54 protein-coding genes and 2 tRNA genes (1 of these 56 running past the window's edge) are annotated in these 56,552 nt (G+C 54.4%); 31 read left to right on the top strand and 25 right to left on the bottom strand.

What is annotated here, in order from left to right; translation table 11 throughout:
• A protein-coding gene (locus tag TURPA_RS15290) for a response regulator (protein ID WP_014804208.1) crosses the window boundary here: on the bottom strand, positions 1–586 show its 5' portion. The gene continues 437 nt to the left of window position 1, outside the view; only the first 586 of its 1,023 coding nucleotides appear in the window; the start codon lies at positions 584–586; its stop codon lies off the left edge, out of view.
• A 156-nt stretch (positions 587–742) separates the two neighbouring features.
• Here TURPA_RS15290 and TURPA_RS15285 point away from each other — a divergent pair, with 156 nt between their 5' ends.
• The 3 genes from TURPA_RS15285 to TURPA_RS15275 are packed head-to-tail and all read left to right on the top strand — an operon-like array spanning position 743 to position 3,652.
• Positions 743–1,228, top strand: a complete 486-nt coding sequence (locus TURPA_RS15285) for a DUF2505 domain-containing protein (RefSeq protein ID WP_014804207.1) — start codon at positions 743–745, stop codon at positions 1,226–1,228.
• Between the two features lie 10 nt (positions 1,229–1,238).
• Positions 1,239–2,300, top strand: a complete 1,062-nt coding sequence (locus tag TURPA_RS15280) for a diacylglycerol kinase family protein (RefSeq protein WP_014804206.1) — start codon at positions 1,239–1,241, stop codon at positions 2,298–2,300.
• Positions 2,297–3,652: a GH1 family beta-glucosidase gene (locus TURPA_RS15275; protein ID WP_014804205.1), complete on the top strand. Its 1,356-nt coding sequence runs from the start codon at positions 2,297–2,299 to the stop codon at positions 3,650–3,652. The genes TURPA_RS15280 and TURPA_RS15275 overlap by 4 nt, the downstream gene beginning before the upstream one ends.
• Here the strand turns inward: TURPA_RS15275 and TURPA_RS15270 are convergent.
• From TURPA_RS15270 to TURPA_RS15260, 3 genes are all read right to left on the bottom strand, one after another.
• Positions 3,649–4,566, bottom strand: a complete 918-nt coding sequence (locus TURPA_RS15270) for a glycosyltransferase (RefSeq protein ID WP_014804204.1) — start codon at positions 4,564–4,566, stop codon at positions 3,649–3,651. The two genes, TURPA_RS15275 and TURPA_RS15270, sit on opposite strands and share 4 nt — an antisense overlap.
• A 97-nt stretch (positions 4,567–4,663) precedes the next feature.
• The gene (gene fliD / locus TURPA_RS15265) at positions 4,664–6,736 is read right to left on the bottom strand and encodes a flagellar filament capping protein FliD (RefSeq protein WP_014804203.1); all 2,073 of its coding nucleotides are present in this window, start codon (positions 6,734–6,736) and stop codon (positions 4,664–4,666) included.
• A gap of 100 nt (positions 6,737–6,836) precedes the next feature.
• The gene (locus TURPA_RS15260) at positions 6,837–7,277 is read right to left on the bottom strand and encodes a DUF2147 domain-containing protein (protein ID WP_217157580.1); all 441 of its coding nucleotides are present in this window, start codon (positions 7,275–7,277) and stop codon (positions 6,837–6,839) included.
• A gap of 306 nt (positions 7,278–7,583) precedes the next feature.
• Between TURPA_RS15260 and TURPA_RS15255 the strand changes: the two genes are divergently transcribed.
• Genes TURPA_RS15255 through TURPA_RS15240 form a run of 4 tightly spaced genes read left to right on the top strand, consistent with a single transcriptional unit; the run spans position 7,584 to position 11,724 of the window.
• Positions 7,584–8,507 (top strand): TRAP transporter TatT component family protein, encoded by a 924-nt coding sequence (locus TURPA_RS15255; protein WP_014804200.1) that lies wholly within the window; start codon positions 7,584–7,586, stop codon positions 8,505–8,507.
• A gap of 8 nt (positions 8,508–8,515) precedes the next feature.
• A complete protein-coding gene (locus TURPA_RS15250; RefSeq protein WP_014804199.1) occupies positions 8,516–9,535 on the top strand; it encodes a TRAP transporter substrate-binding protein in 1,020 nt (339 codons plus the stop codon).
• 26 nt (positions 9,536–9,561) lie between these two features.
• Positions 9,562–10,095: a TRAP transporter small permease gene (locus tag TURPA_RS15245; protein WP_157210521.1), complete on the top strand. Its 534-nt coding sequence runs from the start codon at positions 9,562–9,564 to the stop codon at positions 10,093–10,095.
• Positions 10,096–11,724, top strand: a complete 1,629-nt coding sequence (locus TURPA_RS15240; RefSeq protein WP_014804197.1) for a TRAP transporter large permease — start codon at positions 10,096–10,098, stop codon at positions 11,722–11,724. It begins immediately after the preceding gene.
• 48 nt (positions 11,725–11,772) lie between these two features.
• Here TURPA_RS15240 and pth read toward each other — a convergent pair whose 3' ends face one another.
• Complete coding sequence (gene pth, locus TURPA_RS15235) at positions 11,773–12,306, bottom strand: aminoacyl-tRNA hydrolase (RefSeq protein ID WP_014804196.1); 534 nt, start codon at positions 12,304–12,306, stop codon at positions 11,773–11,775.
• 319 nt (positions 12,307–12,625) lie between these two features.
• Between pth and TURPA_RS15230 the strand changes: the two genes are divergently transcribed.
• The gene (locus tag TURPA_RS15230) at positions 12,626–13,258 is read left to right on the top strand and encodes an RNA polymerase sigma factor (RefSeq protein WP_014804195.1); all 633 of its coding nucleotides are present in this window, start codon (positions 12,626–12,628) and stop codon (positions 13,256–13,258) included.
• Here TURPA_RS15230 and TURPA_RS15225 read toward each other — a convergent pair.
• From TURPA_RS15225 to TURPA_RS15195, 7 genes are read right to left on the bottom strand one after another with little or no spacing between them, the layout of a single operon-like run.
• The gene (locus TURPA_RS15225; protein ID WP_014804194.1) at positions 13,246–14,400 is read right to left on the bottom strand and encodes a mannose-1-phosphate guanylyltransferase; all 1,155 of its coding nucleotides are present in this window, start codon (positions 14,398–14,400) and stop codon (positions 13,246–13,248) included. The two genes, TURPA_RS15230 and TURPA_RS15225, sit on opposite strands and share 13 nt — an antisense overlap.
• Positions 14,351–15,313 (bottom strand): hypothetical protein, encoded by a 963-nt coding sequence (locus tag TURPA_RS15220; protein WP_014804193.1) that lies wholly within the window; start codon positions 15,311–15,313, stop codon positions 14,351–14,353. The genes TURPA_RS15225 and TURPA_RS15220 overlap by 50 nt, the downstream gene beginning before the upstream one ends.
• A gap of 3 nt (positions 15,314–15,316) precedes the next feature.
• On the bottom strand, positions 15,317–15,559 hold the full coding sequence (gene hfq / locus TURPA_RS15215; RefSeq protein ID WP_014804192.1) for an RNA chaperone Hfq: 243 nt from the start codon (positions 15,557–15,559) through the stop codon (positions 15,317–15,319).
• Entirely contained in the window at positions 15,556–16,527 is a 972-nt protein-coding gene (gene miaA / locus TURPA_RS15210; RefSeq protein ID WP_014804191.1) for a tRNA (adenosine(37)-N6)-dimethylallyltransferase MiaA, read from the bottom strand. Before miaA ends, hfq begins: the two co-directional genes overlap by 4 nt.
• A gap of 4 nt (positions 16,528–16,531) precedes the next feature.
• Positions 16,532–17,092, bottom strand: a complete 561-nt coding sequence (gene gmk, locus TURPA_RS15205) for a guanylate kinase (protein ID WP_014804190.1) — start codon at positions 17,090–17,092, stop codon at positions 16,532–16,534.
• Positions 17,093–17,132: 40 nt separating this feature from the next.
• Entirely contained in the window at positions 17,133–18,026 is an 894-nt protein-coding gene (locus TURPA_RS15200) for a hypothetical protein (protein ID WP_157210520.1), read from the bottom strand.
• Between the two features lie 52 nt (positions 18,027–18,078).
• Positions 18,079–18,789: a hypothetical protein gene (locus TURPA_RS15195; protein WP_014804188.1), complete on the bottom strand. Its 711-nt coding sequence runs from the start codon at positions 18,787–18,789 to the stop codon at positions 18,079–18,081.
• 93 nt (positions 18,790–18,882) lie between these two features.
• Between TURPA_RS15195 and TURPA_RS15190 the strand changes: the two genes are divergently transcribed.
• The 3 genes from TURPA_RS15190 to TURPA_RS15180 all read left to right on the top strand — a co-directional run bounded on the left by TURPA_RS15190 (position 18,883) and on the right by TURPA_RS15180 (position 21,799).
• Positions 18,883–19,398 (top strand): C40 family peptidase, encoded by a 516-nt coding sequence (locus TURPA_RS15190; protein ID WP_014804187.1) that lies wholly within the window; start codon positions 18,883–18,885, stop codon positions 19,396–19,398.
• 85 nt (positions 19,399–19,483) lie between these two features.
• Positions 19,484–21,493 (top strand): hypothetical protein, encoded by a 2,010-nt coding sequence (locus TURPA_RS15185; protein ID WP_014804186.1) that lies wholly within the window; start codon positions 19,484–19,486, stop codon positions 21,491–21,493.
• A gap of 72 nt (positions 21,494–21,565) precedes the next feature.
• A complete protein-coding gene (locus tag TURPA_RS15180) occupies positions 21,566–21,799 on the top strand; it encodes an NlpC/P60 family protein (RefSeq protein WP_157210519.1) in 234 nt (77 codons plus the stop codon).
• Positions 21,800–22,204: 405 nt separating this feature from the next.
• Here the strand turns inward: TURPA_RS15180 and TURPA_RS22120 are convergent, their stop codons facing one another.
• Positions 22,205–25,381: an Ig-like domain-containing protein gene (locus TURPA_RS22120; RefSeq protein WP_014804184.1), complete on the bottom strand. Its 3,177-nt coding sequence runs from the start codon at positions 25,379–25,381 to the stop codon at positions 22,205–22,207.
• A 99-nt stretch (positions 25,382–25,480) separates the two neighbouring features.
• On the opposite strand from TURPA_RS22120, the gene TURPA_RS15170 reads away from it, so the two are divergent.
• The 7 genes from TURPA_RS15170 (at position 25,481) to TURPA_RS15140 (ending at position 32,600) form a co-directional block, all read left to right on the top strand.
• The gene (locus tag TURPA_RS15170; protein WP_014804183.1) at positions 25,481–25,726 is read left to right on the top strand and encodes a hypothetical protein; all 246 of its coding nucleotides are present in this window, start codon (positions 25,481–25,483) and stop codon (positions 25,724–25,726) included.
• A gap of 271 nt (positions 25,727–25,997) precedes the next feature.
• Positions 25,998–27,038, top strand: coding sequence for a hypothetical protein (locus tag TURPA_RS15165; RefSeq protein ID WP_014804182.1), 1,041 nt, complete (start codon positions 25,998–26,000; stop codon positions 27,036–27,038).
• Positions 27,039–27,100: 62 nt separating this feature from the next.
• A complete protein-coding gene (locus TURPA_RS15160) occupies positions 27,101–28,390 on the top strand; it encodes a peptidylprolyl isomerase (RefSeq protein ID WP_014804181.1) in 1,290 nt (429 codons plus the stop codon).
• Positions 28,387–28,977: a hypothetical protein gene (locus TURPA_RS15155; protein WP_014804180.1), complete on the top strand. Its 591-nt coding sequence runs from the start codon at positions 28,387–28,389 to the stop codon at positions 28,975–28,977. The genes TURPA_RS15160 and TURPA_RS15155 overlap by 4 nt, the downstream gene beginning before the upstream one ends.
• Positions 28,978–29,214: 237 nt before the next feature.
• Entirely contained in the window at positions 29,215–30,387 is a 1,173-nt protein-coding gene (locus TURPA_RS15150; protein WP_014804179.1) for an HpcH/HpaI aldolase/citrate lyase family protein, read from the top strand.
• A 21-nt stretch (positions 30,388–30,408) separates the two neighbouring features.
• Positions 30,409–31,977 carry an acetate--CoA ligase gene (locus TURPA_RS15145; protein ID WP_041948556.1) on the top strand — a complete coding sequence of 523 codons (1,569 nt, stop codon included), beginning with the start codon at positions 30,409–30,411 and terminating at the stop codon, positions 31,975–31,977.
• Positions 31,978–32,135: 158 nt separating this feature from the next.
• The gene (locus TURPA_RS15140; protein WP_014804177.1) at positions 32,136–32,600 is read left to right on the top strand and encodes a MarR family winged helix-turn-helix transcriptional regulator; all 465 of its coding nucleotides are present in this window, start codon (positions 32,136–32,138) and stop codon (positions 32,598–32,600) included.
• A 138-nt stretch (positions 32,601–32,738) separates the two neighbouring features.
• On the opposite strand, the gene TURPA_RS15135 is transcribed toward TURPA_RS15140, so the two are convergent.
• From TURPA_RS15135 to TURPA_RS15115, 5 genes are read right to left on the bottom strand one after another with little or no spacing between them, the layout of a single operon-like run.
• Positions 32,739–33,278, bottom strand: a complete 540-nt coding sequence (locus tag TURPA_RS15135) for a hypothetical protein (protein ID WP_014804176.1) — start codon at positions 33,276–33,278, stop codon at positions 32,739–32,741.
• On the bottom strand, positions 33,275–33,742 hold the full coding sequence (locus tag TURPA_RS15130) for an EVE domain-containing protein (RefSeq protein WP_014804175.1): 468 nt from the start codon (positions 33,740–33,742) through the stop codon (positions 33,275–33,277). The genes TURPA_RS15135 and TURPA_RS15130 overlap by 4 nt, the downstream gene beginning before the upstream one ends.
• Positions 33,739–33,975, bottom strand: a complete 237-nt coding sequence (locus tag TURPA_RS15125) for a hypothetical protein (RefSeq protein ID WP_014804174.1) — start codon at positions 33,973–33,975, stop codon at positions 33,739–33,741. The genes TURPA_RS15130 and TURPA_RS15125 overlap by 4 nt, the downstream gene beginning before the upstream one ends.
• Before the next feature lie 47 nt (positions 33,976–34,022).
• On the bottom strand, positions 34,023–35,303 hold the full coding sequence (locus TURPA_RS15120; protein ID WP_014804173.1) for a metallopeptidase TldD-related protein: 1,281 nt from the start codon (positions 35,301–35,303) through the stop codon (positions 34,023–34,025).
• A 3-nt stretch (positions 35,304–35,306) separates the two neighbouring features.
• Positions 35,307–35,660, bottom strand: coding sequence for a hypothetical protein (locus TURPA_RS15115; RefSeq protein WP_014804172.1), 354 nt, complete (start codon positions 35,658–35,660; stop codon positions 35,307–35,309).
• Between the two features lie 386 nt (positions 35,661–36,046).
• On the opposite strand from TURPA_RS15115, the gene TURPA_RS15110 reads away from it, so the two are divergent.
• The 3 genes from TURPA_RS15110 to TURPA_RS15100 all read left to right on the top strand — a co-directional run bounded on the left by TURPA_RS15110 (position 36,047) and on the right by TURPA_RS15100 (position 37,633).
• Positions 36,047–36,910 carry a flagellin N-terminal helical domain-containing protein gene (locus TURPA_RS15110; protein ID WP_014804171.1) on the top strand — a complete coding sequence of 288 codons (864 nt, stop codon included), beginning with the start codon at positions 36,047–36,049 and terminating at the stop codon, positions 36,908–36,910.
• 211 nt (positions 36,911–37,121) lie between these two features.
• Entirely contained in the window at positions 37,122–37,337 is a 216-nt protein-coding gene (locus TURPA_RS15105) for an addiction module protein (RefSeq protein ID WP_014804170.1), read from the top strand.
• The gene (locus TURPA_RS15100) at positions 37,337–37,633 is read left to right on the top strand and encodes a type II toxin-antitoxin system RelE/ParE family toxin (RefSeq protein WP_014804169.1); all 297 of its coding nucleotides are present in this window, start codon (positions 37,337–37,339) and stop codon (positions 37,631–37,633) included. The genes TURPA_RS15105 and TURPA_RS15100 overlap by 1 nt, the downstream gene beginning before the upstream one ends.
• Positions 37,634–37,665: 32 nt before the next feature.
• Here TURPA_RS15100 and TURPA_RS15095 read toward each other — a convergent pair.
• The 3 genes from TURPA_RS15095 to TURPA_RS15085 all read right to left on the bottom strand — a co-directional run bounded on the left by TURPA_RS15095 (position 37,666) and on the right by TURPA_RS15085 (position 38,686).
• Positions 37,666–37,737 (bottom strand) — tRNA-Glu (locus TURPA_RS15095).
• 92 nt (positions 37,738–37,829) lie between these two features.
• Positions 37,830–37,902 (bottom strand) — tRNA-Lys (locus TURPA_RS15090).
• A gap of 97 nt (positions 37,903–37,999) precedes the next feature.
• A complete protein-coding gene (locus TURPA_RS15085) occupies positions 38,000–38,686 on the bottom strand; it encodes a 3'-5' exonuclease (RefSeq protein ID WP_157210518.1) in 687 nt (228 codons plus the stop codon).
• Between TURPA_RS15085 and TURPA_RS15080 the strand changes: the two genes are divergently transcribed.
• The 3 genes from TURPA_RS15080 (at position 38,649) to secA (ending at position 42,653) form a co-directional block, all read left to right on the top strand.
• On the top strand, positions 38,649–39,557 hold the full coding sequence (locus tag TURPA_RS15080) for a hypothetical protein (RefSeq protein WP_014804167.1): 909 nt from the start codon (positions 38,649–38,651) through the stop codon (positions 39,555–39,557). The two genes, TURPA_RS15085 and TURPA_RS15080, sit on opposite strands and share 38 nt — an antisense overlap.
• Before the next feature lie 3 nt (positions 39,558–39,560).
• Entirely contained in the window at positions 39,561–40,013 is a 453-nt protein-coding gene (locus TURPA_RS22115) for an SRPBCC family protein (RefSeq protein ID WP_014804166.1), read from the top strand.
• 78 nt (positions 40,014–40,091) lie between these two features.
• Positions 40,092–42,653, top strand: coding sequence for a preprotein translocase subunit SecA (gene secA / locus TURPA_RS15070; protein WP_014804165.1), 2,562 nt, complete (start codon positions 40,092–40,094; stop codon positions 42,651–42,653).
• Positions 42,654–42,728: 75 nt separating this feature from the next.
• Here the strand turns inward: secA and msrA are convergent, their stop codons facing one another.
• Positions 42,729–43,343, bottom strand: coding sequence for a peptide-methionine (S)-S-oxide reductase MsrA (gene msrA, locus TURPA_RS15065; RefSeq protein WP_157210517.1), 615 nt, complete (start codon positions 43,341–43,343; stop codon positions 42,729–42,731).
• 197 nt (positions 43,344–43,540) lie between these two features.
• On the opposite strand from msrA, the gene TURPA_RS15060 reads away from it, so the two are divergent.
• Positions 43,541–44,269, top strand: a complete 729-nt coding sequence (locus TURPA_RS15060) for a urate hydroxylase PuuD (protein WP_014804163.1) — start codon at positions 43,541–43,543, stop codon at positions 44,267–44,269.
• A 39-nt stretch (positions 44,270–44,308) separates the two neighbouring features.
• On the opposite strand, the gene TURPA_RS15055 is transcribed toward TURPA_RS15060, so the two are convergent.
• Positions 44,309–45,133, bottom strand: coding sequence for a metal-dependent hydrolase (locus TURPA_RS15055; protein WP_014804162.1), 825 nt, complete (start codon positions 45,131–45,133; stop codon positions 44,309–44,311).
• Positions 45,134–45,152: 19 nt separating this feature from the next.
• Positions 45,153–46,109 carry a M24 family metallopeptidase gene (locus tag TURPA_RS15050; RefSeq protein WP_014804161.1) on the bottom strand — a complete coding sequence of 319 codons (957 nt, stop codon included), beginning with the start codon at positions 46,107–46,109 and terminating at the stop codon, positions 45,153–45,155.
• A 129-nt stretch (positions 46,110–46,238) separates the two neighbouring features.
• Between TURPA_RS15050 and asd the strand changes: the two genes are divergently transcribed.
• The 6 genes from asd (at position 46,239) to TURPA_RS15020 (ending at position 55,561) form a co-directional block, all read left to right on the top strand.
• Complete coding sequence (gene asd, locus TURPA_RS22110) at positions 46,239–48,605, top strand: archaetidylserine decarboxylase (RefSeq protein ID WP_014804160.1); 2,367 nt, start codon at positions 46,239–46,241, stop codon at positions 48,603–48,605.
• A complete protein-coding gene (gene proC / locus TURPA_RS15040) occupies positions 48,602–49,414 on the top strand; it encodes a pyrroline-5-carboxylate reductase (RefSeq protein ID WP_014804159.1) in 813 nt (270 codons plus the stop codon). Before asd ends, proC begins: the two co-directional genes overlap by 4 nt.
• Before the next feature lie 11 nt (positions 49,415–49,425).
• Entirely contained in the window at positions 49,426–50,394 is a 969-nt protein-coding gene (locus tag TURPA_RS15035; RefSeq protein ID WP_014804158.1) for a thiamine-phosphate kinase, read from the top strand.
• Positions 50,345–50,911, top strand: coding sequence for a tRNA (cytidine(34)-2'-O)-methyltransferase (locus tag TURPA_RS15030; RefSeq protein WP_014804157.1), 567 nt, complete (start codon positions 50,345–50,347; stop codon positions 50,909–50,911). Before TURPA_RS15035 ends, TURPA_RS15030 begins: the two co-directional genes overlap by 50 nt.
• Positions 50,904–54,278, top strand: a complete 3,375-nt coding sequence (gene mfd, locus TURPA_RS15025; protein WP_014804156.1) for a transcription-repair coupling factor — start codon at positions 50,904–50,906, stop codon at positions 54,276–54,278. Before TURPA_RS15030 ends, mfd begins: the two co-directional genes overlap by 8 nt.
• A gap of 116 nt (positions 54,279–54,394) precedes the next feature.
• Positions 54,395–55,561, top strand: a complete 1,167-nt coding sequence (locus tag TURPA_RS15020) for a sensor histidine kinase (RefSeq protein ID WP_014804155.1) — start codon at positions 54,395–54,397, stop codon at positions 55,559–55,561.
• A gap of 21 nt (positions 55,562–55,582) precedes the next feature.
• Here the strand turns inward: TURPA_RS15020 and TURPA_RS15015 are convergent, their stop codons facing one another.
• Positions 55,583–56,476, bottom strand: a complete 894-nt coding sequence (locus tag TURPA_RS15015; RefSeq protein WP_014804154.1) for a TIGR01777 family oxidoreductase — start codon at positions 56,474–56,476, stop codon at positions 55,583–55,585.
• Positions 56,477–56,552 lie beyond the last annotated feature (76 nt).

Here is a 56,552-nt window from a genome sequence, read left to right as displayed (position 1 = left end):
GCTGGTAAAGAATCTGCGCAATTACCTGTATCGCTTGATCGCCGCGCTTGACGCCTTTTTCGTCGTTGAACGGCTTAAAGTTATCGAGGTCTGTGTACGCGACTGAAAACGGGCGCTTGCGCGCGAGCCGAAGATAGAACTCCGTCTCGATCGCGGCATTGCCCGGCAGACCCGAGAGCGCCTGTGCGTTGAGTTTCTTGCGCGATTGAAAGAGCAGGTTCTCAATCTTCGCAACCAGAAACCGCGGTATGACGGGTTTTAATACATAGTCGTCTATGCCGCTCTTAAAGGCCTCTTCGATGACTGCCATGTCGTCTTCGCCCGACAGCAGCAAGACCGGTAACAGGTTCGTTTCGGGATTCTGCCGCACGAGGCGGGTCGCTTTAATGCCATTCAGCGTGGGATGGTTCAGGTTGTAATCGACGATCAGCAGTGTCGGTTTGAAATCGGCGATGATTTCGGGCAGTCTTTCGGGATACATGGTAAACCGGGTCTGCCCCAGCGGCGCGAGCACCTGTCCCAGCCCCTGGGCAAAGGCCGCATCGTCTTCGAGTATCAAAAAACGCTCTGCCCCGGCCATAGTCATTATTCGGCATCGGCGCCCCCCATCTTTGGCGGAAAAGCACAATTTTGGCCTGCAGGTGCAATTTGGGTTACGAAACCCGCCTCGGCGGATTTCGTAACCCAAATTGGAAAACTCTTTCCAGAGCAGGTGGCGTTAAAACTATGCGGCCACAATCTTATGGCTACCACCTTCAGGCTCGTGCAGAGTTTTCCCGCTTCGGTCGATGCGGTGTTGTCGGCCCGCGAGCGCCGCTTTGAAGACGTCTCGAAACAAGAGGCGCTGAAAAAGCAAGAGATTCTTGATCGCAGAGAAGAAGGCAGCGTGATCGTGACCAAGCGCGCTTTTTCGTTCTCAGACAAGATACCCGAAGCGGTGCGCTCGATGGTGCCCGCGGGTTTTCTCAACATGACAGAGACCGCGCGCTTTGATACCGCGAGCAAAATCAACCGTTTTGAGGTGATGCAAGAGCAGAACCCAGACCGCCTCAGAATCTCAGGGGTTACTAAATATGTCGGCGAATCGGAAACTAGTTCGCGCCGCGAATACGAAATCACCGTGAAGGTCAACATGGCGCTGATCGGCGGCATTCTCGAATCGCAGATTGCCAGCTCGTTTCGCAAGGGCATTGAACGCGACTATGAAGTGATCAAAGCCCTGCTCTGACCCGCTGACCATGAAAGAAACCGCCGCTGTTCATCCGCCGCTGGGCATTATCACCAACCCTTACGCGGGCAAGAATGCGGCATCATCGCACCGCAGCAAAGAGCTGCAGCGCATCATCGGCAAGCACGGGCTGGTCAAAGAAAGCCGCAATATCGACCAGCTGAAATCGATTCTTTCTGAATTTGCGGCACACAAAGTGCCCTATATTGTCTGCGACGGCGGCGATGGCACCATTCACTGGGTGATCAACACCTATCTCGAGATACTCGACAAGACCAAGCGCGAGGCGATTGAGCAGCACATGCCAATTTTCGTGCCCACCAATGGCGGCACGATTGATTTTCTGGCAAAAAAGGTCGGCGCACACGGTGGTACCTTCAAAATACTCCGGAAAATACGCAAGATTCTCGATGCGGGTGAGCTTCCCCCGGCGACGCCACTGAGAACCTTCTTTATAGAGGGCAAATACACAAAAGAACATCTCGGCAAGTCGTATCGCAAGCTGGCGTTTTCGGGCGCGCTCGCAGGCATCGCGCAGAAGTTTTTCAATAAGTATTACGAAAGCCATAAACCTTCGCTGCAGACAGTCGTCGAAGTGATTACGAAGACCTTCACTTCGACGGCATTCAAAGGCTCATGGTTCGAAGGTTATATGCCCAAAGACGTGATCAACTATTCGAACGATGTGTTTGAGCCAGTAGCGGTCGATGTCAAGATCGACGGCAAGGCGGTGCCCTATAAGCGCATCAATACGCTGAACGTGGGTTCAATTGCGATCGAAATCAAAAACCTCATTAAACTCTTCGCGCAGGCAGACCGGGACAAAAAACTGCATATGCATGTCGGCTTTCTTGAGCCGCACGAGGTTTTTGCCAACCTGCCGAACCTGTTTGCAGGCAGAGACTATATCGGCAAAGAACTGGTACAGACCACATCGGAAACGATCGATATAGTTTCGCGCGAGAGCGAGGGCCTCAACCCCTGCCTCGATGGCGAACTCTTTACCGGCATGGCGACGATGAAAATATCCGTCGGGCCATCTATTCGCTTTTTGGGCATTCGCGGCGAGTGAGCACGGCAGAACTGAAAAGGGCTGATTTCGGCGATTTCGTTTTCGGCGCTGCTACATCCGCATACCAGATAGAAGGCGCGCACGACGCTGATGGCAAAACCGATTCGATTTGGGATACCTTCACCCGCCGCCGAAGAAAAATCAAGAATCGCGAACACGGCCGCGTCGCCTGCGACCATTATCACAGGGTCGACGGAGACGTGGCGATCATGCAGAAACTGAACCTGCAGGCGTACCGCTTTTCGATCAGCTGGCCGCGGCTGCAGCCAACGATTGGCGGCGCCGAGAATATTCGGGGCACCGATTTCTATTCACGCCTTGTCGACAAGCTGCTCAGGGCGAACATCAGGCCATTTATCACCCTATACCACTGGGACATGCCACAATACCTCGAAGACAAAGGGGGATGGATCAATCGAGACACTATCGGCCGCTTCGCAGATTTCGCATCGCTCGTGGGGCGCCGCCTCGGCGACCGGGTCAAAGATTTTATTGTGTTCAACGAACCGATGATTTTCTTGTCTCTTGGTAATCTTCTCGGGTTGCACGCACCCGGCCGAAGGTCGCTCAGGGGTTTCTTCGCGGCAAGCCATCATGTGCTGCTCGCCCAGGCCGAAGGCGCCCGCGCGTTGAGAGCGGTCGTTGGTTCGGCAGAAATCGGCACCACAATTTCAGCCACCGCGGCTTACCCGGCGTCGACAAGCCCGCGCGATGTTCTGGCGGCGCAAAGATTCGATACCCTCTTTAATACGTTCTATCTCGAGCCGGTTCTTGGCCGCGGTTACCCAACGGCGCATTTTCCCGCCTTGCGGCGCATCGAGAAGCACATTAGAGCCGGCGACATGCAGAAGCTGCAGTTCGATTTTGACTTCTGGGGGCTCAACACGTATACGCGCAAGCGCGTGAAATACAGCCGGTTTATTCCGTTTGTGCACTGGCGCGAGCTAAAGAACGACCCCAATGTGCCCGAGACGGCCATGCGCTGGGAAATCTATCCGCAGGGAATCTATGACCTGCTGAAGAAATATGGAAGTTACCCTGAGATTAAAAAACTGTACGTGACGGAAAACGGGGCTGCCTTTCATGATCAGGTCGTGCAGGGCCGTGTCGCAGACAGCTACCGCATCGAATACCTACGCGAATATCTGCGCGCCGTGCAGCGGGCCAAAAGCGAAGGCGTGAAGATTGCAGGCTACTTTGCCTGGTCGCTGCTCGATAATTTCGAATGGGCTGAGGGTTACCACGCCCGCTTCGGCCTGACGCACGTCGATTACGGCACACAAAAGCGCACCATAAAAGACAGCGGTTACTGGTACAGCCGGCTCATTGCGGCCGGTTCAGAACCTACTTAAGCCTGTTTCGCTGAAAAAAGTTCTTTGAGACTCTGCGTCAATGCGTCGGCGCTCTGTTTGAGCCGGCCCTGCGTTTCGCGCACGCGCTCCATCATCGGCAAACTCTGCACTTTTTGCGACCAGTCGTTGTATTGCGCTTCGAGCTTTATCAGACGCTCTTCAAACTGGTCCATCGCCTTTTTAACAGGCTCTTTGCTTTCGTCTTTGAAGTTGCCGAACTCGTATTCGATAATGTCGTCGCGCACCTTACCTTTCGTCATCAGGTGCATTTCGACCTGAAAGTATTTCTGTATCAGCGAGAACCGCCCTTCTTTGGCAAGACGGCGCACGCTCACCTGCAGCGAGGTAGATTTCAAAACATGAAGAGGTCTGAATTTCGCGGCACGATCGACCAGGTCATGGTCTTCGGCGAGCTTGAGGCTTTCATCGAAACCGCCGATTCGGTCAAACAGGCGTTTGGTGATAAAAATACAAAAACCTGCGGCGCGCGGGTTGCCGTTGGCATTCATCTTCACCGACAGATTGGCGAACGCAAACAGAATCTTGTCGAGCCTCAAATCTGACAGCGGATGAAACTCGCACGTTGCCAGATCGATAAATTCGCCATCCATTTCGGCGACAGCTTTCGCCAGAAAATCGGGCGGCAGCGAAACATCGGCATCGAAAAAGAACAGGTATTCGCCATTTGCCACCTCGGCGCCCCGATTGCGGCCCACGCCAGGCATGCCGCCCTGAACAACTCTGGCGCCATGCTCTTCGGCGATCTGGCGCGTGCGGTCTTTTGAACCCGCATCGCCGACAATAATTTCGAAATCGCGAAACGTCTGCGCTTTCAGCGAACCCAGTAAAACCGGTAAATCGCGTTCTTCATTGAGCGTCGGTATGACGACGCTGACCTTTTTTGTGGCTGCCATTTGACACAAGTGCGGCAGCTCACACTTTTCGTCTATCAGAAATAAGGGAGGTCATCCGATGCCGTAACTCGCGGGCGCGGGCTCGGGATGAGCAACATCAGCGGCCGTCGCCACCACCCAGTTTTTGCTTGAGAAACGTGCCGGTCGATTTGCTCTTCTGCACAGAACTTTCCATATAACCAAACTTGGTTTTGAGCTTGGTCTCATAGCTCTTCACATGCTCTTCTTGCCGCTTGATATCGCGGTCGAGCTGCTTCACGCGTTCGGCGTTCGACTTAATCTGCTCTGAAATAAGGCCGCGAGTAAAGCGCGTGTAAGGTTCAAGAAAGTTTTCGACAACGTGCGCGTAGCCGTTGTCGATGCGCAGGTCACCGTTGGTATCGATCGCGAAAAGCTCTTTCACCGCTGCCGGGTGTTCTGCCAGCATCTGTGCAAGTTTAGCCTCGTCGACTTCGAGATAGCCCTTAATCACCTCTTCACGCTTGCCACCGATCGCGCCGGTTGAAATGCCGATCTGCGTGAGTGTGCGTATATGCGGGTCGCGGTTCGTCGGGTATGCATTCGAAGTGTGTACCTTCAGGCCATTGACGAGCTGGCGAATTGTGGCATTGGTTGCAAGCACACCCGATTCGGCGCGCATTTCGCGGTACTTGCCCGCTTCTTTGATCTTCGCCGTCTTCGCCACATCGTCTGAGAACTGCAGCAGCTCGTTATAGGCTTTCACAAACGCCAGCACCTGCTTTTTCGCCGCATCGTTGTCGTTCAGAATTTCGGTTTCGACATTGTCCTGTGAGGTTTTCAGCAGATTCAGAGACACACCTTCGATGATATCGCCCAGGTTGCTGTTCGACTTGCGGCTAATCTGTATGCCGTCGATTTTGAGTTCGGCATTCTGCGCGGCGCGCAGCAGATTGGGAAAAATCTTTCTCTGCTCTGCTTCAGCGGGTGTTTTGGCTTCTTTGTTCTCGGTCAAGTCGACTTTGGGCTGCGGCTTCACCGCATACGTCAGTTCAAGCGGCTCGAATATGATGTCGGCGCCATTGGCGTAAAATTCGACGCCGGTGAGACCTTTCGCGACGGCAAATGTCTGCGGCCCCGTAAGTCCCGAAAGTTTATGGCGCTCTTCTTTATCGCCATATTTCAGCACAACGCCGAAATCTGCGCGCTTCATAATCTCTTTTTCGCGCGTGCGGGTTATATTGTAGGTTTCGAGCTCGATACCTTTGATATTGATGTTCTCGCGCACCCCGTCGCTCAGCGAATCGGGCGCCGCATCTTCTTCATGATCGCCGAGCGACGCCATCGCAGCTACCGAAATGCTCGTCAGGCGGCGTTCTTCTGAATTCTGCCCCGCAAGAAACTTGTAGAGGGTTGCGGAACTGTCGGCGATCGCGAGCGACTTTTTGTCTTCGGCCGGCACTCCTTTGGCGCCGCTTGTCGCCTCGAGCTGCTGCGGCTGAATCAGCCAGCGTTCTTTTTCAGTCGTCTCTTTGGGTTCAGGCTCTTTCTTCGCGTCTTTTTCGTCTTTGGGTTTATCTTTTGAGTCTTTTTTACCAAAGTCGGGGGTCGAGTTAACGGCCAAAAGCCCGAGGCTCTTGAGCAATCCGTCTGGGTCTTCTATTTTCAGCAAGGCATCTTCGCCCTGCGCAACGCTGTCTATAATGAGGATTGATTCGTCTTCTTTAATCTGCACCGTTTTGGTCGTGATGTCTTTGTTATGGTATTTTTGCAGGTGCTCGCGCAGTGACTGCAGCGTACCGCCGGCAAACTCTGATTCGGTTGCGCCGATTTTGAGCTTCGCAGCGGGTAATTTGGTCCGCAACGATTGCGGCGAGCTGGCAAAACTCAAATTTGAGGCCAGCTTCATCACCTGCAGTGTGTGGCGCGAAGGTGGCGCGTTCTTGCGCACGCTACCGTCGACGACGCCTGCAGGCGTCGAGTTCAGGCGCTTCTGTTCGAAAGCCGCTTCGAAAGACGCCATCGCGTGCAGTGCATCTTGCAGAGTTTTTGTGCGTTTTCTGAGTTCACCCAGGGCCTTCGTGGTGTCAGAGAGGTCTTTCTTATTATTCTCGAGCCGCGTGATCGGCGCCTTTTCGACCTCGACGAGCTTTCTGATGATATCTTTCGTGTCGATTCCCGACGCGAGACCTGGCATTTGCGGCGCTGGCATATCTTATGTCCCCTATTCAGCTTTTCGGCCGATATCGCAAAAGGGTAAAGCGATTTATTTTATGCGCGCAACGGGCGCGCATAAAATGACGAGAAACGGGCTATTTCAGCTTTTTCCAGATTTGGGTGCGGCCAAACATAGAAATACCGACATAACCGCGAACGCGCAGGGTCTGCCCGTTGTTCTCAGACTTGATCTTGCACTTGTAGGTCTTGCCATTATTCGGGTCCATGATCGTGCCCCCATTCCATTCGTTGCCGTCTTGTTTGAAGCCCCGCAGAATCACCAGGCCCACAACTGGCTTGTTGTAGTCGGCGCCCTTGCATTCGGTGCAGAGCGGGTTTGTGTTCTCACCGGGTTTTATCGCCAGAATTTTCGTGATCTTGCCGGTGGCGATTCCGTTCTCGACCCAAATATCAATGTACGAACGTGGTTTGCCCGATTCGTCGTCGATGGTCATCCACGTGCCGGCAACGTCGTTCGCGAAGAGCGCCGGCGCTGCAACCAAAGATGCGAGAAATAGCAGTGTCAGTTTTTTCATGCGGTACGCTGCATTCATCGCTGCAAAGGTCAAGCAATTATGCCGCACGGCAACAAGCATCGAAAAAGATGTGGGGATGCAGCAATGACATGCGCCAAGACGTGCACGCAGACAATCCTCACATTTTTTTTGGCACTCTCTGCCGTGCAGATAACCATGCGCATCACCGAAAGAAAACAACTGTCAACTATCAGCCTTGTTGCGCTGCATACAAAAATAATCCGCTATTTCGGCTAAATGTGTTGACTCGACAGAACATGAGGACATTGTTGACAACACACATTTAATCACCCTGGAGGAATCTAAATGACAACAAAAACAAACAAAAAATTCTACCGGCATTATCTGCTCGCGCTTTCATGCGTCGCTGCAGTTTCCATGGTATTTTCGGCCTGCGGTACTTCGCGCGGTGTCGCAATTTCTGATGCGGTGCGCGCTGACAGCAAAGGCCTGCCAGCCGACGTCGCCAAACTGTGGGAAAACCGCCACATCGAAGCTGAACTCGTGAAAGCGCTGCCCAAAATTGAAGAGCTGGTAAAAAACAACCCTTCAAACTACGAGTACCACATCATCGCGGCACGCGCGTTTTACACGTATGCCGACGGCCACATCTTTCTGCGCCTGACAGAAGACACAGAGAAGCAGGTGAAACCTGAACTCACGAAGGCGTATGACAAGGCAATCCAGTACGCTGAAAAAGCGATGTCGCTCGAACCGGCATTCAAGAAAAAACTGCTCGCCGGCAGCAGCATCGAAGATGGTCTCGAACTGCTTGGCAAAGACTACATCGATTCAATCTACTGGCGTTACGCCGCGTTTGCGCGCTGGTCTCGTCTTGAAGGCACAACCACTCTATTGAAGAACAAAGGCAAGTTTACCAAAATGGTCAAGCGCGTAGAAGCACTCGACCCGAACTATTTCTTTGGTGCGGTTTACCGATACTACGGCGGTGCTGAGACGCTCTCACCTACCGGCAGCATGGCGAAAGGCAAAGAAAACTTCGAAAAAGCAATTCAGCTTGCTCCAAATTTCTTTGGTAACCACGTATTTTTCGCAGATGTATGGGCCGCTAAAAAACTCGATAAAGCCCTGTTCGAAAAACACATGAACATCGCGATTAACGGCAATCCGAAAGATCTCGGCCGACCTGAGTGGGTGCCTGAGCAGATCATCGAGCAAGGCAAGGCGAAGAAATTTCTCAAAGAAATTGAAACGAGAAACTTCGACTGAGGTAATACATGAATTCATTAAAGAAAGCAGCAATCACCACATCGCTGGCGGCGCTCGTCTTCGTGAACGGCGACGTGTCGTCGCAGGCGAAAGACGTGACGCTCAAAGTCGGCACCGTCGCCCCATCAGGTACTCCCTGGTCTGACGAGCTCTACGGCCTCAAGCGCCGCATCGAAAAGGAGAGCAATAAGAATATCAAGCTCAAGGTATACCTCGGCGGGCAGCTGGGCGGCGAGCATGAAATTCTTCAGGGTATTCAGCGCGGGCGCATTCAGGGCGGTGGCCTCACCGCCACGGCGCTCGCGGCCGCGGTGCCTGAACTCGACCTGATCGAAGTGCCGTATCTCTTCGACAGCCAAAAGCAGGCAGACTGCGTACTCGACAAGCACCTGCTCGAGCCATTTACTCAGCTTTTTGCTGAGAAAGGCCTCGTGTTTGTGACCTGGGCTGAAAATGGTTATCGCAACATCGGCACCAAAAACAAACCCATCAAAACTCCGGGCGATCTGCGCGGTGTGAAAATTCGCGCGCAAGAGTCAAAGGTTCACCTTGCCTACTGGAAAAAGATCGGCGCGAGCCCCGTGCCGATTGCAGTGCCCGAGGTTCTACCGGCGCTGCAAACCGGTGTGGTTGAGGGCTTCGACCAGACAGCGCTCATGACCCTGGCCGCTGAATGGCAGACATCGATCAAGTTCTACACGGTTACCGAGCACATCTACCAGCCTGCAGCGATCGTTTACAGCAAATCGTTTTTTGACGGATTAACCCCCGATCAGAAAAAGATTTTGATGGGCGACGGCAACGGCCTCGCGCCACGCGCACGCCGTGCGGTACGCCGCCTGAGCGGGCAGCTGATTAAGGCGCTCGAATCGAACAATGTACAGATCATCAAACTTTCGGGCGGCGAAAAGGCAGCGTTTAAGAATGCAGCTTCGGGCCTGGCAGAGCAGATGGTCGGCCAGATCGGCGGCAAATCTTCGATGATTTACGCTAAGATCAAAGCGGGCAAAGCGGCCTGCGGCAAATAAACCAGAGAGGTCTGATGCTGAGTATAATGAAACTCATATTGGACGCAATGGCCCGCCTCGAAAAATGGATCGCGGGCATTTGTATTGCAACCATTATGGTGCTCATGGTTATGGACGTCTTCGGCAGAAACGTGCTGAAAGACGGCATCGTCTGGGCGCAGAAACTATCACTTCACCTGATGTTGTGGGCGGGCCTTCTCGGCGCGTCCATTACGTCATCGAAAGGCGGGCATTTACGTCCCGAAATCGCCGACAAGTTGTGGCCCAAAAGCTTTCAGCCGGTGCTCAAATCATTGGAGCACTTTCTGATTTCGGCTTTCTGCGCCACGATGGCATTTTTTGCGCTGAAATACATTCTGCATAGTCTCGAAACCGGCGATAAAACGCCGGTGACTGAACTGCCGATGTGGCTCGTGCAGGGTGTAATACCCTACACGCTCGCGTCGATGGCCGTTCGCCATTTCACCTATGCGTTTATCTCAGAGATCAGACCCAAAGATCTGAACGAAGCCGAAGAAGCGCTTCAGCTCGAAGCTGAAGTTTCAGGGAAGGGTGAATAGATGGTAGTCGCTGGACTTCTGCTGCTCATTCTGCTGCTCATACTTTTTGGGCAACCCCTCTTCGTGATTATCGGTGCCGTCACAGGCTATTGCTTTCTCTTCATGGGAAATGGCGGGCTATCGAACATCATTGGCGACCTCTATTACGGCGCCGACAAAGAGATATTGCTGGCGATTCCGCTCTTTATATTAGCGGGTAACCTCATGACACATGGGTCGATTGCGCGCAGGCTGATCGACGTGGGCCGTTCTGTTACGGCCCCGATACCATCGGGTCTTGCAGTTGCCGGAGTTATATCGTGCGGTATCTTCGCGGCCATTTCGGGCTCTTCGCCCGTAACGCTGATCGCAATCGGAGGGGTCATGTACCCTGCCCTGCGCCAGGCCGGCTACAACCAGAATTTCTCTATGGGAATTCTGGCCGCGGGCGGTACGCTCGGTATCATCATTCCGCCGAGTATTCCCATGATTATTTATGCGATCATGGTCGGCGTCTCGGTGATCGACCTCTTTCTCGCGGGTATTGGGCCAGGCCTCTTACTTTTAACCGCGCTCGTCATCTATTCAGTCTTCAGGGGCTGGAAAATGGAACGCGGCAAATGGGTGATGGCAGATATTCTCAAATCGCTCAAAAGCGGTATTTTGGCTCTGCTCATGCCGGTCATCATTCTCGGTGGCATCTATACCGGCTGGTTTACGGCGACTGAATCTGCGGCGATTGCCGTGATCTATGCGGTTTTCGTCGAGATTCTGATTCACCGCGAGCTGTCGCTCAAGAAGTTGCCGGCGATTTTCTCTGAGAGCGCCGAAATGCTCGGTACGCTTTTCTTGATTCTTTTGCTCGCTGTGAGCCTGAACAAGTTCATGACCGAAGAGCAGATTCCGCAGGCGCTCGTTGAAAAAATGTCAGCCCTGATCTCGAACAAAGTGGGCTTTCTGATCGGCGTGAATATCTTGCTGCTCATCGTGGGCATGTTCATGGATATCATGAGTGCTATTCTCGTGCTGGCGCCGCTGCTCGCCCCGATGGCGATTCACTACGGTATTAACCCGATTCACTTCGGCATTATCATGATCGTCAACCTCGAGATTGGTTACCTGACGCCACCGGTGGGTGTGAACCTCTTCGTGGCCTCGAGTATATTCAAGGTACCTCTGGGTCAGGTGATCAAGGCCGTCGCGCCCATTGTGCTCGTATTTCTCGTGTGTCTCGGTATCATCACCAGCATACCTGAAATCGCGCTCTTTCCGCTGAAGAACGCAGGCGAAAAACAGAAGACAACGCTCAGCTCTCAGCCGGCGGCCAAGACCGAACAGGGCAAGCAGCTCACAGAAGAGCAGCAGGTTTTTGTCGGCAAATGGAAGTCAGCTTCGGGAACGCTCGAAATAACCGATGACGGTATCGCCCGCCTGGCCCCCCCCATTGGTGGCGTCGGGTCAAAGTACCTGCCGAAAATGGCTGAGGCAACACTCGAAATTGAAGGTTTGAAGAGCATTACGGTAAAATCGGGTGAGACCGTAAAAACGTTCAAGGTCGTCAAAGCGCCTAAAACCAAGGGCGAAAAGACAACCATGACGCTCGATAAAGTCGTATACACGAAAGAAACCACAGCTGAAGAAGAGCCTTAAAGGTTCTTCTTTAGTCCAATCAGAACGGGCTGCCAAAGCAGCAGCCAGTTATTTCGCCAAACCGCCGATTATTTCTTGCCACACGGGCAAGAGCTTATCGGCGGTTATTCTTTGCGCTGCCGGCTGCACCGAAAGCAAATAATCAGCAATGCCATCGTCACGGTTCGCCGGGCGTGAGACGCCGACACGAATACGGTGAAAATCCGCACTGCCGATGACGCCGATGATGCTGCGCAGGCCATTGTGACCTTTGTGCCCACCGCCGAATTTATGGCGCACGACGCCGTTATCGAGCTCGACCTCGTCGTGAAAAACCACAAGTTTCGCCGGAGCAATGTTGAATTTTTTCAAAACAGCGCCGACTGCCTGGCCTGAAAGATTCATGAAAGTCTGCGGCTTAACGAGCAGCAGCCGCGTGTCGCCCTCGTCGGTTTCGGCAATCTCGGCCGCGAGCGACTTGATTGCTGTGTAACTTGCCGACGGCCAGAGAGCATCGAGCGCCATCGCCCCGGCGTTGTGGCGCGTAAAACGGTAGCGATCGCCGGGATTCATGAGCCCCACGCAGGCGATTGTCGGCTTCATCGACCCGACTCTAATGCGGCCCTGCCCCGTAAATTTTGAAGTCACTTTTGTGATTGCTCTGCCAATGCGTTACGCCAATGAGGCGAGCCGGTCTCTGGGACGTTCGGGCTTTTATTTTTAAGTTTTGAACCAATGTATGAAAATCGGAGGCCAAAATTTGCAACGAGGCAAAAGTAGGGGTACACCCCGAAGAGTAGCGCGTTACGTGAGGCCTCCACAATCGCTGGCTAACTGGCCGGCGGCTATTTGCGGGTTCAATACTGCAAATAACAACGGCGCCCCGGTACCGGCATTTTAATTCTTCGCGTTCTATTCAGCTATGCAACACCTCAAAGATGAGGATCTCATACGCGAGCTCAAGCGGGCTGAACTCGGTGAACACCTCACGGGCACCAAGACTGACGCCGAGAAAATTTTTGCCGAACTGATCGGGCGCCACCAGCGCCCGTTTGCAAGGCTTGTGACGATCAGGTACCCTGTCGACATCGCCAGCGCAGAAGAAATCACGCAGGATTTCTGGCTTGAATGTTATTCTGCCCTGCCCCGCTATAACCCCGACAGGCCTTTTCTGGGCTGGGCGACGACAATTCTGTTTCGCACCGCCGAGAAGTTTCTGAAAAAGCGACGCAAAGAAGTGCAGCTGTCGCCGCAGAGCGACTTTTTTGAAATGCAGGCCGCTTCTCTACCGGGCGGTGAAAACGCTGAAATCGAGAAAGAACAGATCAGTCGAATGCTGAGCGCAGTGCGCGAGCTGCCGGCAGAACTGGCTCTGCTGATTGAACTGCGTTTCTTTCAGCGCAAAAAAATCGATGAAATCACTGAGGCGACGGGGCTTGCCCGGTCGACGGTGTTCGAAAAGCTGAATCTTGCCTACAAGAAGCTGCGGCGCGGCATCGACGAACGCCAGAAAGATCGCGCGCCACGGGCGAACGCGAAACGTCAGAGTAGCTGATCGGGTGCTTTTTCGCGCAGGTCGCGAATATCGGGCAGCGCTTCGCGCTTCGCGATGAGCAGAACGCCCTCGTCTTCAATCAACACGCAGTTTTCAAGGCCCAGCAGCGCGACCGTGAAATTGGTTTTGATGATGTTACCTTTAGCGCGGTGGCTGATCACCTTACCCTGAATCACGTGGTTGCCGGTTGCATCGGCAGCATGAATGCGCGCCAAAGCGTCAAATGAACCGACGTCGTCCCAGGTGAAGTCTGCACGAATCAGACCGACCTTTTTGGTCTTTTCCATGATCGCGTAGTCGATCGAAATGTTCTGCATTTTGGGGAATATTTTGGCGAGGTTCGCCGTGCTCTGCGCGCACTGGTCTGCCTGCTTCAGCATCTCGCTCTGGTAGATGCGAAAGTCTTCACGAATTCGGCCGAGAGAGAAGATAAACATTCCCGAGTTCCAGAAATGGCGTTCGGTCGTGAGATAATGGCTCGCGGTCTGGTAATCGGGTTTTTCGCGAAAGCTAGAGATCGCGCTCATGCGCGGCGCAACTTCGATACCCGCTTCGATGTAGCCATAGCCCGTTTCGGCGCGCGTCGGTTGAATGCCCATGCACCAGATGCGCTCTGCCGCGCGGCTGAGCGCGAGCTTCACTGTCTCTGCCCACTTGTCGACGGGTTCAATATGGTGATCGGCTGCCAGAATGACGAGGCCCGAGGCGTCGTCGGCGCCGTGTGCCTTGAGGTATGACGCAAAGTATGCGATGATGGGTGCGGTATTGCGCGCTGCGGGCTCGAGCAGGTATTGCTTCTTGTCGAGCTTTACTACCTTCTGAATTTTGAGGGCGAGATCTTTGTTGGTGCCGATATAGATGCGGTCGGGTGTAGTAAGCAGTTTCGCGCGCTCAACCGCCTCTTCGATGAGTGACCGTTTACCGGTGATATTGATGAGCTGCTTCGGGCGGCTGACACGGCTCATCGGCCACAGGCGCGTACCCGAGCCGCCTGCCATGATCATGACGAATGGTTTGCCGTTTGCGGCAAATTCTTTGGTGACTTTGCCCGGCTTGACGAGGGGCTTCGCGCCGTTCTTTTCTGCCGGCTTGTTAGCGGATGATTTCTCCGCCGGTTTCGCCTTTGTTTTCGCTGTTGCCATCTGTGCCTCGCCTTTTTTTGTTCGGTAATTCACCTTTGTACGCAGAATTGCCGCGTGCTGAAGCGTCCAGTATCACCTGGCCTGCACGGGGGGCAATCTTTTCTATCTTATAGTACTCGAGAATGTCGGGGTTTTCGCCAATCAGCGCAGACATTTTCTCGGCTTTGTTGAATTCTTCAAGGTTACGTTTGCGTTCGAGCGCGAGATCGGCCTCGCGTTCAATCTGCGTGAGCAGCGCGCGCCGGTCTGCCGCAGCCACTTCGCCGAGGTTTCGGGTTTGGGCCGCGTAGAGTTCGTTATCGGGCACATAAAGGTCGCGCAGGTCGACCGTTTTGAGTTTCAGCCAGTTACCCTTGAGCTGCCGGTCGAGCCGCGCCTGAATTTCTGCCAGATTGGTATTGTTGAAAAACTGCGCGAGCCGGTTTTTGACTGTAGCCAATGCCCGTTCGTCACCGACTGCATCGAGAAAAAATTCGGCCGCCAGAAACTGCAGCTGCTCTTCGACAAATTTGTCGCGTTCGAGCGGGCGGTATTCGAGCGCCTTGAGTGCAGTGAATGCGTCAGCGCGGCTGAATTCGGCTTCGACGCGCAGGCGGGCCTGTACGTAAAAAAGGTCGCTCATGCGCAGGTACGCGCTGAAGCGTAACGGCAGCTTCAGTTTCACTTCTTGAACACGCGGTGAAACCTGCAGATCGTAGCGGCGAAATCTGCCCGGCACAAAAAGGCTGGGAACGAAGGTGAATCCGGCGTTGTAGGCATAAAACCCCGTACCCTCGATGCCCGAGTCTGAATATTGTGCCTGTAAGAAAGTGACGTGCCCGCCGGGCACCAGTAGAATATTCTGGTAGATGACGGTAGCAACCGCCGCCAGAGTCAGAATCTGAAATGATCTTCTGAAAAAATCACCGAACAATGGCTATTCATCCTCAGAGCCGGCTTCGGGATTATGCAGTTTTATCGGCTTTTCAGGCGAAATTGTCGTCACCGCGTGCTTGTAGACAAGCGTCTGCTTGTGGTCGTGCTCGAGCACGATCGTGAAATTGTCAAAGCTGACCACCCTGCCCTTGATCGGCACCCCGTTCGAAAGATAGATGGTGATGCCCATTTTCTCTTTGCGAATCTGGTTCAATATGAAATCTTGCAGGTTATTTTTGGTCATGGTACCCGGCCGATAAAATCTTTGACAAGCGCGGCAATTCGGTCATTGTCATAAGACGGGTCAACTGTTTTTGTATTCTCTGGTTGCGGTTTCGCGTTGCGATACCAGGTCGCCTGGCGTTTCACGAGGTGCATGGTATTCTGCAGAATTTTTGCGGCTATCTGCTGCTGCGCCGCTTCGTCTAAGTCTTCAATCGCAACCGAGTTCAGTTCTGCGTAATCGAAAAACTCGCTGACGCCGATCCCCGTCAGGGCAGCAAATTCACGCCAGTTTTTGCCCGGCGCGCTGCCCGCAATCAACTTCGCCGCACGGGCAACTTCAGCGAGAAGGCCCTCAGAGAACATGCGCGCGATACGGGCGGCGGCGCGCTGCCTCACAAGCTCGCGCGCGGGGTCAAAAATCAGCAACAGCACTTCGTATTCGGGCAAAATGGCCCCTTCGCGCGGCAGTGAGCTTATCGCGCCACCGCGTTCGATGCACAGCATCAGCGCACGTTTGAGCCTCGCTTCGTTATGAGGATGTATATTCGAAGCTGCGACTGCATCCATTGCTTCAAGTCTCGCATAAGCGTCTACGCGCGCCATCTGCTCAACCTCAGCCTTCACCTGATCGCTGATCGGAGTTTCGGGCAAAAGCCCGGCAAAAAGCGCCTGCAGGTAGAAATATGTGCCGCCGCAGATCAGAGGTATCTGCTGCGCCGCATGCGCCTCTTGCAAAAGGCCGCGCGCTTTGCGCATAAACTGCCCGGCTGAAAAGACCGCATCGAGCGGTAAAAAATTATACAACCTGTGATCAAAGAGCGCACGCTCTTTCGCCGTGGGTGATGCAGAGCTGACAGGCAGATCGGCGTAAACCTGCCGCGAATCGGCGTTGATGAGCATGAGCGGCAGATCGCCGAGCTGGTCGTAGATAAAGGCCGATTTGCCGCTTGCGGTCGCCCCCGTGACGACGATGACCTTCGGCTTCATGGCGTCAGACCATGTGCGCTCTGACGATCTTCGCAAGCTCTTCGGCTGCCTGCATGAGGTCGTCGTTCACCACGACATAGTCAAAGTTTTCTTTTTCCATGATTTCGAGACGCGCAAGCTGCAGCCTGCTCTGAATCTCGGCCTCGCTCTCAGAACCGCGCGCCCTGAGACGGCGTTCGAGCTCTTGCATGTCAGGGGGAATAATAAAGAGACTCACCATGCGCCGCACCTTGCCGCGCAGCGTCTGCGCCCCCTGCACGTCGATGTCGAGAATCGGGTATTTACCCGAATCGAAAATGCGTTCGAGCTCGCGAATTTCGGTGCCGTAATAGTTATCGAGCACGCGCGCATATTCGAGAAACGCACCCTCGGCCACGCGCTTTTCGAACTCTTCGCGGCTCAGAAAATAGTAGTTCACTCCCTCTTGTTCGGTGCCGCGCTGGCGCCGCGTCGTCGATGAAATCGAATGCGAAAGGCGTGGCTCTTTTTGCAAAAGAACGTTGATGAGGCTGTTCTTGCCGGCGCCTGAGGGTGCTGAAATAACAAAGAGCGGGCGCTCAAACATTCATACACCATCGTTATGCACGGTGGCGCGTAAATCAGGATTAAGGCCGCAGAGAGCCCGTCGAAAAACGGCCCAGGTGCTGCAGGCGCTCTTTAGCGGCTGCATGGTAAGGGCTGCCCGCAAATTTGAGTACCTGCCGGTAGGCAACCTCTGCCTTATGCCCGTCTTTATGGTACCATGGCCGCTCATAGAGCTGGCCCAGCATAAAATACGCGCGGTCGAGCGGTAGCTCAAGGCCTTCGGCCTGGCTATTCTCGTTCATGAGTGTGCGCGTCAGGTGCGGCAGCGCCGCCTCGTGGCGCCCCGATTCGATGAGCAATAGCCCGAGGCGCAGCCGTGCAAGCACGCCCTCGCGCGAACGCGGTTGCAGTTCGCCGACATATGCGTACATGCGCTCGGCGTCGCGCAGGCAGTCGTTCTTTTTCGTCTGCTCGCGCGCACAGGTCTGGTAGCCATCGGCGATCGCAAGGTACGCCTGCAATTTGAGTTTGTCGTCGAACGCTTCGGCCTCACCCTCAAGCCCTGCTTCGCCGCGGCGGGCACGCAGCGACAGCGCCTTGAGCCTTGCTTCGCGGCTAAAGCCATCTTCACCGGCTTCTTGCGATTTTTTCAGGTTCTCGAGCGAACGGTCAGTGCGGTTTGAACGCTGGTAAAGCTCGGCATTTTCGAGATAGACCTTTGTAGGTGCATTCTTCACTGACCGGGCGGCTTCAGCCTCTTCGTTTTTCTCGTCGCTGGCAGCCTGCTCAGCGGGTATGGTGTCTGCCGGCGTTGCGGGCGCAGGTGCCACCGGGGTTAAATTACCTTCTGAATTTGATGCAGGCACGGCATTCGCGGGTAGCGCTGCGCCGGCTTCGGCGCTCGGCGCCTCAGCGTTTATCGGGTTGCCGCGCTCGTCATATTTCTTGCCGCGGGCAAAGAGCCCGGCGGGCATGACGACGCACAGGGCAAAGAGAACGAGTCTGCTGAAAATGGCCATGTCGATATCAATCCATGTATTCGAACTTGCCTTTTTTGGGTGGCGGCGTTGCAGTCTTCGGTGCCGGTGCAGGCTGAGAACGGGGTGAATCCACCTCGTCAAAAACATCGCGCTGGCGGGCGGCATTCACGCGCGCTGGCGAAGCGCCAGGCTGCAGCATGGGTTCGATGGCTGGTTTTTCTTCTGGTGCAGGTTTTTGCGAGCCGATCTTGTCCCGCGAAAGCAATGTATCTTGATCATCGATGGTCTTCTTGTCAGGCGTTAAGCGCGGCACGAGCGCACTGTCACCGAGATAACCGGGGGATTTCTCTTTCGGGCGCAGCGCGTCTTCGTGCTTGAGCATCTCTTCTTTTTCACCCATGAGATGGCCCATCGTGTCGCGGCCCATCGGCGTGAACTGCGTTTCATCGGCAGCCTTCTGCCGCGACGGAAACTCGAGCGGGTCGACTTCAACATCTTCGACGAGTTTGCGCTTTTTCGCATATTCTTCGCGCATCTCTTGCAGGTAAAACAGATCGCGGCTGCGCTCGACGAGGCGAACACCTGTCGGTTGCGCTTCTCTGAGGCCTTTGTTGACGCCTGAGATGATGACAATCAGCGCCAACAGCGCGGCGAACGCGAGTGAAGCCTTCTGTATAATGTCACGAATATGCGGCGGTATGCGCTCGATCATGCGGTCGATTGAAGGAGCGAGATTACCCAAAAGCCTGCGCAGCATATATTGGATTATCGTAATTTTTGCGGGCGTTGCCCTGCAAAAATTACGGTCGCATTCGGCTTGACGCCTTGTGCGGCGCACAAATAATGTCTCGTGCAGCGAATCAAATCAAAGCTCAAGCGGCCCAAATACAAGTTTTGGCTGGCTTTCACCTCTGCGGCAGCCCTGCTGCTGGTTGAAGTTGTACCACGCACGAGTGTGCACGCGACCAAGACTGCAGCGGCGACACGGCTACCGACTGAATCGCAGATACGCGACGCAGTGGTGCGCGGCGCGCAGAGCTACCTCAACCTGCCCTATAAATTTGGCGGCGCCTCGCCGACAGGCTTCGATTGCAGCGGACTCGTGCTCTACCTCTACAACCAGCACGGCTTCACGATGCCGCACGGTGTCATTTATATGCGACCGACGCTGAAACTCACGCGCAACCCCAAAAAAGGCGATGTCATTTTCTTTCTGAACGACAACAACATCGCGGGCCATGTCGGCATCTACATCGACGAAGAGCGTTTTATCCATGCGCCCAAAGAAGGTGCGGTGATTCGCTACGAAAAGCTCAAGCATCCGTATTGGAAGAAACGTTTCGTTGAAATTCGTTCGGTGATCTGATACCGCCCTTCGTATCTGCGTAAAATCGGCAATCTGTTTGACGCGATGCGGGTCGCCGTGAAGAGTATGCGCCCGGAGCCCATGCTTGAACCTACGAACATCGTCTGTCATCATTGTACTTTGCCTCGCCTTCACCCGCTGCGGCTCGCTGCTCTCTGAACTCGACCGCATCAAAAAGAAATTTGAGGGTACGCCCGCCGCGCCGCAGGTGGGCGAAGTGCAACCAGTTTACGCCGCTGCGACAAACTGGTTGCAGTACGTGCGCAACGACGGTACCGGCGCGCTGACGGCAACGGGCACTCTCTGCGACGGGGCAGAGACAGGCCTTGCCTCGAGCTGCCTGCACGGCGGCGAAATGAAACGCGTGCCTGTCACCAATCGCAGCGATTGTGCGGGGCTTAACGCGACCGATGCGTTGGGTGCGTTCACCTGGCGCTGCGCGATGATCAATGGCGTGCCGAATATGGTCACGGGTGGGCTCGCCGAAGAACGTTATCTATCCCACTTGTTGGATTTTTCAGGTACTGGTTCATGGCGGCTGAACTCGGTCACTGTCACAGATTCTGCCGGCAGCGCCTCGACTGAACCCACGCTCTGGTACACGAACCCGATTGTGAGAGATTTCACCGATGTTGCTTCACCCTCGTCGCTTGACCTGAATAACAGCGACACAGTCTATATGTTTACCACAAGCCCGGGCAAACAGCTGTTTCTCTCGGGGGCGCGGGCGGCGCTCGTGACGCAGCCGGGCGTTGTTATCGCGACCACCGCTGTTCTGCACCACATCAGCCCCAGCAATAGCTTCAACTGGGTAGAAGCGACGACAGATTCGACGGGCGCAACCAACAGCGCGCTTAACCTCACGAACTCAAACTTCTGTGCGGTGCGCGGCAGCAACTTTGCGAATCGCCGCATCGTGTTTGCCTCAACAAATTATGCACGGGTGAGCTTTACGCGCGTCTTTAACGCAGGCATCGACTTTGTCGGCAGCGGCGTCGGCAATATCTTTAACGAAGTGATTCTCAGTAATGGCAGATGGCTGCTCGATGCGGCCGGTAACCATAATCTTGTTTCGGTGGGGCTCACACTGCATAACGCCGACTATGGCTATTCGACGGGTAACTCGCAAACCTACACAGGGCACATCGGCATCAACCACACCGGCGCGAATCTAGCGGTGCAGGGCCTGCGCGGCGGCCCGATCGAAGACAGCACGTTTATGAACATGCTCTATGTAAATAACGAGAGTTTTGGCATCGGCACCGCTGGCGTGCGCAATACTTTTGTCAATGTCGCGATCGGAAGTGCGCAGGCCCGTATCAGCTCGACCGCCAACTTTGAATATTTTTCAGGTCAGGTGCGCTATGGCCAAACGAATGCCCTCTGCGCGGTCGGCGCCGGCACGCACGGCATTGACGCCAGCTGCATTGCGCAAAATGCCTCAGATTTTACGCTCACCACCTCGCTGAATTTTAACGCGGCATTTGTCGGCCGCGTCACCGCCGACGACACGGCAAACCAGTCTGACGCCGCCGGGCTTGCCACCTTCGGCTCGATCGCCGACTATTTTCGTTTCGAAAGCCGGCACCGCGGCTATGGCCGTGAAGCGGCGATTGCACACTTCGACACGACGCACCGCGGCGCCTGCACCAGCGGCAGCTGCCGCATCTGGGACCTTCGCCTGAGAAGTACCGACACGCAACTGCGCGAGGTGCTGCCGGTGCCCGGCACAGACGACATGTACTTTCACCACTGGCAGGCAGGCACAGCCGACGCCTGCACCGCAATTCACGGTGCTGTCTGGGGCGACGCAGTATGCAGCCTGCCCGGCTACACAGATCAAGGCGCGTGCGAAGGCGAGGGCGGCGCCTGGCAGGCAAGCATTTGCACCACACGCGCGCTCAGAAACGCCTACGAAATTCTAAACGACGCGCGCGGCAACGACAACGGCCTCTGCGAATCAAACGAAGCCTGCATGTACACCCCCAACTTCGGCGCGTACCAGGGCCATGGCAGAATCGTATCTGTTGGCAATATATCAGGCGGGGATTTTCTCAATGTGGATTTATACCGTTTTGAGACGAATGGAATATGAACCGTTGCTCGCTGAAGTCGTACCCCGCCGCGCACCAGCGTGCATGCGACGAAAACCGCAGCGGCGACCCATGTGTCGACTGAAACCCAGATTCGCGATGCTGGGGCGAGCGGTGCGCAGAGTTACCTCAACCTGCCCTACAAATTCGCCGGCGCATCGCCAACAGGTTTAGATTGCAGGGGGCTGGTGCTTTACCTCTATAACCAGCACGGCCTTACAATGCCCCATGGCGCAATCTACATGCGTCCGATGCTGAAACTCACGCGTAACCCCAAAAAACGACGTGATTTTCTTTTTGAACGATAACGCGATCGCAGGCCAGATCGGCATTTACTTTGACGAAGACCGTTTTATTCACGCACACAAAGAAGGTGCAGTCATTCGCTAAGAAAAGCTCAAGCATCTATATTGGAAAAAGTGGTTTGTCGAGATCCGCTAGCTGGTCTAAGCCTACCCAAATGTGCGTTACCCACCAAATGCCCATTTATAATCAAGATTTCTGCTATCTCAATCAGAAACAGGCGGCGAAACGAGCAGTGTCTACAGGCAATGAACGGGGTCAATATATTTCATGCATTCACGCGGAAAAACCCGCTCGATGCTCGGAGACACTTGAGATGAGTGCGGCGCGGTGTCAGGCTTAGGGCTAGTCTGTTGCTCGGAGTAATGGTTTCTTTGGTCTTTCGCAACTTGTGAGTCAAAATACCCGGCTTATTGATATTTAACAATTACCGTGTTGTTTCCTGATGCGTATGCACCGACCGCTGGCTGAGTGCCGTATATTACTTGGCTTGCGCCGAGTTGAAAGCCTGCGGCATAAATGTTGCCTACACTGTCTGAAGTGAGAGAATTAAATCTGGATGATCCGGTGCCTGAGCTAGTTGTCCGCGCCCAAAGAACAACCCCAGCGGAGTTCAATTTCAGAAGTACTGCATTCGCAGCTGCTGCTGAACCAGCTATGCTCTGACCGCCATACGCAAATGAGCCTGTACCTTGCTGGTACCCCGCAACAAATACATTCCCATTAGGGTCAGTCTGAACTGATGCAAACTGACTCCAATCGCCCCCTGAAGTTGCGCCAAAGCCCCAAAGCGCATTTCCAGCGACATCATATTTTATCAAGACACTGTTCAAACCGGCGTTCACACCGCTAACGGTTTGCCCCCCATAGTTGACTGTGGCAGTACCCTGTTGTTTACCCGCGACATAAATATTTCCCGAAGAGTCGAGAGTCACGGAACCGAACTCCGCAGCATCGCTGGTTGCAGCACCAGAAGCCTGCGCCCAAAGCGCTACACCTGCCGCGTCGTATTTTACCAATAAGGCGTTTCCAATCAACGATAGCCCGGCTGCTGCGGCGCCGCCGTAATTGAACAAACTTGTACCTCTCTGGTAACCTGCGGCGTAGACATTATTGCCTGAAATATCTACGGTCACACCGTTAAATTGCGAATGACTTGCCCCGGCAGACACGCTGCGTGCCCACAAGGCAGTGCCAGATGCATCGTACTTTACGAGCACGGCATTATTCCAACCGCCAACTGCCCCGGCTAAAGATTGGCTGCCATAGGTATAGACACCATTTCCGAACTGATATCCCACGGCAAAAATATTGCTGGCGCCATCGACTGTTAGGCCGCGAAATTCAGTCTGACCACCGCTGGTTACGCCCACACTTCTGGCCCATAGCGCAGTACCAGATGTATCATACTTGACTATCACAGCATTGGATAGGGTTGACCCGCCGGAAACGCTCTGACCACCGTAAATGAATGTGCTGGTGCCGTGTTGGATACCCGCAACATAGATATGGCCTGTCGTATCGACAGTCAATGCCTGAAATAAGGAGTAACTACCACCCGCATCTACCGTTCGCGCCCATTGTGGCACTCCGGTTGAATCATATTTGACCAAAACGGCATTGACGTTTGTGGAAACACCCGTAACTACCTGACTACCATAGGTATATGATAGATTCCCAGCCTGAAGACCCGCCGCATAAACATTGCCAGCCGAATCTGTCGCTGTCGCCCAGAAACCGGAATAACCATTGCCAGCTGCGACACTCTGTGCCCAAATGGCATTTCCAGCATTATTTACGCTCGGCGAGATACCGGTGTCTGAGGTATACAGACTCAGATTAATTAAGTTCACGCTCTGAGCCGCAGTAGTAACCCGAATTTGATAAACATTTCCCGACGCTAAGGGCAGTAATGGCTGAAAAGTGGCGACAGTACCCGCCGCCGACATTGAAGGAGCCGCTGAAACGACAGCGATACAGCTTAGGAAATTATCTGAAGAAATTTGAATAGAACCCGAGCACCCCGAAGTCGTGGATGCTACAAGTGTGGCGGGCGCCATTGGCTCAGAAAATATTACGGCAATGGGCGTATTTGCCGCTATACCCACCGCTCCATCGGCCGGATTGGTGCTGACTACCGTCGGCTGCGTATAAACGTTGATGGCAACGGTATCAGATATCCCGCCAATCGTCGAAGTCACGGTACCCGTCAATGGCGCAGTGCCAGATGCCGTGAATACTGCGGCTGCACTGACGGTTCCGACGCCACCTTGCACTGTGAACGTAGGGTTGATAACTGCTGTATTCCCGAAAGCGTCGTACCCGAGAGCATCGAACGCGTATGTTTGGCCTGCAGCCATGTTGATAGGGTTCGTGATGATGACCTGATTGTTGTCCATCAGTTCAATGTGCGTCAGCATACCCGTCAGAACATTTACGGGCACCGATGCTGTAAATGCACCAGCGGTTGCATTTATGCTGCCTACCCCCTTGGTCACGGCAGCCAGTTGCACGGTTGATGAGCCAGAGCGTGAGACAGTACCAATGCCGCCTGAAATACTGAAGTTATCAGCCGCAATGTTGCGCCAGGCGGTACCGTCATTCGCCTGCAATGTCAGATTGCGAACAAAACCCGCGCTGATATTGAAAGGTGCAGGCGGGTTAAAACGCAAAGCAGTTGCTGTTCGGGTAACCGAGCGAGTGCCAATCCCGGTTTGTCGTGTAACGCCAACCTGATCGGTCGCAACGAAACGATAACGAAAACCGGCAAGCGTTACAAACGATTCAGGAATTGTAGCAAAATACCTGTTAGCTACGCCCGCATCGGTAGTATCAGGTTGCAATGGAACTTTGTTGGTTGCAGATGCAGGTGTCAAGCTGCACGAAGCATCGCCTGTGCGGCAATAAATTAAAAAGGCGCTAACAATGGTACCGGGCGTACTGCCGGTGTTAAAATCTGTAATGGTTGTCCGAACTCTCACCGGAAGTCCCGCCATGATTGTCGCGCCCGATGGCAGAAAATTTGCTCCTGAGACGTTAGGTTGCGTATTGCCAACGCCCAATAATTGCGCTGCTGGAATATAGACTGAAAAATGCTCCAGACTACCCGTCACGCAATGTCGGTTCGTATCGACGAAACCGCTCATGCCAACAAGTTCGCCTTCGTCATCGGCATAATATACTTGTGCGCTTTTCTCATTGAGATTTCTGGTTGAAAACTCAGCGGAAGAAAAACAGAATTCTGCCTCGACGGGCTTTTGAAACTGCAAACCTTCAGGCGAAAACTTGACGCCATGCCCCATTTTAGTCGCCCCATCAAATGCAGGTGCTGAGACATCAGTCCATTCGGCGTTAATTTCCGTATCACGTTCTAAGGCTCCGGCAGGTATTGTCAGACGCATGTTTTGCAATTGAATGACGCCGCCGTTCTCAGCGCTGATAACCGCCGCTACGTTATTGGCATCTGGCGCAGCGACAATGCCGTCAGTACCGTTGGAAAATTTTAAGGCAGGATTGCCCTTGCAATATGGGATTAGAAGCGTAGATGCACAAAATACAATCAGCGATGGAAATTTTGACGTTCTCATAGGTAGCTCCTGTCGGCAATAAAATTGGGAATTCCGTAAGTAAGGGGAAGCAATGAGTCAGGCTGTAAACGCCTTTCGGGGTTTAAGGGCTACAAAAATATGGGGGCCGCGAGGCGCTTCTCTCACAGTCTGGCTTGCTGCGAAGAACTGGCAACAAAAGTTAGTCCGATCAGAAGCGAGGGCATTGAGTTGCAACATAAAGATGATCGCATTGTTATCGATTGTGCTATTGCAGCCAAGGCAGAATATATTGTGATGCGCGATCTGGATTTCGTCTCTTACGGAAAACTGGCGGGTCTTTCCATTGTAACACCAGTTAAAATTCTGCGTCTTGAGCAAAATTGACCCAGACGGTCTGTGGGCTATACTACCGAATAGATCCCCTTCTCTAAATGAGAACAAATTATCACCTTAATGACATCGATGTCATTTTTTTGGCACTCGGTATACAACTGTTGCAATATTATAGCAGATACGGGAAAACCGTACAATAAAGGCGTAAACACCTGCGAAACATGATGTTTCGAGGCTTCGCTGGCCACGATGGCCGACAAGGCGAAGACCGTAGAGGGTGCCCACGGGCACGGTTCGCGCTACATGTGTCAAAGGAGACTCAATGAAAAAGTTCACAGCTATCGTTCTGATGCTGCTGACAGCCTCGACCGCGTTCGCGTGGAAGGGACAAACCCACAGCCGTCTGTCGCAAGATGCGATCGACCTCTTGAACAGCATGACTTCGAACCCACAGGCGCAGGCCGCGGTGCAGAAGCTCATCACGCGCTACGGTTCGCTCAGCGCTGCCAAAACAGCGTATGGCAACCAGGCAAAAGACGAAGATATTCCACAGCCCAACTACCCGCTCGGCAACGACATCTGGTTCGACGCGTGGTGGTCATGGTCACGCAACGGTTCGCCGTCGCTTTTCGGTTTGGTGGATGTAGCATATTACGTGGCGCTTTCGCACTTCGTGAATGCATTTAACGCATCGCCTTACACAGACTCGCACGCACAGAAGCCCATGGGCTACAACTATTACCGCAGCCGCACGCTCTATAACCTTGTTGGCGACAACGCAACAGGTGACTATGACTGGGTTTCAGAAGTCTATAACTATAACCTGAACCCGACGAGCGACACGATCAGCCGCATGAGAAACCTCTGCGGTGGCTCATGCCGATTCTCGACCAGCGGTTTCGACAAAGACTATCAAGATGTGAACCACGTGTCGGGTGCGAGTGCCTGCGCGGCGCTGATCGACGGCCCGGTGGGCTATGTCGCGAGCGGTAACCTCACGCTGATTGCGCGCTGCTACCACTACATTGAAGACGCATCGCAGCCACACCACGCGGGTGCCTATTATGGCAAAGACCATACAGACTTCGAAGGTTTTGTCGAAGACAACTATTACAACCCTTCGTACAAGATCAGCCAAACTGCGGCAAAACTCGCCGAAGCACAGGCTCTGTATCCGCTGTTTGCGAACATGTCTGCAGAGAATATCGTAAAGAACATGGCGCAATGGTCGACAACCAACTGCTATGCGGTTTACACGAACGACTACACCAGCAACGAAGTTGCCTGCGCAGAAAAACTTCTGCCACGCATTCGCGCTGCCGTAGCGGCTGTGACAGCACAGTCTATTGCTCGTAGACCGTGAACACGAGGTTCTGGGGCTTTCGCTGGCCACGGACGGCCATCTGTGCGAAGCCCGTAACCCATATGCTGGCAATCGCCGTGCTCTGCACGGCGATTGTTTTATCATGTAGCGGCAAGGTCACTTACGACCTGACTGAGACGGGTGTCATCGCGACGAGCGGCGACCTGCGCATTACCACCCGTGTTTTTACCAATTTTCTCGAAGCTGCAAGGCGCGCAAGATTGCCCGAGGCGAAAGATGCCCGCAGCGCCGTTTTTATGCTCGTCGCCGATCATTATCTCGCAGCAGAATATCTGAAATCGAAATCGGGTAAGCCCGATGCGGCAATTGAAGCCGAGATCGAGAAGGCCTCTGACGAGACCCTGGCATTTTACATACGGGACAAAAACCCCGAAAAGCTCTTCAAATCTTATGTGAAAAAGGTGTCGCTGCCCGACACGGCAACGCAGAAAGCACTTTTCGACGACAAGGCAGAGGCAGCGTACACCAATGTACCGCTAAAACGCGCCGAAGCCGAAAAAGTCGCGCTGGCCCAATATGGCATTGGCGTGGACAAGCAGCTCACGTATGCGGCGCTGTTTGACTCATTGCCTCAGCAGGGCAAGCTGCACCTCTTTACCGCCCCTCACGCCAAATCGCTTGAAGATTTGCTGATGGCTTACCTGCGCCGCGCCTTCTTGAAAGACTTCGTCGAGGCAGCCCCCGCGGCAGAAAAGGCCGAATATACAGATCTCATGAAAATTGTGCGTAACAGTATTCTCTCGCGCAACCTCAGGTATGAGATGGGCATGGAGAACGCCAACCCGCATGCCGACAACAGCGCAGTGAAAGAGCGCGCGAAATCAGTATCGTTCGGGCGGGTCAAAGAGTTCTACGAAGCGAACAAAGACAAATACAAAGAAGTGCAGACTGTCGACTGCCGCCACATACAGCTGACGAACTACGATCTCGCGCAGAACCTGCGCGACAAAATCGATGCCGGCGCAGACATGGCGGCGCTGGTCAAAAAACACTCGCTCGCTGCTGATAAGAATAACGCCGAACCGGGACTCATCAAGGGCATCAAAAACGATACCGAACTGCATAAGCGCCCGAGACTCGAAACACTGTGCATGCTGCCCAAACAGGGTGAAAGCGAAGTGGTGAGAGACGGCGACCGCTATGAAGTCGTCAAAGCCGAAAAAAGAACAGACGGATATCCCCCTCTGGACGAAACAACGCACCTGAAAGACGACATTGCACGCGAAATCGCTGCGCTAGACCTTAAGAAAGAATTTGATGCGCGCAAGAAGAAGATTCTGAAGCGCGTGAATATTCGCATCAACGCCAACGAACTGGGGAAAATACAATGAAAAAGAGACAAATTCTGCTCGCGGCGGCTGCCGCACTCGTGGTCGTGCTGCTCTTTACCTGGAAAAACACCGGCCAGCAGGCCAGCAACGAGAGAAAAGATAAGGTGACAGTCGTCGCCTCTGCTTATGACGCGCGTGAAGACTTTCCGGATATCGAAAACTACCGCCTCGAGCGCGAGACGCTGCAGCAGCAGAATCTGAACGAGCCGCGCATAAAGCCTGAATTCAAGGGTGCACCTGCCTTCAGGGCGTCTGATCTGCGCTCGAAGGTAGCGCCGGGCCCGGTCGACGACTATGGCGCACCGATGTTCGTGCCGTCTGAAACGGCGATGGCCGACGGCAAGATCTTCGAGCAAGAACTCGCCAAACACCAGGAACGCACTGACAGCTACGCAGCCGCCCGCATGGATGAGCTGAAGCTCAACACCGAAGCCGAGCGCATACAGATGCGCGGCGTGATCGACCAGGCGAAAGCTTCGGGCAGCAAAACCCCCGAAGAGATCAAGCGCGCCGAAGATGCGTATGCCCGCATGGAAATACTCGAAAAGGTCTTAAAGGGCGAAAAGGTCGAGAAGATTCTGGACTAACAGGTTGCTGAAGCAGCAACCTGTTAGCAGGCGAACGGCTCCGAAAAAGTGAAAAGCAGGCCGTTTCGGCCGCTTTAGCAGTCGTTTGTAGAGCGGTTTCGCCGAAACCGCATTACAAACGACGAGGCTTTTCACTTTTTCAGGAGTTTTGCCGGAGCCTGCTCGTTTGACATCAAATTATTAGACCCCAATCGATATTTAATTTCCGATAAGGGTGTGCGGCGCTAATTTAGCCGCATGATTCAGAAGCTAGAAATCAGCGCAGAGCTGCGGGCCGCGCTGCAGGCAGAAACCCGCAGTGCGCAGCATGCGACGCGTGAAGTGCGCATTCGCTCAACCTGGCCCGGTATTCAGCTCTATTACCCGCCCATCAAATACCTGCCGCGCGAAAACCGGTACGAGACCGAAGCCGAAGCGCGCGAGCGGCTTTTGAAATACGCGCGGCAGAGTGAAGCGCACACGCTGATTTTTGATCTCGAAGATGGCTGCCGGCAAAAGGCACTCAGCCGGCAGTTTCTGGGCTTGTCATTGCCCGACGTTCGCGCCGCGATACCGGGGCGTGTCGCTGTGCGCATTAACCCGGTCACGTCGCCCGAACACGCACTCGACCTGACGCTACTCAAAGAAATTGCCCCCTACATCGACGATGTGATGCTCGCGAAGGCTGGCGAACAGCACGGCATCGCCGAACTCGATGAACTCGGCTCGCTGCTCGCCTCTTTGTCGGGTGATATTCTGATTCAGCCGATTATCGAGCACCCCAAGTCGCTGAAAATTGCCGACCAGATTTTCGCTCACCCCAAAGTCGAGCACGTCGTCTTCGGCATCCATGACTTTTCGCGTGCGCTGCAGCTGATGATCACAGCCGAAAACTGGCAAGACGAGCTTTATCCGTTCATGTGCAGCCTCATGGTTGAGGCCCGGCTTGCAGGCAAAGGCATTATAGGGGGAGTTGAAACATTGCTGCTTTCGGCCGACCCACCCGATGTGGCGCTCTTGCCAGAGTGGCTTGGCCGCCATGCAGAGCCGAACGCGAGAATAATCCATGACCACGCACTGCGCGAGGCTTCTCTGGGGTTCACCGGCAAGCAGGTTATACATCCCAACCATATTCGCTTGCTGCGCTACGGGTTTTCGCCCGGTAACGAAGACCTGCACCGCTCGCTGCGCATTCTCGAAGAGGCGATTCGCGCCAATGCATTTCTCGGCGGGGCAATACGCTTTGAAGACGAAATGATGGACCCGCCAATGTTCGCGAAGGCGCTGCAGCTGCTGATGCGTTCGATGATGCTCGGCAATCAGGATACCGGAGTTATGGAAGTCGTCTCAGGGCTGATTGCAAGCCTGCCCGCAGAGAAATTCGCCGAGATATGGCCCTACCCGGGGTGGCCGCCACTCACCGCACAATAAGATAGAGATTACAGGAGAATCATGATGAACCACAACGTACCCGAGTTTCTCAACATCACCCAGGAGTGCCTCGCGCGCCACCGGGCAACCGATCGCCAAGACCAGGTAGCGATGATCTTCGCCAGCGGCGATGGCGCGGCGCGCGAGTACAGCTACGCCGAGCTCGATGATCTCTCTGCGCGATTTGCAAGCTCGCTCAAAGACCGGGGCATTCTACCCGGTTCGCGCATTCTGCTGCGCCTGCCCAATACGGTGGCTTTTCCGATCGCCTTTTTCGGCGCGATGCGCGCGGGTGTGATACCGGTACCGACGTCGCCGATGCTGACGGCAGCCGAGGTGCGCTATCTCATCTCCAATTCAGGGGCTGCAGCAGTGGTCTCTGAAGAGGGGCTGTGGAAATCCATAGCAGGGGAAATGCCGTCAGCTGAACTCGGGGTGCTCTATGTTTCAGGCCTCAAAACCATTCAGGGCGCTGTCGATTTTGAAGGCGAGCTGCGCGCAAAAACGCCCGCGCTCGAAATCCACAACTCGAAGGCGGGCGACCCGGCGTATCTCGTCTATACTTCGGGCACAACCGGCTACCCGAAAGGTGTGCTGCATGCGCACCGGGCGCTCATCGGCCGTTTGCCCGCCTCAGAAAATTGGTTTCATTTCACGGGCGACGACCGCATTCTGCATTCGGGCAAGTTCAACTGGACATACGTGCTCGGCACCGCCATGATGGACCCGCTCTACCACGGCAAGACCGTGATCGTTTACGAAGGCGAGAACTCGCCCGAAAAATGGCTGTCGCTTATCAAAGAATTCGGCTGCAATATTTTTATCGGTGTGCCGACGATCTTTCGGCAGATTCTGCAGAAAACAAAGGCCGCCGCTGCTGACGTGCCTTCACTCAAGCACTGCATGTGCGCGGGTGAACACCTCACCGACGAAGTTTTAGACGGTTGGGTGAGCCGTTTCGGTTTTCCGATCTACGAAGGTTTGGGGATGTCTGAATGTTCGTACTATATTTCGCAGAAAAAGGGTGACGATATTGTGAAAAACTCGGCGGGTAAAATTCAGCCAGGCCACCTCGTGCAGCTGCTCGACGAGAATCTGCAGCCCGTCGCCGCCGGCGAAGAAGGCATGATCTGCATCAACCGCAACGACCCCGGGCTATTTATCGAATATTGGCGCGCGGCCGAGCAAACAGCAGCACAGTTTAAAGGTGATTGGTTTCTCACCGGAGACTATGCAATACAAGACGCTAAGGGTTATATTTTCTTTTTGGGTCGGCGCGATGAGATTATCAAATCGTTCGGCTACCGCGTCTCGCCGTTTGAGATCGAACGTGTTTACCGCGACCATCCGGCACTCGACGACATTGTCGCATTCGCCGAGCACCTTGGGCCCGAAAAGACGCTGATCTCGATGTGCGTGCAGATAAAACCAGGCGCCACGTTCGCAGAAGAGCAATTGCTCTCGTGGGGCAAAGAGCGGCTCGCATCGTATAAGCTGCCGAAAAAGGTCTACCGGCTCGACAAGTTTCCCCGGTCGGCGAACGGCAAAGTGCTGCGCTCAAAAATACCGAAAGAGTTGGGCATTGTTTAGCAAACCTGACTAAAGAAGTTCTGAAAATGTCATGCGCGTCGAAGGCCACGCGAGAGCATGCGCACCAATGAGGACATTTGCGCTGTTGATTTGGGCTTTTTCAGAACTTCTCTCACACTTCTACTTGACTGCCTAAGGCTTCGCGCAAGGCAGAATGCATGGCGAAGCGGTTTTCGGGCAACAGCGATGAACTCGCACAGGTCGACGCCTATGTGAAGCTCATGCGCTGCGCCGACACCGTACAGGGCATTCTCGCGCGCAACGCCGAGGCAAACGGGCTCACGCTTTCGCAGCTCGGCGTGCTCGAGATCTTGCTGCACCTCGGCCCACAGAACCAGAAAGACCTCGCGGGCAAGATTCTGCGCAGCGGCGCCAACATGACGACGATTATCGACAACCTCGAAAAACGCGATTTCGTGCGCCGCAGCCGCGACGAAGCCGACCGGCGCACGATTCGCGTCGAGCTCACGGCAACCGGCGAATCGCTGATCAGCGCTATTTTTCCGCTACACATGAATAACATCTACCGCATGATGGGCGCCCTCAATAAAGAGGAGCTCGAAACGCTCGCAAACCTGACTCGCAAACTGGGCCTCGCCGCGCGCCCGAGAATGAGTGTTTAGCAGGCTCCGGAAAAACTCCCGCAAAAGCGAAAAGCCTCGTCATTTGCGTCCGCAAATGACTGCTAAAGCGCGTCGTCGCTTGCAAGCAAGCGACTTTGCTGCTTTCCGCTTTTGCGGTTCCGGATGCCTGTTAAACACTCATTCTACACCAATTAAGAATTCGCTGTTACCGTTTTCGCGCACCAGTTGCACGAGGGGAAACTTCAGCACATTACCTTTGTCGGCAAGGCGCGCGAGTTCAGTCCAGACTTTTCTGAGTGCGACGGCTGTCTGCGCATAGGTAGTGAGGCGATAGCCCTTTTTGATGTCGAGCGTAATCGCTTCACGGCCGTCTTTTTTCAGAGCCGACTGCACGCTCGCTGGCAGATTCGTGCCAACGATACATCCGCCTGCTGACCTCAGGTTTGGCTTGGCGGTATTCATTGCGTTCTCGAAATAGACAAGCACCGGCTCGCATTCGGCGCCGAGGCTTTTCAGCAGCTTCTTGGTTTTCACCACTTCGCCGCCCGTCTTGTTATAGTCACCCTGGTGGCGGCCACCAAAAAGAACGGCCTGATAACGGGTGAGCGGCGCGACGTCGACGCTGCTGAAAACACCAAGATGCCAGTACGAAAAAATAAAAAACCCGGGTACCGTGAGCGTGAACGCAACGATGATGAGTAAAAATTTCTTGTTCATTTATTGCCTGCCTCTCTGATCAGTTTATCGAGCAATTTCAGCTCTGCGTCATTCAGGTCGACGACCGAAAGCCTCGACTCCCTGAACAGACGCGAATCTTTGAGCGCACTCTGCTGCAGCATCTCGCGGGTCAAAGGAAATGCGAGCTTTTTGATACCTTTGAGTTTGGGCGCAAACCAGCGCGGTTTATCGATACTGCTTTTCGGGTCAAAGTATTTCGCGTTGGCATCGAATTGCGTCTCGTCGACGACGGCCTCGGCGACAACCTGCATTTCGCCCACGATCGCGATGGGCTTCGAATTGCTGTGGTAAAAAAAGGCGCGGTCACCCTTCTTCATCGCCATGAGGTTATTGCGCGCCGTGTAGTTGCGCACGCCATCCCACAATGTAGTGCGGCCGGGTTTTGCCATGAGGTCGTCGATGCTGAAAGCGTCGGGTTCTGATTTGAGTATAAAGCCCTTCATGAGCCGGCGCTTGAACCCATGTCCCAGATATATTCAAACTCTTCTTTCGCCGCTTCGTCGAGGCGCTCGGGCTGAAACAGCGACTTCACCTTTGGGTTCGGGTAGAGCTTAATTTCATTCACTTCGGGTATATGCGTCAGCATGCGCACGATCGTGTTTTCGCCCTCAATTTCATAGAGCATAAAGGCCGTGCCTTTGCCGGGCACCGGCATCGCTGACTTGAGATATCGCATGCTGAGATCGTTTATTTATTTTGGCTACCGCGAAAATAAATAAACGGTTATTCGCCGGCGATCGTTAAACTCTCGAAAAAGACGCCTTTAGGCCCCCAATACGCGGCACGCTGTTCGGTTTCGCGTGATTTCAGCGCGCGGGCAAACGCCGCCTGCGTGCTGCCCGAAACCGACCCGCCTTTGATCGGTATTTTTTTACCGTTCTTGTGCAGATAGCCGAGACGAATTTCCCCTGAAAACGCGCCCGAAATCGTATTCGGTTGAAACGTCGAGAACTTGCTGAGTTCAAGCACACCCTCGCCCAGAAAATCAGCGTAGGGCGTCGTGCCAGGTGCCACCTCGATATTCATGAGCGCACTCGTCTGCTTCGCTTTGAGAAGATCGGCGTAGCGCCCGTCGATCAGAAAATTCTGCACGTGCGAATCTTCAATGAGCGTCACAGGGCTTGCCTGAAAACCCAGCTCATCGAATGCATACGAGCGCATGCCGCCCGCAAGGCGCGGGTTCGAACTGATTTTCAGCGGTTCGCGCGCATCGCGCACGACGGCATCACCCTGCTGAAAAATAGAATAGCGGTTAAAGAGCGCATGCCCGTCGAGCTGTGCGACAAAAAAATCAAAGAGTGAATCGAGCGCGTCACCCGCGAGCACGACGGAGAATTCACCCGTTGGGGGCAACACGGCGTTCTGCAGATCGACCAGCACCCGCGCGTCTTCTTCGAGCTGCGCTTCGAGCGCGAGCTGATCAAGGTAGCGCCGTTTCTTGATGCCCATGATCTCATGGCGGTTGTCGGGGCTTGTCAGCACATAGTCGCAGACGACGCGCGTCGAAGTCGAATCGACATCGAGCCCCATATGGTTCTGCACACGGTAGTCAAACGTTTCGAAAAAAAGCTCGAGGCTGTTTAAGGGAAATTTCGCCAAATGCTTCGTGCGGTATGCATGAATCGATTCGGCATACGCGACAACCGCGTCGACCGCAGCTTCGCCGATCTTGGCATCATAGAGCGCGTTCGTATCGCCATCGGGCACGTACTTGTCAGAAAAGCGGTAAGCCGGGTTCTGCACGAGCCGCGCGCGCCGCTGCGTGTCGGCCACGAGACCCGCCAAAGATTCGGGTTTTCTCTGAAAGCGCGTCGTGCTCTCGCCCATGAGTGCATCATCGACCGGCGTTTGCAGGCGAAGAGTATAGTCGCGCACTGCATTACAACGCAGCGTTTCGACCTCACCGAGCACCGAATAGACCTCAACCGATCGTTTGGCGAGCCTGCTCACCTGCCAACCCCTGAGGCCCGGCGTTCTCTTCAATACCGAGACGAGGCTTTTCAATTTTTACTGCGGACAAAAAGTCTGGTTCGACGCTTTGTAATTTGAATTTCCCGTGCAGGTTTCGGTATAACCGCTTTCACCGCACTTCTTGCCCTTATACCAGACAATCGTGTCGTCGTATGTGGCGAGCGAAGACGGGTTCGAACAGCCTGCGCTCAGGTTCTTGCAGTCTTTCTCGATTTTTTCGTCTGTGCAATAGGTATAAACACTCGAGCCACCGTTGACGGTTACGCAATCCGCCTGTTTAGGCTGCTTGGTCGTCGAATGCACGCAAATGCCAAAGGTCTCTTCGTCGTCTTTATTGAGATTGCACGAAGCCGCAAAAATGAGCAACGCCAGAAGCGCAGACCTGACCATGCCGACAGGTCGGGTAGAGAACGGCACTTGTCAACTCTTGCATACCGGCCTAAAAATTGCGTCACGATTTTTTTGCACTTTTTTCATAAACCCCATAATGAGGATATATAACGTCACGAGACTTACCCCAATTCAACTCAGCTCGCCCCAACCTAAGCCAGAATGACTCCAGATAGGCCTTTCAGCCGCCGTATTTACGACTACGGCGAGGTGTGCTTTGGGCGCGCCCCGGCCTCTTGAAACAGAGAACTCCCCCTCTTCGGAGATTTTTTTACCTCAATCAACGGCCCTCGCGGCGCCGTAGCCAGGGGCCATTGATGGCTCAACTGGGCTTGGGGCTGTTTGTCATGACAAACAGCCTTAAGAATTTTCCAAGGAGGGAGAAGATGCAGATCAATCACAATCTGCCCGCGATGCAGGTGAATCGTCAGTTGCACAGAGTCTACAATCGGTTTGAAAAATCGATTGAGAAATTGTCAACCGGCGAACGCATCAACCGCGCGGGTGATGACGCGACAAATCTTGCCGTGTCAGAAAAAATGCGAACGCAGATAAGGGGCTTGAAACAGGCCGAGCACAATGCAATGAACGGACTTTCGTTCATTCAGACTGCCGAAGGCAACATGGGTCAGGTCAACGATATTCTGCAGCGCATTCGCGAGCTTTCGGTGCAGTCGGCGAACGGAATTTATTCCGATTCTGACCGGCAGCAGATTCAGGTTGAGGTATCGCAGCTGATCGACGAAGTCGATCGCATCGGTACATCGGCCGAATTCAACCGCATGAAGCTTCTGACCGGCAGGTATGCCCGCGGGTCTAAGCTTGGCTCGATTTTCTTTCACGTCGGCCCGAACAAAGACCAGCGCATTCAGGCGTTCATTAAAACAATGAACGGCCGTGCGTTCGGCTTTTACGAAGGCAACGGTGCGAAATCGGCCAAGAAACCTCTCGCGACGGTGTTTCAGGCGAACCAGATGATCGGGACAGTAGATAATGCCCTCGATAATCTCAATCGCCAGCGGGCGGATTTAGGTGCGTACTACAACCGTATTGAAACCACGGTGCAGGCGCTGAGAACAGGTCATGAAAACATGGTCGCGGCCGAAAGCCGTATCCGTGACACCGACATGGCCGAAGAACTGCTGGAGTTCACAAAAAACCAGGTGCAATTGCAGAGTGGTACGGCGATGTTGGCTCACACCAACTTATCCGCTCAGCTTGTTGTTTCGTTAATCGAACACGGCAGGTAATTTCACGTTTTTCGCCGTGCGTTGCGCGGCGAAAAACTCTACTGGTTCACTTCGAGGGCAGACCGGCTTAGGCCGCCTGCCCTTTTTTTTGGCAAAAAAAGGGCAGGCAAGGCCGGCCCTGACGTGCGTCTCGGGGGACGCGGTTCGAAAGGTGTTGTTCGGGTGACCGAATAACCTTGACAGCCGTCTAATTGTTTGATAGTTTGAGCCTATGAGCGGTCAGACTGCGGAGCTGCTGAAGAAGATTTCGGAAACCGAACAACTAGAGTTGGCTTTCGATATATGGGAAAAATACGCGGAGCAGCGTATCGCTGCAGAGCTCACGGGCAACCAAAAAGCCGAACTGGAACGCCGCCTGAAAGCACACCACGAAAACCCAATGCTCGGACGCTCATGGGAAGATCTTAAACAAGACCTCGGACAATAGTGCAGATTATCGTCAAGCCGGATGCCGAGATCGACATTCGCCAAGCAAATGCATGGTATCGAGGCATTAACCCCGAGATTGCCCAACGCTATCTTCTGGAGTTAGACGCCGCTATTACGTTCTTGCTAAAGTTTCCGCTGGCTTCTCCAATATGCCTGAACACCTGTCGCCAATACGTTATGAAACGTTTCCCGTACCTGATCATCTACGAATGCACAGATGACATTATTTTTATTCACGCTGTATTTCACGCCAACCGTGATAGAACAGCTATTGTGGAACGTATTTCCCAATAAAAAAAAGGCCGGCAATGCCGGCCCCGATCGTGCGTCCCCTAGGGGAATCGAACCCCTGTTGCGGGAATGAAAATCCCGAGTCCTAACCGCTAGACGAAGGGGACTAATCCTTCTTAACCTGCCCGCACATTTGAATTTGCTTGTGATGGTGCGCGTTGCGCACAACCACAAAACTCTCATGCCTCGGGCAAGCTTTTGAGAAGCCCGGGAATCGAACCCGGGACCCACTCCTTAAAAGGGAGTTGCTCTACCGACTGAGCTAGCTTCTCGTAGCACACTATGTGCTCGACATTTCGGCTGCCATGGATGGCATCTTCGCCGGAATGTTTATCCACAAAAGCGTTCACGGCGAATGCGGCAAATTAGTCAGAGCGTCAATTTATTTGAGAGAAGTTTTTCACCACTTTCGGGCCTGATATAGCGCCACAGCCTTGCGGTATTGCGCGCATCGGCGAGCGCCCCGTGCGGGCGGCCCTCGAAGCGCAGCCCCAGCTGCACCAGGGTTGCCTCGAGCCCGGCGCGCTGTAACAATTTCTGCTTTTTGAAGAAGAGGCCCTTGAAGTCGTGAAAGCCGGCGGGCAGCGTGTACTCGATCTGGTGGCGGCGGCAGTCGAGCACGAGTTGTTTTTTATCAAAGTGGCCCCATGAAAACAAGAAACAGTCTTCGATAGCGGCAACCCAGGCTGAAAAACGCGCGAATACATGCGGAAAGAAAGCCGCCGCATCGACGGTCGCCTGCGTGATGCCCGTCAGTTCTGTGCAAAACGCGGTGAGGCTGGGGTGATGAACAGGGCGGATGTATTCTTGAAATGTGGCAACGGTCATGTTCGACGCGGCATCGATGGCAACCGCACCAATTTCAATCGTCTCGCGCTCGGCGCGGGCGATGCCGCTGTCACGCGCGCAGGTCGCTTCAAGATCAAGAAAAATATAGTGCCGGTGAAACTTCCAATTTACGCCCATGGTTACCCACAATTCGCTTTTCAGCGCCGCCGCGGTTCTGCGTTCTGCCTGCATGCCGTCTACCGATTCGGGAAAAAATCTGATCCGCAAGCTGCTTGTGGGCTTTATGGTATTATCCGCCCTGTCACCCACCTTTGCCCAAAATGCGGAGCCAGCGGTTAAACCTGCAGAAAAAAAGACAGAAACGCAGGTGAAACCGACAGAAGACGCGAAATCCAACGAAGAAAAAATAAAACCTGAAAACACCATGCCAGCGCAGGTGCCTGACTTAACCGAAGATGAACGAGCAAAGCAACAGCTCGAAGCAGAAGAGGCCAGAAAAGCTGCTGCCGAAGCAGAAGCGAAAAAAGCAGCGGCCGCAGCCGAAGCGGCACGAATCGCAGAAGAGAAACGCGTCGAGGCCGAGCGCACGTGGTTTGATAAGTTACTTCTGAACTCCAAACTTTATACAGGGCTGAACGCGGGCATGGTGATTCCATTGAATTCGCTGCACTCAGCAGGCTACGGTTTTGGCATGACGATTGATTATCTTGCGTACCAGCGCTACGGATTTCATTTCGGCGCCGAGACGGGTTTGCTGCCGGCGAAATCGGGCGCGCTGCAAGCTGGCGCGACCACGATTCGAATTTCTGATCAGGGCACGATGGGTTATCTGAACCTGCGCTTTGCGGGGCTGTATGCTTTCCCGAAATTTTTAGACATCGAAACTGCGGCTGGCGCCGGCATTTCGGTCTACCGCCTCAATAGTGGTACGTATAGTTTCGACACCACCATCGCGCCGGTTGTTCTGGGCACTGCGTACTACAACCTGTTCGCGTCGCTGCAGCTGGGCGTCATTGCGCAGGTCGTGCTGCCTTCGGTTTCGAAGTTGTCTTCGCCCGGCAGCGAATTCACGCTTGATAGTTCGCAGTCGCTGGCGAATGCTTCATTGCATGCGTCAGTCAGGTATGTTTGGTTTTAAAGCATGGCTGAAACAACTCTGACAAACGAAATTCTCATCGCCGCGCCACCCGAAAAAGTCTTCGACTACGTGAGCCGCCCCGACCTTTGGCATGAATGGCATCCCGCATCGAAGTCCGCGGTCTTGCCGCGGGTACCTTTGCAAAGAGGCGATGCCTTCGGTGAAATTATCACGGTCACCTATCCTTTTATCAAGATCAGCCGCAAGACCGAGTACCGCGTGACGCTGAGCGAGCGTGCCAAAGTGTGGGAGGTTCAGGGAAGCTCCTCACTTTTTAGCCTCACGATTCACTATGACTTCTTCAGCGAGGGTGCAACGACCCGGTTTCGGCGCACGCTTACCTATCGCGTTCAAGGGCTTTTGGGGTGGTTTGAGCCGGTTGTCGTGCGGCCGAAGATGCGGCGGCAGTCGGCGTTCGCGCTCTCGAATCTCAAGCGCAAACTCGAAGCCGGCTGACGGCCTCATCAGAATGCCATGCGCTGAATTCAGGCGCGATTTTCATCGACGCTATGTCTTTTCGGCAAAGATTACCCGATGTTACAGTTCGTTCTCAAGGCTCTTTTCGGTTCAAAATATGAACGCGACCTGAAGCGCATAACCCCTTACGTTGAGCGTATCAACGCGCTCGAGCCTGAGATTCAAAAACTCTCAGACGCCGAACTCGCCGCGAAAACACCCGCATTTAAAGAGCGTATCGCCAACGGCGAAAAACTGATTTCAATTTTACCCGAAGCATTTGCGGTGCTGCGCGAAACCTCGCTGCGCGTGCTCAAGATGCGCCACTTCGATGTGCAGCTGATGGGCGCGATGGCACTGAATGAAGGCAAAATTGCCGAAATGAAAACGGGCGAAGGGAAAACGCTCACCGCGACTCTCGCGGTTTATCTCAATGCCCTCACCGGTAAGGGTGTGCACGTCGTCACGGTAAACGACTACCTCGCGAGCCGCGACGCCGAATGGATGCGCCCGCTCTATGATTTTCACGGCCTCACGACCGGCGTGATCAAGAGCAATATGCCGCACGCCAAAAAGCGTGAAGCCTATGCCGCCGACATCACCTATGGCACCAACAACGAATTCGGCTTCGACTATCTGCGCGATAACATGGTCGACCACCGTAACTACCGTGTACAGCGCGGGCATTACTTCGCGATTGTCGACGAAGTTGACTCGATTCTGATCGATGAAGCACGTACCCCCCTGATAATCAGCGGCCCTGCCGATCAAGATGCCGGCGAATACGTGCGCGTAAACCGCGTGATTCCGGCGCTCGAAGACAAGGTCGACTACGACGTCGATGAAAAGGCGCGCTCAGTCTTGCTGACAGAAATAGGAGTTCATAAGGTCGAAAAACTTTTGAACGTCGAAAACCTGTACGCACCCCAGAACGTAGAACTCGTGCACCACGTGCACCAGTGCCTCAAGGCACACAAACTCTTCAGCCGCGACGTCGACTACGTCGTGCAGTCGGGTGAAATCATTATCGTCGACGAATTCACGGGCCGCCTCATGGAAGGCCGCCGCTACAGCGACGGTCTGCACCAGGCGATCGAAGCCAAAGAAAAGGTCGATGTTAAACAAGAGAACCAGACGCTGGCAACGATCACGTTTCAGAACTTCTTTCGTATGTACGAAAAGCTCGCGGGCATGACCGGTACCGCCGACACCGAAGCTGAAGAATTTCGCAAGATCTATAAGCTCGACGTGATGGTGATACCGCCGAATCGCAAGATGATACGCAAAGACTTTGCCGACAAGGTCTACCGCACGCAGCGTGAAAAGTTCAATGCGATTGCCGACGAGGTCAAAGAACTTCACCTCAAGGGCCAGCCGGTTCTTTTGGGCACAATTTCGATCGAGAACTCAGAGAAGTTGTCGCACCTCTTGACGGTCAAGGGTATACCCCACAACGTTCTGAACGCAAAGCACCACGACCGCGAAGCCGACATCATTAAAGAAGCCGGCCATCGCGGCCGCGTGACGATAGCCACCAACATGGCGGGTCGCGGTACCGACATTATTCTCGGCCCCGGTGTGAAAGAACTCGGAGGCCTGCATATTCTGGGTTCTGAACGCCACGAATCACGCCGCATCGACAACCAGCTGCGCGGCCGTGCCGGCCGCCAGGGCGACCCTGGCTCATCGCGTTTCTACCTGTCGCTCGAAGACGAGCTGATGCGCATCTTTGGTTCAGACCGTCTTGGGCCCATTATGCAACGTTTCGGTATGCAAGAGGGCGAAGCGCTCGAACACCGCATGGTGACGAACGCGATCGAACGCGCGCAGAAACGCGTCGAGTCGCACCACTTCGAGATGCGTAAGCACCTGCTCGACTATGACGACGTCATGAACAAGCAGCGTAAGTATATCTATCTCATTCGCAACGAAATTCTCGACAATACCCACGTGAAGGCACTCGTGCGTGAATTCACTGAAGACGCGGTGAGCATTCGTATCGAGCAGATGCTGCCGGGCAAGAAGGTTTCAGACTACAACTTCGAGGCCCTGAAAGATTATCTGCAGTCGGTTTTTCAGGTCAAATACGACGACCTTGAAGACGTGCTGCGCGGCACGACCAAAGATGAATTCATCGCGATGGTCAAGAAGCAGGCACTCGACGCGCTGAACGCGAAAGAAGAAGAAATCGGCACTGAGAACATGCGCATTCTCGAAAAAATGATCGCGCTGCAGGTGATCGACCAGAAATGGAAAGACCACCTCTACCTTATGGACCAGCTGCGCGACGGCATCTGGACACTCGGCTACGCAGAACGCAACCCAATCGTCGAATACCGCTTCAGAGCGTTCAGCATGTTTGAAGACATGGTCACTGCAGTCAAAGACGATGTCACCGAATTTATTCTGCGAGCACAGGTGAAAGAACAGCTGCGCGAAGAAGAGGCCGACGAAGAATACGAAGAAGTCGGCAGCGCGCAGCACAGCACCATGGCCGGCTTCGACATGAGCGACGGGGTCGCGGGCCAGGCGGTCGCCCGTGCCACCAACCGCGCCGGCAAGCCCAAAGACACTTCAGAAGCGGCGAAACAGACAGGCGGCGGCGCCTCGCAGCGCAAGAGCGGGCGACGAAAAAGATAGTCCCGGTCATTCCCGCGAAAGCGGGAATCTAATGTGTTTCACGAGGTGAGATGCCCGCATGCGCGGGCATGGCGACTACGGCTGCCACTTGTTCCTTAAATATGCATCCCTGCCCGAACCAACGCGATAGCGTTGGTAGTGGTCTGGGTTCTTCTTGTAATAATCCTGATGGTAGTCTTCGGCGGGCCAGAAGGCAGTCGCTGGGGCGAGCCGGGTCGCGATGCGCGAAAACTTTTTGGTCGCTAATAAATCCGCCTTGGATTTTTCTGCGAGCTGGCGCTCGGCCTCATTCGCGTAAAAAATATATGTCATATACTGCGGCCCCCTGTCGTAGAACTGGCCGTCGTCTTGTTCGGGGTTGATGTTTTGCCAAAAAACGGCGAGTAGCTTTTCATAGCTCACAACTTTGGGGTCGTAGAGCACAAGTACCGATTCGACATGCGAACTTCGCCCGTAAGAAACTTCGTCATAAGTCGGATTTTTCTCTGAACCGCCGGCATAACCCGAGATGACTGCCTTCACGCCCGCTAACTTTTCGAATGGCGGCTCCATGCACCAGAAGCAGCCGCCGGCGAACACCGCAACGCGCAGCGACTTGTCGCTCTGCACGTAAGGGCGCGGCAGCGAAAAGCCGTCGCTGCCGCGAACGCCTGCCTCTGCCTTTTTACCGCAGGTGATTGCTGCAAACATGATTAACAGACCTAATTTTCTTTGATACATCTTCTCTCCTCATTTGCGGCGCGCCTGTGTCATGTGACCGACGGCCGGGCACGATTGACCACGCCTGCACATTGGTCGCCGCTCTGCGGGCAATATGACAAATTATTGACACGAGCTGCGAAAAAAAAGTATATTCAGAGAAATTAAAACTGACTAAAGGAGTCAAAATGGATATAACGATATTTGCTGATCACGGTACTTTTCTCTTCCGCTATTTTCATATTATCGGTGGAGTCCTTTGGATAGGTGTACTTTGGTACCTTAACTTTGTACAAGGTGGATACGTAGCCGCGCTCGACGCAGCCGGACAAACCGCTGCAAAACAAAAGCTTTTCCCCAAAGTCATGTGGTACTTTCGCTACGGGGCACTTCTGACATTTCTCACGGGTCTCGGGCTAATTGGCTTGAAAGGTTTTGACCCGATAAGTGGTCGTATCGTCGGTGATCCATCGTGGAATATTTGGTTCGCAAAAATTTATCCAGGCTTCATGTTTGCGACAATCATGTTCGTTAATGTCTGGTTTGTTATCTGGCCACGCCAGAAAAAAATCATCGCAGCAGCAAACGGCGAAAAAATCGATGGCGTACCGCAAATGGCAAGACGCGCATTTCTCGCATCGCGGACTAACACCTTTCTTTCAATACCAATGCTATTCTATATGGCAGCGGCAAATAACCTGATTCTACCTGGTATTACAGCAGAAAAGCTTAACGCCTGGCTTATCGTTACGACTGTCGTGCTTCTGCTGATCGAGGCAAACGCCCTTTTTACGTCAAATGACCCGGCGAAAAAACCGGTCACATTCAAACCCCTTGAATCAGTCAAGGGTGTAATTCACATGGGTTTCTTGCTGACTATCTTACTTTACATCGGCGTCGAGTTGATGTTGAAATAACCTGTTAATTTCAAAACGAGCATCGTGAGCGCTACGCGCTCACGATGCTCTCTTTTCATATTTCGCCAGCGTCGGCTGCGCCAGATGGTAATTCTGGTTATCCCAGGGGTGAAAGTCGGGTTTGTAATACTCCAAAAACTTCACCACCGTTTTTCTCGCCAGATCGTATTTTCCAAAAAAGACATCGAACATCGTCAGCCATTCTTTGGCTTTGAAGAGTGATTTATCCTGCGCCATGAAATAGAGCGTATTGCCTAGCGTGATGAGGTAGAAGCCCACGACGGCCACATTCATGACGCCGGTGCGCAGTGCATAGCTGTCATCGATCGCGAGCAGCTGGTCGTAGGCGACTGCCTTGTGCTCGACCTCTTCTGCCGCATGCCACTCGAATAGGCGCTTCATCTCGGGGTGCATCTGGTTCACGAGTTCGGGGTTTTCGAAATAGATCTCGCCGAACATCGCGGTGAAATGCTCGAGCCCGGCCACAAGCGCGTAATTGGTTTTGTCGGGTATCACACTTTCGAGCCATTCAAACGCCACCTTGCCGACGACCCAGACTACCGGGTCGAGGTTATAGCCCTGCGCTTTCAGAACACTCCACAGCTTTTCGTGTTGCGTCGCGTGCATCGTCTCTTGCCCGATAAAGCCTTGAATGTCTTTTTTGATTTTAGGGTCGGTGACCTCGGCAAGCGCCTTCTTCGACCAGCGTACGAAATAGCGCTCGGCATCGGGAAAAATCGCCGTCCATGTGTTGAGCATGTGCGTCAGAAAGGCATTACCCCCGAACCAGTGGTTCGGCAGCGTTTCGTCGAACTGCACGTCGATGCGGTGGAGTTTGATCTGTTCGGGTGATTTACGTTCCATAGTTTCTCCGTTTAATGAATCAGACTGCTACCTGGCGTTCGGCCCAGCGGTTGACATGCGGCAGATTGTCGTCGAGGTAATAGGCGTTGTTTTCGGTGACGTGGATAATTTCTTCCCATTTGACACCAAAATCCTCGCTCGGCCTTTCGCCATCCTTGGCTCGGCCGAGTCCGGTGACCGACGGCGCGTCTACGCGCCCATGATGCAGCATACCGATGTGCGGTTCAACTGCCCAGAGTCCCGGGTCGGCGCTCACGCGTGAATCGGCGCTCCAAAGCGCTGTGTGGTTGTCCCACGGATTAATAAGGCGTGAAAGTTCTTCTGACGCGAGATAAAGAAACGTCGAGACTTCAAAGCGCATGACGGGAATACGCGGTATTAAGCGTGTGGGTATCTTGCCGACCTTGTGGCCGAGAACGCCCTGCGGGTATTTGGCGTGGCAGTTTTCGTAGCCGAGATCCATGAGTGCCGCTTCTACATCCTCATAGATTTCTGCCATGGTTTTCTCTTTGCAGACACCCGCAAGAATAAGCGGCCTGAAAACCGCGAGATCGTCGAGTGCCTTTTCGATGCGTTCGTTGCGGCCGAATGCAAATGCATAACCGACATCGGCCGAGCAGTCATTCAGAATCGGCGCGACGTCGAGAATCACGCCCATACCCTCTTCAAGGCGGGTTTCGGTCGGCATGAACTTTTGGCCAAAATGAGGAGGTAGAAGTTTCGAGGGAAACGCTCGCGTGTCGAGCGGCCGGTCGATGCCCTGAAACGCGGTGCGGCTGCCGAACCAGGCGAACGGCGCGTGAAAGTAGCGGCTCATGCCGCGCGCGCGCACCTCTTCATCGATCATCTGCGCCGCCTCACGCTCTGTAACACCTGCGGTGAGGCGCTTGGCCGTGGCGACCACCGCGTCGTACGCGAGGCGCTGGCATTCGGCGAAGTTTGACAGGTCTGTTTCTGTATAGAATTCCTTGGACATAATTGTGCGCTGCGTTATTTGAACAAAGCGTCAACTTTAAAATTGCCCACATGACCCTGCTGCCGCGCAAGCGGCAGCAGGGTACCTATATTGCTTGCCGGCGCGGCTGTTTTTCGCGGATAGAGAAGCATGGTCAGCCTTGAAGCCTATCTCTCGCTTGCGGTGCTCATTCTGCTTATCTTCACCTCTGCCGCATACACGCTGTATTTGCGGTTTTTGCCGCTGCGCTATGTCATTTACGGCTTTCGCATTGCGCTTGCCGGGCTCGGCAAAGAAGACGAAGGCACGACCCTCACGAAGGCACAGCGCGCGGGCGAAATCAATAACCGCAGGGCGATGTTTCTCGCGGGCAGCATTCAGGCAAATGCCGCCATTCTGTTGGGAATTCCGGTGATTGTACTCTGGGGCGGTGCGGCTTCGCTCGTCTGGGTCGCGCTTTTTGGCATTTTGCTCGCCTCGCTGCGCTTCGCAACCGGCACGCTCGCGGTCAGCTACCGCGAAAAGACCGACTACGTCTGGCTCGGCGGCGCGCGCGATATCATCAGAACAACTTTTTGGGGCGTGAACGGCGGTAAGGCCTATGCACTGCTCGCAGTCGCAGTCGTGCTTCTCTGGGGCGCACTGGCGCAGGCCGACCTGTGGCAGCAATTCTATGCGAACCCTGAAAAGACGACCGCACCTATGAAACTCGGCGAGAATATTTTTTCGAACAGATGGGCGCCGACGCTGATTGTCATCACGGGTCTCATCATGGCAGTCGGCAGTCTAAAGCGCGTCGGCAAGGTTGCTGCAGTCGTTTCGCCTGTTGTCACCAGCCTCTTAATTATACTCGCCATCTATATCATCGCGCAGAATTCGCAAAAAGCGTCGGGCATCATGTCGCAGGCATTTTCGCAGGCGCTGAACTTCAAGAGTCTGACCGCAGGCATCGTCACCTCGCTGCTCGTCTTTAAGTGTGCCGCGTTTGCCGGCATTGTCGCCCCCGAAGAGGCCACCGGCATTTCTGGTTCGGTCACCGCCGCGTCGGTGAATGATTACGCGGTGAAGCAGGGTCTCGTGTCGATGTCGACGGCGCTCTTTTATACGACGATTTTTATACCGCTGCTGTGCCTCGCCTATGCTACGGGATTACCCGAAGTGAAAGGTGCCGACGCCGCCCTGGGTGGCGTCAAAGCCCTGCTCGCCCCTGCCCCGGCTGCCGCGAGCGAAATCATTCGCCAGGTGCAATTTTCACTCGCGCATATTTTTTCAGGTTCACTCGGCCGCGGCGGTTTTCTCATCATCGCGCTTTCAGCATTTGCGCTCGGCGCAATTGCGTCGGCAGTCTGGATTATCATTCTCGACCGCCTGCTGATTTCGCTCGGCGCCCGCATGCTCATCTGGCCTGCGCGCATCGTCTTCGTACTGGCGTTCGCTCTGTCGCAGCAGTTCTTGAACCTCGGCGACAAGGTGATGATCTCTTCGGTGCTGTTTTCGCTGCTTGCCGTCATATATCTGACGGCGCTGCTGAGTAAACTTGCCGAGGTGCGGCGTCTTGCACTCGAATACTTCTCGCAGTTTCCGCATAAGCATGATTTGGCGGTGCGGTTTTATGTTCTGCTGCTGACGCTGCTGCCAAAGAATATGGTGTCGAAGCTCAACGGATTTCTGGCAGGCCTGAGGCTGCCGCGCTTTATGATGACACCGATCGTGCTCGCGTTTGCGCGCATCTACAAAATTAATATTCAAGAGGCGGCGCTCGAAATTTCTGATTACGAATCGCTGAACAAATTCTTCACGCGGGCCCTCAAGAACGGCTCACGCCTTATCGACCAGAAAGAGAGCGTCATCATTTCGCCAGTAGATGGCAGGCTGCTCATCGCGGGCTCGCTCGAAAAAGGCCAGCTTTTGCAGTCAAAGGGCATGGAATCTTCGCTGCAGAACCTCTTGGGCAACAACCGCTTCTACAAGCAGTTTCTCGGCGGCCATTACATGACGATCTACCTTTCACCGCAAGACTACCACCGCATCCATTCGCCGGTTGAGGGCCGAATTCTGGGCTATTATTACCAGCCGGGAAAACTTTTTCCCGTCAATAACCTGGCGGTGAATTCGATCAATCAGCTTTTCTCAAAGAACGAACGCCTCATCACGTATATTCAAAGCGACCATGGGCTCGTGGCGGTGATCAAAGTCGGCGCCACGTCGGTTGGCAAAATTCGCGTGACCTATGACCCCAATATCGCTACCAACCGCTGGATTCGCCTCGCGAAAGAGCACATGTACGACGAAGAGATTTATATTCGCAAAGGCGCTGAACTCGGCCGGTTTGAAATGGGTTCAACGGTGATGCTGCTTTTTGAGCGCGACTCCGTTGACCTGCTCGATTTTGAAGAGAAGCAGAAATTGCTCTTCGGTCAGCCTATCGCTCTCTTCACGGGCAAGAATGCGCCCGCGAAACAGGCGAAACAGGCTAACACCTCAAAAACCAACAGAAAATCGGCAGGTCGCAAATGAAAATCGGAATCGTCGGTCTCGGAAAAATGGGTTCTGCGCTCGCGCAGGCGCTTTCGGCAAAATACGAAATCTCAGGCTATGAGAAGAGTAACGAAGCTGCTTCAGCGCTGCGGCCATCACTGCTGAAGAAGATCTCGCTGGCAGAGAGCCTCGAGGCACTGGTTGAAAAAACAGAAACCCTCATTATCGCCACGAAGCCTGCGCAGGTTGCTGAGGTAGCCACGGCCGTCACAGACCACCGCCTCGTGATCAGCATCGCAGCCGGGGTTGCGCTGAAGACAATCGACGCCGCCCGCGGTGAGAATGGGCCTACCGTGCGCGCAATGCCCAATACTCCGTTACTCATTCGCCGCGGCATTACGGCATTTACCGGCAACCGTTTCTGCGCAGGTGAAGACCTTGCGCTCGCGCGCGAAATTTTTGAGAACACCGGCACCGCTATCTACCTCGAGCAAGAAAAGCTTCTGCATGCGGTGACAGGCCTTTCAGGTTCAGGCCCCGCATATGTTTACCTTTTCTTGCAGAACCTCGAAGACGCGGGTGTGCTGCTCGGTTTAAGCCGCGCCGACAGCCGCGCGCTGGCGCTGCAGACAGTATTGGGCTCTGCTGAGCTCGCACGGCAATCGCATGAGGCGCCGCAGAACCTGATTCACGATGTAACTTCTCCAGGTGGCACGACAGCAGTCGCGCTCAAATCGCTGCACCGGCATGGTTTCCCGAATGCAGTGATGGAAGCCGTTACCGCGGCCACCCGGCGCTCCGTAGAGCTCGCCGCAGAGGCAAAATTACCGCCGGGCACCGGCGACTAAGACCTCGGGCCGTGCCGGCGTATAGCAAAGCGAACAGACATAAAAGGCGCCTCAGCGAAGAGCAGATTATTGCTGCGCTTGGGCGGCTGAAGTGCTCGCAGCAAAACTTGCTGCGCGCCGACGACATTGGGGTGCTGCACTCTCAAGGTAAACTTTACGTCGCTACTGACAGTCTGGTTGAAGGCATACACTACCTCGATGCCTGGCTTTCACCGCGAGACATTGCCTACAAGCTCTTCGCCCGCAACTTTTCTGATTTCGCCGTCAAAGGCATCAGACCTGAATTTGCGTTGCTGAATTTCGGCCTGCGCGCCGAACACGCGGCAACCCGGTTCGTGAAGCCATTCTTGAGCGAGCTCGATGCCCTGTTCACCCGCTTCGCAATTACCCTCATCGGGGGAGACACTGGGCGGTCTTTGCATGACCATTTCACTTTAAGCTTTTTCGGCAGTTCGGGGCGCTTTATCGCGCGCCAGGCTGCTTCTCTGAAAGCCGGTGATTCTGTCTTTCAGATCGGCTGCGTCGGCGGTAGCGACACGGCGCGCACGGCTCTTTCGAAAAGTAAAAACCTGCGCGCGAGGGACGCGAGGTATTTCAAGCGACCCACGTTCTTGCACGCATACCCCAAGGGATTGAGGCCCATTGCGGCTATCGACCAAAGCGACTCGGTCGAAAAGACGCTGCGCCTGCTGGCCGAAGCAAATTCTGTCGAGCTTGAAATTGACCTGGACCAGGTACAGACAGCCGAAAGCGTCGGCAAAATCAGCGAAGGGAATGCCCTACAGGTGCTCAGTGCCGCCGAAGATCTCGCAGTCTTCGGCCTCGTCTCAGGCGGCGGCAAAGTAAGTGCTGAATCCTCACCCGCTTTTCGCCTCATCGGCAAGGTAAAATACATCCATAAGGCACGCCCGCGCGTTTCTTACAAGCTCAATGGCCGAAACTTTACACACCGGGCAAAATCTTTCGAACACTTCGGCTGAGATTGCCGGGCCGACAATCGTGCTGCACCGGCCGCAGATTCCGCAGAACACCGGCAATGTCTCGCGGCTGTGTGTCGCACTCAATAGCGAGCTCATTATTACAGGCAAAGCGGGTTTTGAATTTGATTCTGCTGCGGTGCGCCGAGCTGGGCTCGACCACTGGCCGCACCTGCGTTTTACGCACCACCAGCGGTTCGCCGATTTTTACCGCGCGAGCAAAGGACGCAGACTCTTGGGTATTTCAAAAGCGGGCACTGTGAGCGCGCTTGAATTCAGTTATGAAAAGGGCGACGTGCTCGTTTTCGGCAATGAAACGATGGGGTTGCCCCCTGCACTCTTCTCTCGCGTCGACCAGACATTGGCGTTACCGATGTTCGGGCCCGTGCGCAGCCTCAATCTCGCGAACAGCGTCGCCGTCGTCGCGTATGCGTGGCTGCAGAAAGTTTATGGCGCGGCGCTGCAGGTTGATAGCACGCGCTATCCGCGCACCTATTACCGGTCGGGACACCATGGCTGAAAGCGCGTTACCGAAAAAACTCTCAGCGGCGCTGCAAGATCTCGCCGCAAAGACTCAAGCAGCAGCGAATCTGCCGGCAGGTATTCTGCCGATGCTCGCGTTCACACGCGCAACAACGGCCCCAAAACCCGGGCGCACTCTCTACATCGTACCTGACGACAATACCGCGCTCGAGTGGCTGCGCGCTCTGGGCTCACTGCACCAGCTCACGTTATCGCAGCTAGAAACCGCCGCGCTTGTCTCATGGGGCGTGATACCTTACAGCTTCACCGCACCCGATCAGGAAAAAGAATACCACCGCACGCGCGCCGAACTTTTCATTCGCTCAGAAGTCCCCTGCCTGATCGTTGCTTCAGTCGAAGGTCTGACCTACCCGATCGCGACAGACCTCGAAGTCGCCGAGGTGGAGCGTACGCTCACACCCGGTATGCACTTTGCGCGCAGTCGCTTCGCTGAGTTTCTGCTGTCCTGCGGGTTTCGGCACGCGAATCCTGTTGAACGCCCGGGAGAATTTTGCATCAAGGGTGGCGTCGTCGATGTTTTTGCCCCCGATGAAGACCTACCGGTTCGTCTCGACTTCTTCGGCGATGAAATCGAAACCATAAAGTCTTTCTCACACGAAACACAGCGCAGTCTCGGCCCCGTCGCCGAAGTGAGAATTGCACCCCTGCGCCCGGCGGTTTCGCATCTCGCCGCTGCGATGCAAAAATTTGCCGCCGATAGATCGCTGGGTGAGAGCGAGCTGACGCCGGTGATTACTTCGGGTGGCACCAATCTTGCAGGCTACGCAGATATTTACCCGGCGCTGAGGCAGGTACAGAACATCGCTGAGCTCTGGCGCGGTGAAACATTCATTGCTGATGAAGAGAGTGTCAGGCAGCGCCTGAAGACAATTTCTGCCGAACGCCAATACCTTTTCGAACGGAGCGAATCGAAATTAAAGCTCGCACCCGAAATTCTTTTCGGCGACGTTGCGCGTATTGAGGCCATGCTCAGCGCGGCGCATGCTATTCAACTCACCGACCCCAAAGACGAAGACAGTCAGTGGCACGACGCCCCCCGGTTCGGCGGCCGCCTGGGCCTCTTGAAAGAGCGCCTCGCGCAGGGGGATGCAGAAAATATCTGGTTCTTTATCGAATCGATCAGCCAACGCGATCGCCTCAAGGCGGCGCTCACTGACATTCTGGCTCCCGAAATTATACCGGCATTTTATCCCCATGGGTTCACCGGCAATGGTGTCACGGTTTTCTCCGAAGCGGATATTTTTGGCCGGGTAGTGAAAAAATACGCGGGCGATAAGAGCATCAGCCGCATTCTCGACAGCTACACCGACCTCAAAGAAGGCGATTACGTCGTTCACGTCAACTATGGCATCGGCCGGTTCTCGGCTCTGAAGCGCATGCGCGTTCAGAACAATGAACGCGACTTTATCGAACTCCGGTTTGCCGACGACGACAAACTGTTCGTGCCCCTCGACCAGCTGAATCTCGTACACAAGTACATCGGCTCGACTGAGAACCCCCGGCTCGACCACCTCGGTAAGAAATCTTCGTGGGCCAAGACACGAGCACGCGTCAAGCGCCTCGTCGATTCGATCGCCGAAGAATTGCTCGAACTTTATGCACACCGCGTGAACCAGAAGGGTTTCGCTTTCCCCCCCGACAGTAGCTTTCAGCACGACTTCGAGGCGGCGTTTCCCTTTACAGAAACCGAGCACCAGCTCGAGACGATCTATGCCATCAAGGCCGATATGGAATCGGAAAAACCGATGGATAGGCTCGTTTGCGGCGATGTCGGCTTCGGCAAAACCGAAGTTGCGATTCGAGCAGCGTTCAAGGCTGCGATGGCGGGCAAACAGGTTGCGGTGCTCTGCCCGACGACGATTCTCGCCTTTCAGCACTACCGCAGCTTCAGCAAGCGTTTTGCTGATTATCCCGTGCGCATCGATTATATCAGCCGATTTCGGTCACCGTCAGAAGTTGCCGAGATCAAAGCGCGCCTGGCAGACGGCAAGATCGATATCATTATTGGCACGCATGCGCTCTTTGCAGACGACGTACGCTACAAGTCTCTGGGGCTGATGATTATCGACGAAGAGCAGCGCTTCGGCGTGACGCACAAAGAGAAGCTGCGGCAGATGCGCACGAATCTCGACTGTCTGGCGCTCACGGCGACCCCGATACCGCGCACGCTGCACATGTCACTCTCGGGCATTCGCGACCTGAGCATCATCGAAACGCCGCCCGCAGACCGGCGCAAAATAGAGACGCATGTTATCGCCGAAAACGAAGAACTGTTGCGGCTTGCCTTTAAGCACGAGCTCGAACGTGGTGGCCAGGTATACGTATTGCACAACAAAGTAAAGACGATTGAAGAACAGGCGATCAGATTGCGCGCTCTGGCCCCGCAGGCCCGAATCGCCGTGCTGCACGGGCAAATGCCCGAAACGGCGATTGAAGAGGTGATGGTCGACTTCTACCAGCATGCGTACGATATTCTCGTCAGCACCACGATCATTGAATCGGGAATCGATATACCCAACTGCAATACGCTCATTGTGCTGGGCGCTCATGAATTCGGGCTCAGCCAGCTCTACCAGCTGAAGGGGCGCGTCGGGCGCTCAGACCGGCAGGCGTACGCTTACTTTTTTTATCCCTCGCCCACGATGCATACGCTGAGCGGCGACGCCGAACGCCGCCTTGAGGTGCTGGCAGAATATGACGACCTCGGTTCTGGGTTTCGCATCGCAATGAAAGACCTGGAGATTCGCGGGGCAGGCAACCTGCTCGGCAAAGAACAGAGCGGTGAAATCATGGAAATCGGTTTCGAGCTCTATTCTCAGATGCTGAACGATAAGGTCAACGAACTCAAGGGCAAGGCCGTGGCAAACGACGATTTCACCAGCGCGATCATGCTGCCGTGCGACTGGTACTTTCCCGACGAATACATTGCCGACACCCGCGCCAAGATGGAATTTTATAAATCGTTGTCAGCGGCCGCGGGGCTCGATGAGTTTCATGAAATACGCGAAGCGCTTGTCGATCGTTACGGCAAGCCACCTGAAACTGTCGAGCTGATGCTGCTGCTCGAAGAAATACGCCAACTCGCGTACATGCTGCGACTCGAGCGCGTCGCCATTTCGCCCAAGACCGACGACCTCAAGACACCGTCAGAAATGCCCTACTTTATTGTTGCACCTGACCACCGGCTCGATATGGCCAAAGTTTCTGCCCTACTGACGCGCGACAAACGCGTGAAGCTCGACACTGCCGACCCGAAACGCATAAATCTCGACATACCGCAGCAGCCGCAACTGGCTTTTTTTCGTGAGCTATCCGCCATTCTGAAATATCTGGCGAACAGCTGAAATCGATCAGCAGGTTTCTGAAAAAGGAACCTGTTAGAACGAGACCCCGGCGGCGATTTCAAAACCCAGACAAAAGCCTGCGAGGCCGGCCAAATGCAGCCGATATTTATAGCCAGATGGGTCTGACGCAGGGCATTGCCAAAGCCCGAGATTACGGGGAGCTCGCACGGGCGCTGTTCACCGAGATGAGCAGCGCCGGCAAAATACAGCAGGTCGCAGTCTGCGATTCTATTGGGCTCTGGCATGTTTATCCCGATCGAAAAATTTATCCGGTTGCACGCAATTTCAAGACGGCATTCGGCAAGAGGGTCTTGCTGCGGCTTAGCGGGGCAACACGGTTACCCGCAGGTAAGAAGATTACCGGCATCGCCGAAATCACCCAGGTTAAACTCGAGGCGCTCGACCTTAGAGAAAAACTGCGGCGCCTCGAAATTGTCGCGAGTGCCGAAATGAACGAGGCGAAAAGGCGTGATCGCGAGCAGCGCCGCAGCCTGAAGCGTACAGCCGATGATAAGCTGCGATTTTTCAGCACGTATTCGCACGATATCAAGACGCCGCTTTCTCTGCTGACCATGCCGCTTGAAAGCCTGGTCGTCAATGACGACCGGTTACCGCCGCCGCTGCGCCTGCAGCTCGAAAAGATTAAGGTCGCCATTTACAATGTTCTGCGCACGGTCGGCCATTCGCTAGATGCGGCTCGCCTCATGACCAAAAACCGCCGGGGCATACTCTTGCCCTACAACTTTTCTGCATTCGTACGCCAGGTCGCAGAAGTTTATGCAATCGTCTTTGAAAGTTATGGTATGGCGCTGCAGACCCATATCGAAGATGCAATCGTCGCTGAAATCGACCCGATTCAAATGGAGAAAGTTATCAATAATCTCTTAAGCAATTCGATCAAGCACAATCTGCCTGGCGGCATTACCCATATAACGCTCAGCGCAGAACCGGGCAAAGCAAGGCTCACTATCGCTGACGATGGCCTGGGCTCATCGCAGGCTGCACTGAAGCAGAGCATCTCAAACTCAAACCCTTGGGTATTCGCTTCGCACGGTTATGGGCTCGGCATCGTGCGCGAACTTCTGCGGCTGAACAGAGCGCGGCTCAGCATCGGTTCAAAACAAGGCAGCGGCAATACCGTGACTATCACCCTGCCCGCGATCGCCGAAATGCAGCAGGCAGCCGATGGACTGAGAACGCATAACTTTTATTACACAATGCACGAGGTCGAATTACTCGCGAGCGAACGCACGCAGCTCTCGCGCAGAAAACAGTCGCGTTAGCAGGGCGCGCAAAAAATACCTTCAGGCGAGATCTTCTACCGCTTCGGCAAATTTCTGAAAACGAAATTCGAAGCCTTCTGCTAGAGCGCGTTTTGGCACTGCCCTGACGCTCGCGAGCAGCATCTCGCGGCCAAAGTCACCGGGAATATGCGATAGAATAAACTGAGGCACATGCAGAATTGCGGTGCGCCTGAACTGCGCCGCGAGCACTTCTGTCAGGTATGCATTCTTGACGGGTTCGGGCGCCGTTGCGTTTATCACGCCGGGTTTAAAGCCGAGCGCGTAATGCACCAGAAGTTCTGCCATATCATGCTCGTGTATCCACGAAAAGTATTGCTCGCCGCTGCCAAAACGGCCGCCGAGAAAGGCCCTGAACACCCGGCGCCACACGGCGAAGACACCTGCCTGGTTCGAAAGAACCGGCGCGATTCGAAACGTGGCAAGCTGCTCTGGCCTGAAAGCCTTGATTGCCGCAGATTCCCACTCGACGCAGGTGTCGCTGAGGTATCCGCTGCCCGGTTCGGCCGCTTCGGTGAGAATTTCAGCGCCCCGGTCGCCATAATAGCCCGTCGCCGACGCCTGCAGTATTCTTAGTTTCGGATTGTTAGCCTTCTTGACCAGGCCCGCCAGATGAGCCACCGACTCAAGCCGGCTCTTGACGATTTCTTGTTTGAGCTTCTTGGTCCAGATGCCGGCTGCGATACTCTTGCCTTCAAGATTAATGACCGCCGAAACCTGCTCGAGCGCTGTCACCTGAGCGAGGGCGTCGGCGCGATCGATCACGGTAAAACCCTCGCGCGGTTTAAAACGCCCGGGGCTACGCGAGACGATTATCACGGGAACTCCCTTGCGGGCAAGTTTTTCAGCGACCTGACAGCCAATCAGGCCTACCCCACGAATCATAATCGGTTGCATGCGTAACGCGGCATTCCCTATTGGGGTTTACAATTCTTTTTTGAAAAGTGGCGCCGACGTCCCAGTGCCCAAAATT

The organism is Turneriella parva DSM 21527 (assembly GCF_000266885.1).
Lineage (GTDB): Bacteria > Spirochaetota > Leptospiria > Turneriellales > Turneriellaceae > Turneriella > Turneriella parva.
This window is presented reverse-complemented; position numbering and strand designations above follow the sequence as displayed.

Excerpts from the sequence above, each read along its gene's own strand:
- TURPA_RS15195 (WP_014804188.1), bottom strand. The coding sequence starts at position 18,789 with ATGCTGCGCAGGCTTTTGGGTAATCTCGCTCCTTCAATCGACCGCATG.
- TURPA_RS15160 (WP_014804181.1), top strand. The coding sequence starts at position 27,101 with ATGCTGGCAATCGCCGTGCTCTGCACGGCGATTGTTTTATCATGTAGC.
- TURPA_RS15245 (WP_157210521.1), top strand. The coding sequence starts at position 9,562 with ATGAAACTCATATTGGACGCAATGGCCCGCCTCGAAAAATGGATCGCG.
- TURPA_RS15115 (WP_014804172.1), bottom strand. The coding sequence starts at position 35,660 with ATGGTCAGGTCTGCGCTTCTGGCGTTGCTCATTTTTGCGGCTTCGTGC.
- TURPA_RS15255 (WP_014804200.1), top strand. The coding sequence starts at position 7,584 with ATGACAACAAAAACAAACAAAAAATTCTACCGGCATTATCTGCTCGCG.
- gmk (WP_014804190.1), bottom strand. The coding sequence starts at position 17,092 with ATGTTTGAGCGCCCGCTCTTTGTTATTTCAGCACCCTCAGGCGCCGGC.
- TURPA_RS15240 (WP_014804197.1), top strand. The coding sequence starts at position 10,096 with ATGGTAGTCGCTGGACTTCTGCTGCTCATTCTGCTGCTCATACTTTTT.
- TURPA_RS15170 (WP_014804183.1), top strand. The coding sequence starts at position 25,481 with ATGGGGGCCGCGAGGCGCTTCTCTCACAGTCTGGCTTGCTGCGAAGAA.
- TURPA_RS15080 (WP_014804167.1), top strand. The coding sequence starts at position 38,649 with ATGCCGTCTACCGATTCGGGAAAAAATCTGATCCGCAAGCTGCTTGTG.
- TURPA_RS15110 (WP_014804171.1), top strand. The coding sequence starts at position 36,047 with ATGCAGATCAATCACAATCTGCCCGCGATGCAGGTGAATCGTCAGTTG.
- TURPA_RS15270 (WP_014804204.1), bottom strand. The coding sequence starts at position 4,566 with ATGGCAGCCACAAAAAAGGTCAGCGTCGTCATACCGACGCTCAATGAA.
- TURPA_RS22115 (WP_014804166.1), top strand. The coding sequence starts at position 39,561 with ATGGCTGAAACAACTCTGACAAACGAAATTCTCATCGCCGCGCCACCC.
- TURPA_RS15200 (WP_157210520.1), bottom strand. The coding sequence starts at position 18,026 with ATGCCCGCCGGGCTCTTTGCCCGCGGCAAGAAATATGACGAGCGCGGC.
- TURPA_RS15225 (WP_014804194.1), bottom strand. The coding sequence starts at position 14,400 with ATGGCAACAGCGAAAACAAAGGCGAAACCGGCGGAGAAATCATCCGCT.
- TURPA_RS15145 (WP_041948556.1), top strand. The coding sequence starts at position 30,409 with ATGATGAACCACAACGTACCCGAGTTTCTCAACATCACCCAGGAGTGC.
- TURPA_RS15260 (WP_217157580.1), bottom strand. The coding sequence starts at position 7,277 with ATGAAAAAACTGACACTGCTATTTCTCGCATCTTTGGTTGCAGCGCCG.
- TURPA_RS15135 (WP_014804176.1), bottom strand. The coding sequence starts at position 33,278 with ATGAACAAGAAATTTTTACTCATCATCGTTGCGTTCACGCTCACGGTA.
- hfq (WP_014804192.1), bottom strand. The coding sequence starts at position 15,559 with ATGACCAAAAATAACCTGCAAGATTTCATATTGAACCAGATTCGCAAA.
- TURPA_RS15140 (WP_014804177.1), top strand. The coding sequence starts at position 32,136 with ATGGCGAAGCGGTTTTCGGGCAACAGCGATGAACTCGCACAGGTCGAC.
- proC (WP_014804159.1), top strand. The coding sequence starts at position 48,602 with ATGAAAATCGGAATCGTCGGTCTCGGAAAAATGGGTTCTGCGCTCGCG.
- TURPA_RS15050 (WP_014804161.1), bottom strand. The coding sequence starts at position 46,109 with ATGTCCAAGGAATTCTATACAGAAACAGACCTGTCAAACTTCGCCGAA.
- TURPA_RS15165 (WP_014804182.1), top strand. The coding sequence starts at position 25,998 with ATGAAAAAGTTCACAGCTATCGTTCTGATGCTGCTGACAGCCTCGACC.
- TURPA_RS22120 (WP_014804184.1), bottom strand. The coding sequence starts at position 25,381 with ATGAGAACGTCAAAATTTCCATCGCTGATTGTATTTTGTGCATCTACG.
- TURPA_RS15105 (WP_014804170.1), top strand. The coding sequence starts at position 37,122 with ATGAGCGGTCAGACTGCGGAGCTGCTGAAGAAGATTTCGGAAACCGAA.
- pth (WP_014804196.1), bottom strand. The coding sequence starts at position 12,306 with ATGAAGCCGACAATCGCCTGCGTGGGGCTCATGAATCCCGGCGATCGC.
- TURPA_RS15020 (WP_014804155.1), top strand. The coding sequence starts at position 54,395 with ATGGGTCTGACGCAGGGCATTGCCAAAGCCCGAGATTACGGGGAGCTC.
- TURPA_RS15015 (WP_014804154.1), bottom strand. The coding sequence starts at position 56,476 with ATGCAACCGATTATGATTCGTGGGGTAGGCCTGATTGGCTGTCAGGTC.
- TURPA_RS15130 (WP_014804175.1), bottom strand. The coding sequence starts at position 33,742 with ATGAAGGGCTTTATACTCAAATCAGAACCCGACGCTTTCAGCATCGAC.
- TURPA_RS15125 (WP_014804174.1), bottom strand. The coding sequence starts at position 33,975 with ATGCGATATCTCAAGTCAGCGATGCCGGTGCCCGGCAAAGGCACGGCC.
- TURPA_RS15280 (WP_014804206.1), top strand. The coding sequence starts at position 1,239 with ATGAAAGAAACCGCCGCTGTTCATCCGCCGCTGGGCATTATCACCAAC.
- fliD (WP_014804203.1), bottom strand. The coding sequence starts at position 6,736 with ATGCCAGCGCCGCAAATGCCAGGTCTCGCGTCGGGAATCGACACGAAA.
- TURPA_RS15230 (WP_014804195.1), top strand. The coding sequence starts at position 12,626 with ATGCAACACCTCAAAGATGAGGATCTCATACGCGAGCTCAAGCGGGCT.
- TURPA_RS15150 (WP_014804179.1), top strand. The coding sequence starts at position 29,215 with ATGATTCAGAAGCTAGAAATCAGCGCAGAGCTGCGGGCCGCGCTGCAG.
- TURPA_RS15250 (WP_014804199.1), top strand. The coding sequence starts at position 8,516 with ATGAATTCATTAAAGAAAGCAGCAATCACCACATCGCTGGCGGCGCTC.
- TURPA_RS15055 (WP_014804162.1), bottom strand. The coding sequence starts at position 45,133 with ATGGAACGTAAATCACCCGAACAGATCAAACTCCACCGCATCGACGTG.
- miaA (WP_014804191.1), bottom strand. The coding sequence starts at position 16,527 with ATGAAGCCGAAGGTCATCGTCGTCACGGGGGCGACCGCAAGCGGCAAA.
- secA (WP_014804165.1), top strand. The coding sequence starts at position 40,092 with ATGTTACAGTTCGTTCTCAAGGCTCTTTTCGGTTCAAAATATGAACGC.
- TURPA_RS15155 (WP_014804180.1), top strand. The coding sequence starts at position 28,387 with ATGAAAAAGAGACAAATTCTGCTCGCGGCGGCTGCCGCACTCGTGGTC.
- TURPA_RS15285 (WP_014804207.1), top strand. The coding sequence starts at position 743 with ATGGCTACCACCTTCAGGCTCGTGCAGAGTTTTCCCGCTTCGGTCGAT.
- msrA (WP_157210517.1), bottom strand. The coding sequence starts at position 43,343 with ATGTTTGCAGCAATCACCTGCGGTAAAAAGGCAGAGGCAGGCGTTCGC.
- TURPA_RS15060 (WP_014804163.1), top strand. The coding sequence starts at position 43,541 with ATGGATATAACGATATTTGCTGATCACGGTACTTTTCTCTTCCGCTAT.
- asd (WP_014804160.1), top strand. The coding sequence starts at position 46,239 with ATGGTCAGCCTTGAAGCCTATCTCTCGCTTGCGGTGCTCATTCTGCTT.
- TURPA_RS15030 (WP_014804157.1), top strand. The coding sequence starts at position 50,345 with ATGGCCGAAACTTTACACACCGGGCAAAATCTTTCGAACACTTCGGCT.
- mfd (WP_014804156.1), top strand. The coding sequence starts at position 50,904 with ATGGCTGAAAGCGCGTTACCGAAAAAACTCTCAGCGGCGCTGCAAGAT.